This is a genomic window from Achromobacter aloeverae, assembly GCF_004121055.1.
Classification (GTDB): domain Bacteria; phylum Pseudomonadota; class Gammaproteobacteria; order Burkholderiales; family Burkholderiaceae_B; genus Bordetella_C; species Bordetella_C aloeverae.
The window spans coordinates 112,743-169,153 of sequence record NZ_PYAL01000008.1; the positions used below are offsets into that span (position 1 = coordinate 112,743).

At 66.7% G+C, this 56,411-nt stretch carries 52 protein-coding genes (2 of these 52 cut by a window edge); 26 read left to right on the forward strand and 26 right to left on the reverse strand.

Features of this window, described 5'->3' with window-relative positions:
- The 9 genes in view from C7R54_RS24055 to C7R54_RS24090 are tightly spaced (at most 60 nt apart) and all read right to left on the reverse strand, a layout consistent with a single transcriptional unit that may run on beyond the window.
- Positions 1-291, reverse strand: the 5' portion of a protein-coding gene (locus C7R54_RS24055) for a CheR family methyltransferase (protein WP_129153256.1). It extends 510 nt beyond the left edge of the window; only the first 291 of its 801 coding nucleotides appear in the window; the start codon lies at positions 289-291; its stop codon lies beyond the left edge, outside the window.
- A 60-nt stretch (positions 292-351) separates the two neighbouring features.
- A complete protein-coding gene (locus tag C7R54_RS24060) occupies positions 352-1,647 on the reverse strand; it encodes an EAL domain-containing response regulator (RefSeq protein ID WP_240039687.1) in 1,296 nt (431 codons plus the stop codon).
- A gap of 13 nt (positions 1,648-1,660) precedes the next feature.
- Entirely contained in the window at positions 1,661-2,239 is a 579-nt protein-coding gene (locus tag C7R54_RS24065; RefSeq protein ID WP_129153258.1) for a chemotaxis protein CheW, read from the reverse strand.
- Between the two features lie 15 nt (positions 2,240-2,254).
- Positions 2,255-3,709, reverse strand: a complete 1,455-nt coding sequence (locus C7R54_RS24070) for a methyl-accepting chemotaxis protein (protein ID WP_377815474.1) — start codon at positions 3,707-3,709, stop codon at positions 2,255-2,257.
- The gene (locus tag C7R54_RS29310; protein WP_338026239.1) at positions 3,651-4,025 is read right to left on the reverse strand and encodes an MCP four helix bundle domain-containing protein; all 375 of its coding nucleotides are present in this window, start codon (positions 4,023-4,025) and stop codon (positions 3,651-3,653) included. The genes C7R54_RS24070 and C7R54_RS29310 overlap by 59 nt, the downstream gene beginning before the upstream one ends.
- A complete protein-coding gene (locus C7R54_RS24075) occupies positions 3,979-6,147 on the reverse strand; it encodes a chemotaxis protein CheA (protein ID WP_129153259.1) in 2,169 nt (722 codons plus the stop codon). Before C7R54_RS24075 ends, C7R54_RS29310 begins: the two co-directional genes overlap by 47 nt.
- A gap of 24 nt (positions 6,148-6,171) precedes the next feature.
- On the reverse strand, positions 6,172-6,495 hold the full coding sequence (locus C7R54_RS24080; protein ID WP_129153260.1) for an STAS domain-containing protein: 324 nt from the start codon (positions 6,493-6,495) through the stop codon (positions 6,172-6,174).
- Positions 6,495-6,863, reverse strand: a complete 369-nt coding sequence (locus C7R54_RS24085) for a response regulator (protein WP_129153261.1) — start codon at positions 6,861-6,863, stop codon at positions 6,495-6,497. Before C7R54_RS24085 ends, C7R54_RS24080 begins: the two co-directional genes overlap by 1 nt.
- Before the next feature lie 9 nt (positions 6,864-6,872).
- Positions 6,873-8,012, reverse strand: coding sequence for a methyl-accepting chemotaxis protein (locus C7R54_RS24090; RefSeq protein WP_129153262.1), 1,140 nt, complete (start codon positions 8,010-8,012; stop codon positions 6,873-6,875).
- 341 nt (positions 8,013-8,353) lie between these two features.
- On the opposite strand from C7R54_RS24090, the gene C7R54_RS24095 reads away from it, so the two are divergent.
- A complete protein-coding gene (locus tag C7R54_RS24095; RefSeq protein WP_129153263.1) occupies positions 8,354-9,409 on the forward strand; it encodes an AraC family transcriptional regulator in 1,056 nt (351 codons plus the stop codon).
- A gap of 25 nt (positions 9,410-9,434) precedes the next feature.
- Here the strand turns inward: C7R54_RS24095 and C7R54_RS24100 are convergent, their stop codons facing one another.
- On the reverse strand, positions 9,435-11,078 hold the full coding sequence (locus C7R54_RS24100; RefSeq protein WP_129153264.1) for an FAD-dependent oxidoreductase: 1,644 nt from the start codon (positions 11,076-11,078) through the stop codon (positions 9,435-9,437).
- Entirely contained in the window at positions 11,078-12,589 is a 1,512-nt protein-coding gene (locus tag C7R54_RS24105; protein ID WP_129153265.1) for a polyamine aminopropyltransferase, read from the reverse strand. The genes C7R54_RS24100 and C7R54_RS24105 overlap by 1 nt, the downstream gene beginning before the upstream one ends.
- Before the next feature lie 87 nt (positions 12,590-12,676).
- On the opposite strand from C7R54_RS24105, the gene C7R54_RS24110 reads away from it, so the two are divergent.
- The 8 genes from C7R54_RS24110 to C7R54_RS24140 all read left to right on the forward strand — a co-directional run bounded on the left by C7R54_RS24110 (position 12,677) and on the right by C7R54_RS24140 (position 19,282).
- The gene (locus tag C7R54_RS24110; protein ID WP_129153266.1) at positions 12,677-13,069 is read left to right on the forward strand and encodes a DUF350 domain-containing protein; all 393 of its coding nucleotides are present in this window, start codon (positions 12,677-12,679) and stop codon (positions 13,067-13,069) included.
- 45 nt (positions 13,070-13,114) lie between these two features.
- Entirely contained in the window at positions 13,115-14,176 is a 1,062-nt protein-coding gene (locus C7R54_RS24115; protein ID WP_129153267.1) for an SPFH domain-containing protein, read from the forward strand.
- A gap of 9 nt (positions 14,177-14,185) precedes the next feature.
- Complete coding sequence (locus C7R54_RS24120) at positions 14,186-15,652, forward strand: DUF4178 domain-containing protein (protein ID WP_129153268.1); 1,467 nt, start codon at positions 14,186-14,188, stop codon at positions 15,650-15,652.
- A 3-nt stretch (positions 15,653-15,655) separates the two neighbouring features.
- The gene (locus tag C7R54_RS29000) at positions 15,656-15,814 is read left to right on the forward strand and encodes a hypothetical protein (protein WP_192903735.1); all 159 of its coding nucleotides are present in this window, start codon (positions 15,656-15,658) and stop codon (positions 15,812-15,814) included.
- Between the two features lie 89 nt (positions 15,815-15,903).
- Positions 15,904-16,311 (forward strand): adenosylmethionine decarboxylase, encoded by a 408-nt coding sequence (gene speD / locus C7R54_RS24125; RefSeq protein ID WP_129153665.1) that lies wholly within the window; start codon positions 15,904-15,906, stop codon positions 16,309-16,311.
- A 229-nt stretch (positions 16,312-16,540) separates the two neighbouring features.
- A complete protein-coding gene (locus C7R54_RS24130; protein ID WP_129153269.1) occupies positions 16,541-16,924 on the forward strand; it encodes a cupin domain-containing protein in 384 nt (127 codons plus the stop codon).
- Between the two features lie 82 nt (positions 16,925-17,006).
- Entirely contained in the window at positions 17,007-17,984 is a 978-nt protein-coding gene (locus tag C7R54_RS24135) for a Bug family tripartite tricarboxylate transporter substrate binding protein (protein ID WP_129153667.1), read from the forward strand.
- Positions 17,981-19,282, forward strand: coding sequence for a CaiB/BaiF CoA transferase family protein (locus C7R54_RS24140; RefSeq protein ID WP_129153270.1), 1,302 nt, complete (start codon positions 17,981-17,983; stop codon positions 19,280-19,282). The genes C7R54_RS24135 and C7R54_RS24140 overlap by 4 nt, the downstream gene beginning before the upstream one ends.
- Before the next feature lie 37 nt (positions 19,283-19,319).
- Here the strand turns inward: C7R54_RS24140 and C7R54_RS24145 are convergent, their stop codons facing one another.
- Positions 19,320-20,057 carry an IclR family transcriptional regulator gene (locus C7R54_RS24145; RefSeq protein ID WP_129153271.1) on the reverse strand — a complete coding sequence of 246 codons (738 nt, stop codon included), beginning with the start codon at positions 20,055-20,057 and terminating at the stop codon, positions 19,320-19,322.
- A 217-nt stretch (positions 20,058-20,274) separates the two neighbouring features.
- Between C7R54_RS24145 and C7R54_RS24150 the strand changes: the two genes are divergently transcribed.
- From C7R54_RS24150 to argC, 5 genes are all read left to right on the forward strand, one after another.
- Positions 20,275-20,706, forward strand: coding sequence for a hypothetical protein (locus C7R54_RS24150; protein WP_129153272.1), 432 nt, complete (start codon positions 20,275-20,277; stop codon positions 20,704-20,706).
- Between the two features lie 389 nt (positions 20,707-21,095).
- Entirely contained in the window at positions 21,096-21,908 is an 813-nt protein-coding gene (locus C7R54_RS24155) for a formate/nitrite transporter family protein (RefSeq protein ID WP_129153273.1), read from the forward strand.
- Between the two features lie 6 nt (positions 21,909-21,914).
- A complete protein-coding gene (locus tag C7R54_RS24160) occupies positions 21,915-23,651 on the forward strand; it encodes a bifunctional protein-serine/threonine kinase/phosphatase (protein WP_129153274.1) in 1,737 nt (578 codons plus the stop codon).
- Between the two features lie 246 nt (positions 23,652-23,897).
- On the forward strand, positions 23,898-24,185 hold the full coding sequence (locus C7R54_RS24165; protein WP_129153275.1) for a hypothetical protein: 288 nt from the start codon (positions 23,898-23,900) through the stop codon (positions 24,183-24,185).
- A gap of 234 nt (positions 24,186-24,419) precedes the next feature.
- Positions 24,420-25,352 carry an N-acetyl-gamma-glutamyl-phosphate reductase gene (argC, locus tag C7R54_RS24170; RefSeq protein ID WP_129153276.1) on the forward strand — a complete coding sequence of 311 codons (933 nt, stop codon included), beginning with the start codon at positions 24,420-24,422 and terminating at the stop codon, positions 25,350-25,352.
- Positions 25,353-25,387: 35 nt separating this feature from the next.
- Here the strand turns inward: argC and C7R54_RS24175 are convergent, their stop codons facing one another.
- The 3 genes from C7R54_RS24175 to C7R54_RS24185 all read right to left on the reverse strand — a co-directional run bounded on the left by C7R54_RS24175 (position 25,388) and on the right by C7R54_RS24185 (position 30,365).
- On the reverse strand, positions 25,388-28,510 hold the full coding sequence (locus tag C7R54_RS24175; RefSeq protein ID WP_129153277.1) for an efflux RND transporter permease subunit: 3,123 nt from the start codon (positions 28,508-28,510) through the stop codon (positions 25,388-25,390).
- Positions 28,507-29,625, reverse strand: coding sequence for an efflux RND transporter periplasmic adaptor subunit (locus C7R54_RS24180; protein WP_129153278.1), 1,119 nt, complete (start codon positions 29,623-29,625; stop codon positions 28,507-28,509). The genes C7R54_RS24175 and C7R54_RS24180 overlap by 4 nt, the downstream gene beginning before the upstream one ends.
- Before the next feature lie 122 nt (positions 29,626-29,747).
- On the reverse strand, positions 29,748-30,365 hold the full coding sequence (locus tag C7R54_RS24185; protein WP_129153279.1) for a TetR/AcrR family transcriptional regulator: 618 nt from the start codon (positions 30,363-30,365) through the stop codon (positions 29,748-29,750).
- Positions 30,366-30,637: 272 nt separating this feature from the next.
- Between C7R54_RS24185 and C7R54_RS24190 the strand changes: the two genes are divergently transcribed.
- On the forward strand, positions 30,638-32,104 hold the full coding sequence (locus tag C7R54_RS24190; RefSeq protein WP_129153280.1) for an efflux transporter outer membrane subunit: 1,467 nt from the start codon (positions 30,638-30,640) through the stop codon (positions 32,102-32,104).
- Positions 32,105-32,157: 53 nt separating this feature from the next.
- On the opposite strand, the gene C7R54_RS24195 is transcribed toward C7R54_RS24190, so the two are convergent.
- From C7R54_RS24195 to C7R54_RS24205, 3 genes are all read right to left on the reverse strand, one after another.
- Positions 32,158-32,934: a DeoR/GlpR family DNA-binding transcription regulator gene (locus C7R54_RS24195; protein WP_129153281.1), complete on the reverse strand. Its 777-nt coding sequence runs from the start codon at positions 32,932-32,934 to the stop codon at positions 32,158-32,160.
- A 321-nt stretch (positions 32,935-33,255) separates the two neighbouring features.
- Complete coding sequence (locus C7R54_RS24200; RefSeq protein ID WP_129153282.1) at positions 33,256-35,466, reverse strand: phosphocholine-specific phospholipase C; 2,211 nt, start codon at positions 35,464-35,466, stop codon at positions 33,256-33,258.
- A gap of 31 nt (positions 35,467-35,497) precedes the next feature.
- Positions 35,498-35,734 (reverse strand): hypothetical protein, encoded by a 237-nt coding sequence (locus C7R54_RS24205; RefSeq protein WP_129153283.1) that lies wholly within the window; start codon positions 35,732-35,734, stop codon positions 35,498-35,500.
- A 218-nt stretch (positions 35,735-35,952) separates the two neighbouring features.
- On the opposite strand from C7R54_RS24205, the gene C7R54_RS24210 reads away from it, so the two are divergent.
- Both C7R54_RS24210 and C7R54_RS24215 read left to right on the forward strand, forming a co-directional pair.
- Positions 35,953-37,155 (forward strand): DUF3142 domain-containing protein, encoded by a 1,203-nt coding sequence (locus C7R54_RS24210; RefSeq protein ID WP_129153284.1) that lies wholly within the window; start codon positions 35,953-35,955, stop codon positions 37,153-37,155.
- Positions 37,124-39,814, forward strand: a complete 2,691-nt coding sequence (locus C7R54_RS24215; RefSeq protein WP_129153285.1) for a hypothetical protein — start codon at positions 37,124-37,126, stop codon at positions 39,812-39,814. The genes C7R54_RS24210 and C7R54_RS24215 overlap by 32 nt, the downstream gene beginning before the upstream one ends.
- A 258-nt stretch (positions 39,815-40,072) precedes the next feature.
- Here C7R54_RS24215 and C7R54_RS24220 read toward each other — a convergent pair whose 3' ends face one another.
- From C7R54_RS24220 to C7R54_RS24230, 3 genes are all read right to left on the reverse strand, one after another.
- On the reverse strand, positions 40,073-40,825 hold the full coding sequence (locus tag C7R54_RS24220) for a DUF433 domain-containing protein (protein ID WP_240039690.1): 753 nt from the start codon (positions 40,823-40,825) through the stop codon (positions 40,073-40,075).
- Between the two features lie 148 nt (positions 40,826-40,973).
- Positions 40,974-42,554 (reverse strand): tetratricopeptide repeat protein, encoded by a 1,581-nt coding sequence (locus C7R54_RS24225; protein WP_129153286.1) that lies wholly within the window; start codon positions 42,552-42,554, stop codon positions 40,974-40,976.
- 139 nt (positions 42,555-42,693) lie between these two features.
- Positions 42,694-43,647 carry a LysR family transcriptional regulator gene (locus C7R54_RS24230; protein WP_129153287.1) on the reverse strand — a complete coding sequence of 318 codons (954 nt, stop codon included), beginning with the start codon at positions 43,645-43,647 and terminating at the stop codon, positions 42,694-42,696.
- A gap of 116 nt (positions 43,648-43,763) precedes the next feature.
- On the opposite strand from C7R54_RS24230, the gene C7R54_RS24235 reads away from it, so the two are divergent.
- Positions 43,764-44,537 carry a class I SAM-dependent methyltransferase gene (locus C7R54_RS24235; protein ID WP_129153288.1) on the forward strand — a complete coding sequence of 258 codons (774 nt, stop codon included), beginning with the start codon at positions 43,764-43,766 and terminating at the stop codon, positions 44,535-44,537.
- Positions 44,538-44,564: 27 nt separating this feature from the next.
- On the opposite strand, the gene msrA is transcribed toward C7R54_RS24235, so the two are convergent.
- Together msrA and msrB are read right to left on the reverse strand one after the other, a co-directional pair.
- On the reverse strand, positions 44,565-45,071 hold the full coding sequence (gene msrA, locus C7R54_RS24240; RefSeq protein WP_129153289.1) for a peptide-methionine (S)-S-oxide reductase MsrA: 507 nt from the start codon (positions 45,069-45,071) through the stop codon (positions 44,565-44,567).
- Entirely contained in the window at positions 45,068-45,514 is a 447-nt protein-coding gene (gene msrB, locus C7R54_RS24245; protein ID WP_129153290.1) for a peptide-methionine (R)-S-oxide reductase MsrB, read from the reverse strand. Before msrB ends, msrA begins: the two co-directional genes overlap by 4 nt.
- A 287-nt stretch (positions 45,515-45,801) precedes the next feature.
- On the opposite strand from msrB, the gene C7R54_RS24250 reads away from it, so the two are divergent.
- Complete coding sequence (locus C7R54_RS24250) at positions 45,802-46,452, forward strand: cysteine dioxygenase family protein (RefSeq protein ID WP_129153291.1); 651 nt, start codon at positions 45,802-45,804, stop codon at positions 46,450-46,452.
- A gap of 157 nt (positions 46,453-46,609) precedes the next feature.
- Positions 46,610-48,169, forward strand: a complete 1,560-nt coding sequence (locus C7R54_RS24255) for an MmgE/PrpD family protein (RefSeq protein WP_129153292.1) — start codon at positions 46,610-46,612, stop codon at positions 48,167-48,169.
- 51 nt (positions 48,170-48,220) lie between these two features.
- Here C7R54_RS24255 and kdsA read toward each other — a convergent pair whose 3' ends face one another.
- The 3 genes from kdsA to C7R54_RS24270 all read right to left on the reverse strand — a co-directional run bounded on the left by kdsA (position 48,221) and on the right by C7R54_RS24270 (position 50,508).
- On the reverse strand, positions 48,221-49,075 hold the full coding sequence (gene kdsA / locus C7R54_RS24260; RefSeq protein WP_129153293.1) for a 3-deoxy-8-phosphooctulonate synthase: 855 nt from the start codon (positions 49,073-49,075) through the stop codon (positions 48,221-48,223).
- 253 nt (positions 49,076-49,328) lie between these two features.
- Positions 49,329-49,619 carry a hypothetical protein gene (locus tag C7R54_RS24265; RefSeq protein ID WP_129153294.1) on the reverse strand — a complete coding sequence of 97 codons (291 nt, stop codon included), beginning with the start codon at positions 49,617-49,619 and terminating at the stop codon, positions 49,329-49,331.
- A gap of 142 nt (positions 49,620-49,761) precedes the next feature.
- Positions 49,762-50,508 (reverse strand): IclR family transcriptional regulator, encoded by a 747-nt coding sequence (locus C7R54_RS24270; RefSeq protein WP_129153295.1) that lies wholly within the window; start codon positions 50,506-50,508, stop codon positions 49,762-49,764.
- A gap of 164 nt (positions 50,509-50,672) precedes the next feature.
- Here C7R54_RS24270 and C7R54_RS24275 point away from each other — a divergent pair, with 164 nt between their 5' ends.
- From C7R54_RS24275 to C7R54_RS24300, 6 genes are all read left to right on the forward strand, one after another.
- Positions 50,673-51,920, forward strand: a complete 1,248-nt coding sequence (locus C7R54_RS24275) for a CaiB/BaiF CoA transferase family protein (protein ID WP_129153296.1) — start codon at positions 50,673-50,675, stop codon at positions 51,918-51,920.
- 80 nt (positions 51,921-52,000) lie between these two features.
- Positions 52,001-52,849: an HpcH/HpaI aldolase/citrate lyase family protein gene (locus C7R54_RS24280; protein ID WP_158021280.1), complete on the forward strand. Its 849-nt coding sequence runs from the start codon at positions 52,001-52,003 to the stop codon at positions 52,847-52,849.
- The gene (locus C7R54_RS24285; RefSeq protein WP_129153298.1) at positions 52,846-54,111 is read left to right on the forward strand and encodes an acetyl-CoA hydrolase/transferase family protein; all 1,266 of its coding nucleotides are present in this window, start codon (positions 52,846-52,848) and stop codon (positions 54,109-54,111) included. Before C7R54_RS24280 ends, C7R54_RS24285 begins: the two co-directional genes overlap by 4 nt.
- The gene (locus tag C7R54_RS24290) at positions 54,108-54,905 is read left to right on the forward strand and encodes an enoyl-CoA hydratase/isomerase family protein (protein ID WP_240039691.1); all 798 of its coding nucleotides are present in this window, start codon (positions 54,108-54,110) and stop codon (positions 54,903-54,905) included. Before C7R54_RS24285 ends, C7R54_RS24290 begins: the two co-directional genes overlap by 4 nt.
- Complete coding sequence (locus C7R54_RS24295) at positions 54,906-56,078, forward strand: acyl-CoA dehydrogenase family protein (RefSeq protein ID WP_129153299.1); 1,173 nt, start codon at positions 54,906-54,908, stop codon at positions 56,076-56,078. It begins immediately after the preceding gene.
- 76 nt (positions 56,079-56,154) lie between these two features.
- A protein-coding gene (locus tag C7R54_RS24300; RefSeq protein ID WP_129153300.1) for a Bug family tripartite tricarboxylate transporter substrate binding protein crosses the window boundary here: on the forward strand, positions 56,155-56,411 show its start. 745 nt of this gene lie beyond the right edge of the window; the window shows 257 of its 1,002 coding nt (coding positions 1-257); it begins with the start codon at positions 56,155-56,157; the stop codon falls past the right edge of the window.

Here is a 56,411-nt window from a genome sequence, read left to right on the forward strand (position 1 = left end):
CGCGGCATCCGATTGCGCCTCCCGGGCAAGCACCTCGAAATGGCGGGGCTCGCGAAAGAAATAGGTTTCGTTGGTGGTCAGCAAATCGATCGCCAACTGCGACTCGCGCGCCTCGCCGTCACGCTGCAACAGCGCGAAATAGGCCGCATAGCTGTCCACGCGGCGCGCCTCCAGCCGTTTGGCCAGGCGGCCGCAGACCAGCGCCTTCTTGGCCGCGGACAGGCTGATCCCCGCGGCCTCGAAGATGAAACGCTGGAAATGCGTGAATTCTTGATCGGAAATGGCGTACATGCGGGGCACGATGGCGGTCGAGGGGATGGAGGAGAAAACTCGTGGGAAGCCGGACTGCGGTCAGGGCGCGACAACGTCGCCAGCCTGGCGCGCGCCGCGAACCGGACGGCCAAGGCCCTCGCGCAGGCCATCGACCCGATGCCTGTGCTGCCTCAACCACCCTGGAATGCCGCTGCCCGCCATGGGGCGGGCGATGAAATATCCCTGCCCCACCATGCAGCCCAATTCGCGCAACAGCTGCCAGTCCTCCTCGGTTTCGATGCCCTCGGCCGTCGACACCAGCCCCATCTGCTGCGCCATGTCGATGGCCGCCTTGAGAATGACGCGCAGGTTCTTGCGCTTGATGGCTCCGTGCACGAAGCTGCGGTCTATCTTCAATTCCGTGAACGGGATGCGCGCCAGCTGCTGCATGGACGAGAAGCCGGTGCCGTAGTCATCGATGGACAAGCCGAAGCCGCGCAGCCGCAGCCGCGCCAGCAGGCCGCGCGCATGGCCGCCCGGGTCGACCAGCGAGCTTTCCGTGATTTCGAAACTCACCTGTTCCGTCGGCACCTGGAAGCGATGCACCACGGCCATGATGTCGTGCACCAGGCCAGGCCAGTCCAGCAGCAGGGGCGACAGGTTGATCGACAGCGTCAGGCGCAGGCCACGGCTGTTCCAGCTGGCCATCTGCGCCAGCGCCTGCTCCATCACCGCGAAGGTCAACGGCTGGATCAGGCCATATTGCTCGGCCAGGGGAATGAAGCGCGCGGGCGGCACATCGCCCAGCCGAGGATGGCGCCAGCGGGCCAACGCCTCCACGCCGCGCACCAGGCCGGTGTTCATGTCGACCTTGGGCTGGTACTCCACATGGACCTGGCCCTGGGTCAGCGCGGCCTCCAGCATCCCGGGCGGGATCGGCGGCGCCTGTTCCTGTTCCCGTCCCTGTTCCTCTTCGGTCCCGGCGCCACGGCGCGGGCGCGCCGCCACGCCATACGTGTCCAATGCATGGCCCAGGGCTTCCCGCGTAACGGGCTTTTCCAGGCCGGCCAGCACATTGAAACCCATGTCCAGCGCGATGGCGACCACGGAATCGATCATCGCGCTCTCGCGGCCGGACGCGATGACCAGGTCGACCAGGGTATTGCGGATGCGCAGCTGCTCTATCAGCTCGACGCCGTCCATGCCGCGCATTTCGATATCGACCACGATGACCTGGGGCAAGGGCCGCAGGGTATCGAGCACGGCCAGCGCCTCCTCGCCGTCGCCCGCCTCGTGGACCGACGCGATGCCCAGATCGCGGCATAGCGACGCCGTATGGCGCCGCTGATACAGGCTATCGTCGACCACGAGAATGGAGCGCAGCGTAGGCAACACGTTCGCGCCCCGTTCAACCCGCCGCCGGGGCGCCGCGTGGCAGCAGGGACTGGGCCTGGTGCCCGCCGCCCGGCAGGGACGCGGCCTCGACCAGCGTCGCGCCATCCGGCAGGGCTTCCAAAGCCAGTATCCGGCCCACGGCCAACAGGATGACGAAGCGGCCGCGCACCTTGCCGACGCCGGCAATGAAGTCGGTGCGCACGCCAGCCCCGAACAAGGGCGGCGGCTCGATATCCGCGGCCGCGATCTCCAGCACTTCGCTGACCGCGTCCACCACCACGCCCGCCACCTGGGCGCCGCCCTCCGGCTCGTCGACCTCGACGATGACGATGCACGTGCGCTTGGTCACCGGCGCCGCCGGGCGGCCGAAGCGCGCCTGCAGGTCGATGACCGGCACCACGGCGCCGCGCAGGTTGATCACGCCGCGTATGGACGGCGGCATCATGGGCACCACGGTCAGGTCGTGGTACTCGATGATCTCCTTGATCGACAGGATGCCGATGGCGAACATTTCGCCGCCCAGCAGGAACGTCAGGTATTGCGAGGAATCGGCCGGCGCGGCCGGCTCGCCCGCCAAGGACAAGGCATTCATGGCAGCGCTCCGCGATCAGTAGCGGCCGAACTGCGACTCGTCCGGCGTATCGACGCCGGCGAACGCAAGAGCGACGCCAGGTTCGACGTCGAGCGTCTCGCGCGCCGCCGCGGCCGCGCCCCGCTTCACCGTCGGCGCCGGCTTGCGCCGCGCCTGGACCGCGCCGGCCTGCCGTCCACTGAGCTTGAAATAAGCCATGGCCTGCTGCAACTGTTCGGCCTGCGAGCTCATTTCTTCCGCCGTGGCCGCCAGCTCCTCGGAACTGGAAGCGTTCTGCTGCGTGGTCTGGCTCAACTGGCCGACGGCCGCGTTGATCTGGCTGACGCCCGAGGACTGCTCCTCGGACGCCGCCGTGATCTCCTGCACCAGGTCGGAAGTCTTGCGGATATTCGGCACCATCTGCTCCAGCAAACGGCCCGCGCGCTCGGCCAGTTCCACGCTGGAGCTGGCGACGTCGCCGATCTCCTGCGCCGCCACCTGGCTGCGCTCCGCCAGCTTGCGCACTTCCGCGGCCACGACGGCGAAACCCTTGCCGTGTTCGCCGGCGCGCGCCGCCTCGATGGCCGCGTTCAGGGCCAGCAGGTTGGTCTGGTAGGCGATATCGTCGATGATGCCGATCTTCTGCGCGATCTGCTTCATGGCGGCCACGGTGGAAGTCACGGCTTCGCCACCCTCGGCGGCCTCGGCCGCGGCCTTGGTCGCCATGCCGTCGGTGACCTTGGCGTTCTCGGTGTTCTGGGCGATGGACGCCGTCATCTGCTCGATGGATGCGCTGGTCTCTTCAACCCCGGCCGCCTGCTCGCTGGACGCCTGGCTAAGCGATTGCGCCGTGGCGCTGACTTCCTCCGACGCGCCGGCCAGCGCCTCGGCGCTGCTATTGACCTCTGTCACCACCTGCGACAGGCGGCCGACCATATTCTTGACCGCCGCCATCATGCTGGTGGTGTCGTTCTTCCTGGTCCGCACGTTGACCGACAGGTCGCCCTCGGCCACCTGCTTGAGGATGCCGGCCGCGTACCCGGGCTCGCCACCCAGCAGCTTGAGCAGGCCGCGCGTGATGAACAGGGCGATCAGCCCGGCCAGCACCACCGCGGCGATGGCCAGCGTCAGGACCAGCGTGCGGGTTTCGGCATAGAGCGCGTCACCCTCCTGGCGGGTATCCTCCATCAACTGGACCTGACGGGCGAGCAAGCTGCGCAGCGCCTCTTCCGATGCCGTATTGGCGGCCAACACATCGCTTTTCAGGAAGGCGGCGGCGGCTTCGCGGTCCTGTGCATACAGCGCCAGGAAGCGCTCGACGTTCTGATCCACCGCCCGGCGCGCGTCCTGGGCGTGCTTCAGGAGCTTGCTCGCGGTGTCGTCGACGATGACCTTCTGCAACTTTTCCAGGTTGGCGCGGCTGGTGGCCATGTTATCGGCCATGCGCTTGCGCTGGCGGTCCAGTTCGCCGGCATCGCTCGTCAGCAGCATGCCGCGCAGGACGCGGCCGTCGTCGATAGTGCGTTGCACATTGTCGTTGAGCACGGGCGACCTTGGGATAGCGGTCCTCGGTCACCATGGCCAGGCCCGCATTGACCTTTTCCAGCCGCTGCATGCCCAGGACCGATATGGCCACGAGCAGGATGATCACCACCCCGAACCCCAACGCCAACCGCGTGGCGACTTTCATATTCCCAAACATAGGCTTGCTCCTCGATCTGAATTGTCCACTCGACGATGTTCCGCGCCGGTCCTTGGCGTCATGCGTCTGACCGGGCGATGCCGGTTGGCGTGGAATGCCTTGCATTTTCCATAAGGGCCGGCACGTCAAGGATCAGCGCGACTTCGCCGCTGCCCAGGATGCTGGACCCGCTGATGCCCTGCACGCCCGCGAAGATACGCGCCAGCGGTTTGATGACGGCCTGTGTTTCGCCCAACAAGGTGTCGACGACCAGGCCACAACGCTGGGCGCCATGGCGGACCACCACGATGTTCTCGCGCGCGCCCGCTTCGCCGGACAGCGCGAACATCTCGCGCAGGCGAATGAAGGGCAGCACCTGGCCGCGCAGGTCCGTGTAGCTGCCGCCCGCGACCGCGTTATAGGCGACGCACTCGTCCACCATGTCCAGCGGCAGGATGAAACGCGAGCGGCCGACGCCGACCTGGAAGCCGTCGATGATGGCCAGCGTCAGCGGCAGGCGCACCGTAACCAGCGTGCCGGCGCCCGGGCGGCTGGTGACATCGACGCTGCCGCGCAGCGCTTCGATATTGCGCTTGACCACGTCCATGCCCACCCCGCGCCCCGACAGGTCGGTCACCGCGGCGGCCGTCGAAAAGCCCGGCTCGAAAATCAGCTTGAACACGTCGCTGTCGGACAGGACCTGCCCAGGCTCGACAATGCCGCGTTCCACCGCCTTCGCGAAGATGCGTTCGCGGTCCAGGCCGCCGCCATCGTCGCGCACCTCGATCACGATATGGCCCGACTCATGGCGGGCGTCCAGCGTGATGGTGCCGTGCGCGGGCTTGCCCCGCGCCACCCGCACGTCGGCCGGCTCGATGCCATGGTCTATGGCATTACGCACCAGGTGGGTCAGCGGATCGCCGATTTTCTCCACCACCGTCTTGTCCAGCTCGGTCTCCTCGCCGCTGATCGCCAACTCGATGTGCTTGCCCAGCGTACGCGCCACGTCGTGCACCACGCGGCGGAAACGGTTGAAGGTGGCCCCGATGCGGACCATGCGCAATTGCAGCGTGCTGTCGTGCACGGCCTCGACCAGGTCGGCCACCTGCGAAGCGCACTCCTGCGCCTCGGCGTTGCCGCTGCGCGCGGCGGCCAGGCTGGCGCCGGCGGACGCAGTGATCAGTTCGCCCACGAGGTTGATCAAATGATCGAGCTTGTCCGCGTCGACGCGCACCGACCGGCTTTCGCCCACCTTCCTTTCCTTGGCCTGCCGCTGCCGGTGCAACGCCGCGGCCACCACCGGCGGCGCGACCGCCAGCTGCTGCACCAGGATCTGGCCCAGGGGCTCCGGATCGTCGTCCTCGCCCTGCAGCCGCAAGGCCTCTTCCAATTCACGCGGCGTCAACGTCCCGCAGCGCACCAGCATCTCGCCCAGCATGGCCGGTTCCTCGCCCAGACCGGCCAGCATGTCCATATAGTCGGAGATGCGGCTGCGGGGAGGAATGATGCGTATGTTGCAATCGTCGATGACGAATTCGAAAGTGCCTTCGATCGTGGCCTTGTCGGCGGGACTGTCCAGGCCGATTTCGAAGCCGAGATAGCAGGCTTCCGGATCCATGTCGTCCAGGGCGGGCAGGCGTCCCGCCTGGCACGCCACGCCGGTGATGCGGCCCAGCCGCTGCAAGTAGCGGATGAAGGACAATGGGTCCATGCCATTGCGCAGCACGCCCTCGTGGAAACGCAGGGAGATATGCCAATGATCGGCATAGTCCCCCGGCTCGTCCGCCTGACCTGCCTCGCCCGCCTGGCCATCCGCCCGCATCACCGCCACGGCGGCCGCGTCACCCTGGCCTCGCAGGTAGCCGGCCAGCCGCTCGCGCAGCATGCCCCCTTCCGTCCGCGAATCGGGATCATCCCCGTCCTGCGCCGCGCCTCCATCGACGCCGTCGACAAGGCGGCCGATATAGTCCTTGCAACCCAGCATCAGCGCCACCATCTCGGCGTCGAGGCCGATGACGCCCTCGCGCACCCGGTCCAGCACGCTTTCGACGTCGTGCGTGAACTCCACGATGCGGTCGATGCCGAACAGGCCCGCCGATCCCTTGATGGTATGGGCGGCACGGAAGATCGCATTGATGGCCGGCGCGCGGTCGATCTCGTCCTGCACCGTCAATAACGCCTCTTCCATTTCCGCCAGCAGTTCGCGGCTTTCGGTAATGAAGGTTTGCAGCGCCTGGTCCAGATCCATGCTTCGCTCCATGGGCCGCGCCGCTCAGGCGGCGGGCCCGATTTCCATGTCATGTCCGGCGGCCATGACAGGCGCCAGCGTGCTGTCCAGGCCCAGCAGGGCAATGACTTCGCGCAAGGGCTCGGCCAATCCGGCCAGGCGCAGTTCGCGTTGCTGCGCCTGGGCCCGCGCATGCGCCGCCAGCAACAGCTGTACGCCGGCGGTGTCGAGCTCGGTCACCCCGCTCAGGTCGACGCACAAGGGCTCGGGTTCCGCATCGGCAGCCAGGGCCTGCGACAGGCGCTGGCGCACCTCCTGCGCGGTATAGATCGTCAGCTCGCCCTCCAGCCGCAGCGTTCGCGCGTCCATTACGGCAGCACCAGTTTTTCCACCGCGCCCAGCAACTGGGCCGGCTGGAAGGGCTTGACCATCCAGGCCTTGGCGCCGGCCAGCTGGCCTTCGCGCTTCTTCGCTTCCTGGCTTTCCGTGGTAAGCATGATGACCGGCGTAAATCGATAGGCCGGCAGCTGCTTCACGCTCTTGAGGAACGTAATGCCGTCCATGTTCGGCATATTCACGTCGCTGATGATCAGGTGGATCTTCTGGCCCGTGAGCTTGGCCAATGCGTCCTGGCCATCGCGGCCTTCGATGACGTCATAACCGGCGCCGCGCAAGGCGATGCCCACCACCTGGCGCACCGAGGCCGAATCATCGACGATAAGTATGGTCTTGGGCATGCTGCTTCCTCAGAAGAAAGTGATGTCGTCGCCGGCGGTCGCCGGCTTGGTGGGCGCGCCGCGATGCAACTCACGTTCGCCGGCCATGGCATAGGTCTTCTCCAGCTCCTGCAACAGGCCGCCAGCGGCAAGCGGCAGCAGTTCGCCGGCCTCCTCGCACTCGCGCCGATAATCCTGGATCACGGTCGGCAGGCGCTCGATATTGGCCACGACGTGCGCCATGACCTGGCTGACCCGGTCCTGGAATTGCAGCTGGACCAGCGCCTCGTTGACTTCGGTCTGGATACCCTGGCTCTCTTCGCGCAGGCGATCGGTGGTTTCCGTAAGACCGTCGGCAAAGGCCTGGAAGCCTTCGAGCACTTGCTGGATGGCGGTTTCCGAAGCCGCGACCGCCTCCTGCTCGCGGCGGGTGGTCTGCTCGGCGACGGTGCAGGTCTGCAGGATGGCCGCGCCTATCAGCTCGATTTTTTCCGCGATGCGGGCGCCGGTTTCCCCGGACTGCTTGGAAAGCGCCCGGACTTCCTGCGCGACCGTGGCGAAGCCGCGGCCCAGGCTGCCCGCATGGGCTGCTTCGATGGTGGCGTTGATGGCGAGCAGGTTGGTCTGCTGGGTCACCATGGCGATGGCCTGCACCATGTCCTGGAGCTCGTCGACGAAGCCTTGCAGGCCCTGGACCTTGACCAGCATGTCGGCCTTGGTCTGCATGCCGTCGCGCAGTAGTTGCAGCACGCCATCCAGCTGCTGCCGGCTGCGCGCGGAGACGGCGGCGGCCGAACGATCGCCGCTGCCCCCATTGTCCATGGAGAGCCTGAGCGTCTGGTCCAGGCGCACGGATATCTCGCCAAAGCGCATGCTCAGCGCCGTGATGGCCTCTTCCATCTGGCTACGGGACGATTCGATCTGGCGCGACCACACCGGCGCCAGGTCCGCGCTGAAATTTTCCAGGTTGGCCATGTGACGCTGCACCGCCCCGTCTTCCGTGGACTCGGCACGTCCACGCCAGCCCGCGGCGATGCCCAGCGCAACCAGCACGGCGCCCGCGGCGCAGCCCCAGGTGGACCAGGCGGCGAAAGCCGCGCTGGCCACGCCTCCCGCGAGCCCCAGCAGCGTCGCACTCCAACGCGCCCACAGATGTCGAACCTCAGTCATGTACCGCCCTTGAACCTTTGCCGACACCATCCGCCGCGATAACGGATCGACGGCTTGCAAACCCACACCCCAAATCCATCATGGCGAAGCCGCCCACCGGCCTGAGGAGGGGGGTGCGCCCGGGCCGGGCCGGACATCGAAAATATCCGGTCAACCTGGACAACGGCAGGCGGGCGGCCCGGCAATACGGTTTGGTCGGCCAAAAATCGGCATGACATCGGCCAAGTCTGTTATCTTTACTAATTGAAGATACAAATACTGACAACCTGCCCGCCGGTAATTGCCGCCGGCATGGCCGTAATGCTGTCGCCAGTCGCTGGCGGTAGCGCCTTCGGAGCCCCATGTTCCACCCCTTACGCCGCGTCGCAAGACTTTCCGCCCTTCCCGATACGGCGGCCGCTGACGTCCCGCCGGTGGCCTTGCGCCAACTGATGACCGAAGCCTCGCGCGGCGGTCAGGACCCGGCGCTGCTTTGCGAGGGCGCGGGCTTCCGGCCGGACGACCTGCTGACGCCCGACTACCGGGTCTCGCGCGCGCAATACGCCCATGTCATCCGGCGCGCGCTGCGCGAACTGGGCCGACCGGCCCTGGGGCTGGAGCTGGGCGCCGGCGTCAACCCCGTGTCCCTGGGCCTGGTCGCCCTGGGCTTCATGAGTTGCCGCCATTCTCGCGAGCTGCTGGACTTCGCCATCGAGCACCAGCATGAGTGCGGTGGCCTGCTGTCCGTGCACGGCGAGGAGCTGGCGCAGACCTGGAGCCTGGAAGGCCGTTCCCATTTCGGCGACCGTCGTATCGACGGCTTCGTGGTCGATCACTGCTTTGCCGCCCTTGTGCAGATCTGCCGCCAGGTGGTGAGCGATCTCTTCAATCCGCGCATGGTGGAACTGGCCAGCGAACGGCCGCCTTACGGCGCCCTCTACGAGAGCGTCTTCCGCTGCCCGGTGCGCTTTGGCCAACCGCTGAACCGCTTGCACTTCCCGCGCGAGCCCCATGCCATACGCAGCGCCGACGCGGTAACGCTGGCGCTGGTGCGACGCGACCTGGCCGGCCGGGCCTCCCGGCCGGCGGCGCCTTCGGCACTGCATGCCGTGGTGGCGCAGGCCATCCGGCGCGACCTGGCCTACCCCACGCCCCTGCGCGACATCGCGGCCAGCCTGCACACCAGTGAACGTACCTTGCGGCGCCGGTTGGAGGCACAGGGGCTGACCTATGCGGGACTGCTGGAAGAAGAAAGACGGGCCCGGGCGCTCACCCTGCTGACGCAATCCTCGCGCAACGTGCAGCAAATCGCCGCGGCATGCGGCTACACCAATGCGCGCACCCTGCAGCGTGCCGTACAGCGCTGGACCGGCCATTCGCCCACCGGCCTGCGGCGCATCGGCCGGACCCAGGCCTAGGCGTCCGTCATGGGCGGAGCCGGCCCTAGGCTTCGCCCAGGATGCGTTGCGCCGCCCGCACGCCCCACCACGAGGCTTCCTCGAAAACCGAATACCCCGACAGGTCGGCGTGGGCGAACAGCACCCGGCCATCGACATCGCGCAAGGCCGCCAGGCCCGGATTGTCCAGGTAGCCCGGCGCCGGTATCGCCATGGCATGCCCTCGCACCGTGATTTCGAGCTGGCGGGCGTAACGCCAGAAATCTTCACCGTAGGCCGCCAGCAAATCGATGGCCGCCTGGTCGCGCAGGGCTTGCGCATCGGCACGGGCCAGCCAGCGGCGGGCCTGTTCGGGCGTCTCCGTGCTGACCGCCTGGTAGGCGGTGAACACCGTGCGCGGCGGCGGCGCCACGCGTATCAACTGATGGGTGGACACCACATAACCCAGGCCCGGTCCTTCGTAGACCACGTTATCCCACGCCAGCGGCGCGCCCGCCAACTCGCGGGGAAAACCTTCCAGGGTGAAATTCGACACCAGCCAGGGCGCATGCGGCGACTGGTGCACGGCATGGTCGTAGCCGTAGCCGGCCAGATCGCGCACGATATGGGCGGCCTCGAACAAGGGCATCGCGCAGACCACGCGGCCGGCGCGCAGCGAGCGCGTCACCGGCGCCGCCGGAGCGCCCGGCGATCCCTGGAAACCACCGGCCACCAGCACGGCCACGTCCGGGCCCTGTTCCTGCACGCGCATCGCCGTGCCGGACTGCAGCCAATCCTCATGGCCCAGCCGCCGCGTGATGGACGCCCGCAGATACGCCACCAGGCGCGCCAGCCCATTGGGCCAGGTCAGCACGGCGCCATCCGGCGCATTGCTCGCATGGCCGTCGCGGGAGCAGAAGTAATGCAGTCCGGCCCACGCCGACACCCGGTCATGCGGCGCGCCATAATCGTCGCGGCAGCAGTAATCCAGGTACCAATGCAGCGCGGGCGACGTATAGCCCTGGTCCAGCAGCCATTGCCTGAAGGTCAGGCGGTCCAGCGCGCGCCATTGCGCATCCCGCGAAGACAATGCGATGGGAATGCAGAACAGCTTGCGGCCATCCTGGCCCACCGCGTCGCGCAGGCCGTCGACATGGCGGAAGAAGGCATCGTGCTGGGCTTGATCCCGCGGCGTGGCGCCCGGCGGCACCAGCGCATCCTCCCACCGCCCGTCGCGCAGCAGTCTTTCGTCCAGGCCATGCACGACGACGGCCTCGTCCATATAAGGGCGTTCGGTTTGCGCGCCATCCAGGATGACGCCGAATTCGGCCAGCATTTCGCGCACGTGCGTGCTGGCTCGCGATGGCAGCGGCAAGTAGTGCGCGCCGCGCGGATAGGCGAGGTCTCCCGCGCCGCCGCCCGACGCATTGCCGCCGACCTCCGGTCCCGCCAGCACGACGAAATCCCGATGGCCGCGGCGCGCCAGGTGCCAGGCGCAGGACAGCCCCGCCACGCCGGCGCCCAGCACGGCCACACCCGCGCGCTGCTCGCCGCTGGGCGCCGGTAGCGCGGCACCGTCGCGCAGCCAGTGCCCTTCGCGCATGCCGGGATAGGCGAGCACCGGGGTGGTCTCGCGTATCGCCAGTCGCGCCGCGCTGCCCAGGGCCGCGGCGCCCACCGCCGCACCGAGCACGAAGGTACGGCGCCGCATCAGCGTATGACCTTGCGCCAGTCTTCGTCGAAGTAGCGCACCAGCGATTGCTCGTTGAGCCGGTTCGGCGGCATCTCCAGCGCGGGCATGTCGACCGGGAAGTGGAACAGCTCCTTGAGCGTGGGGCCATCCAGGTAGCGCGTGGGCACGGACACGCGCGCCGGCGGCGTATAGTCGGCGCGCTTGCCGGCAAGGATGTAGCCCCAATCGCCGAAAGACGGCACGTAGCAGTGGTAAGGCCAGGTATGCAGCCCGGCTTCCTTCAAGGTGGCGTTGATGCTCCAGAACGAATGCGGCGCGAAGTACGGCGAAGTGGACTGCACGACCATATAGCCCTGCTCCGACAGATGGCGCGCCATCAGCCGGAAAATGGGCGTGGAATACAGCCGGCCCAAGCCGAAATTGGTGGGATCCGGAAAATCCACGACGATGAAGTCATAGACATGGGCATTCGATTCCAGCCACGCCCCGGCGTCGGCATTGATCACCGTCACGCGCGGGTTCTTCAGCGACCCCTGGTTCAACTCGACCAGGGGCGCCGACGTCGAGAAAAGCCGGGTCATCGCCGGATCCAGGTCGACCAGCGTGATGTGCTCGATATTCTTGTGCTTGAGGATTTCGCGCACCGCCAGGCCGTCTCCGCCGCCCAGCACCAGGACATTGCGCGCCCAGGGCACGGCATCCAGGCCCGGATGGACCAGGGCTTCGTGATAGCGATGCTCGTCGCGCGAGGAGAATTGCAGGTTCCCGTTGATATGCAGGCGCAGGTCGTCGCGCCACCGGGTCACCACCAGCCGCTGATAGGGCGTGGTTTCCGCATGGATGACCTGGTCGCCGTACAAGCCCCGTTCGGCCCAGCCCGTCATCTGCCCCGACAGGCCGAAGCCCACCGCCAGCAGGCCCATCACCAGGGTGGCGCGCCAGACCTTGTCGGCCGCCCTGGACAAATGCGCGCGGAACAGCCACGCGGTCCAGAGCGACACGCTGGCGTTGAGGATGCCGAACAGGAAACCCGTACGCAGCAGGCCCAGGTAAGGCGCCAGCAGCAGGGGGAACACCAGCGACACCGCCAGCGCGCCGAGATAATCGAAGGCCAGCACCTTGCTGACCAGCTCGCGGAACTCGGTGCGCTGTTGATTGAAGATGCGCATCACCAGCGGGATTTCCATGCCCACCAGCAAGCCGATCAGGAATACGCAGACATAGAGCGCCGCGCGAAACGGCGCCGCGACCCAGGCGAAAACGAGGAACAGCAGCGCGGCCGACAGGCCGCCGACCAAGCCCACCAGCAGCTCGACATCGATGAAGCGGTCGAGCACCTTGTCGTCGGGCACATAGCGCGAAAACCATGAGCCGACGCCCATGGCGAAGAGGTAACAACCGATTACCGTGGAAAACTGCAAAATCGAATCGCCGAGCAGGTAGCTCGCCAGGGCGCTACCGATCAGCTCATAGCCTAATCCACATGATGCAACAATCAATACGGAAAGTATCAGCGCGCGATCCCGCATGGGAGCTTCCGGAAGGCGAAAAATGCTGGCAGTATATCGAACCGCCCGCACGAACCGTCCCTGTTTACGAACCCTAGAAGGCACTCCATGCTCACGACGCCGGCCTACGCCTATCTGATCTACCTGGTGTCCGCCCTGGTGATGCTGGCCCTGTTCGCGGTCATCTATTCGCACGCCACCACCTTCGACGAAATGGCGCTGATCCGTGCAGGCAACGGCGCCGCCGCCTTGTCCTATTGCGGTTCGCTGGTGGGCTTCAGCCTCACCCTCTATTCCAGCATTGCCACCCATGCCACCTACGGCATGTTCCTGGCGTGGGCGGCCGCTGCGATGATTACCCAGGTGCTGGCCTACGCCATCGCCGCGCGGGTCATCCGCGGGATGAACCAGGCCATCCAGGAAAACAACGTCGCGATGGGCGGCCTGATGGGCGGAATTTCATTGTCCGTGGGCATCATCAACGCCGCCTGCCTTACCTGACCAGTACGCTGACCCCAACGCAGACCCTACGATTCGGGAGCCGCCATGAGCCTCGGTTCATTCATACGCAAGCAGTTCATCGACATCCTCCAGTGGAACGAGGACGCGGACGGCGTCCTCGCCTGGCGCTATCCCATGCAGGATTTCGAAATCCAGTACGGCGGCAGCCTCACCGTGCGCGAGTCGCAGATGGCCGTCTTCGTCAATGAGGGCAAGATCGCCGACGTGTTCGGGCCCGGCATGTACAAGCTGACCACGCAGACGCTGCCGGTCCTGACCTACCTGAAGAACTGGGACAAGCTGTTCGAGTCGCCCTTCAAGTCGGACGTGGTGTTCTTCAGCACCCGCCTGCAACTGGGACGCCGCTGGGGCACCGCCCAACCGGTGACCATACGCGACAGCGAGTTCGGCATGGTGCGGGTGCGCGCCTTCGGCATCTACTCTTACCGCATCGCCGACCCCGGCCTGTTCTACCGCGAGGTCAGCGGCACGCGCGACACGTACACGGTGGACGACCTGGAAGAACAGCTGCGCAATATGGTGGTCGCCACCATGAGCAGCACGCTGGGCAGTTCGTCGGTGCCCTTCATCGACATGGCCGCCAACCAGGGCCTGATGTCGCAAAGCATTGCCACGGCGCTGGGGCCCGTGTTCGAACGCTACGGAATCAAGCTGGACAACTTCACCGTGGAGAATGTCTCGCTGCCGGAGGAGTTGCAGAAGGCGCTGGACACCCGCATCGCCATCGGCATGAGCGGCGACCTGAACAAGTACACCCAGTACCAGACCGCCAGCTCGATTCCCCTGGCCGCGCAGAACCAGGGCGGCATCGCCGGCGTGGGCGCGGGCCTGGCGGCAGGCGCGGCGCTGGGCCAGACCATGGCGGCCGGCCTGGGTTCGCTGACAGGGCAAGGCCAGCAGGCGCAGGGCGCCGCGGCGGCCGGCGCGGGGGCGGCGGCGGGGGGGGCGGCGGCAGGAACGAGCAATGGCGGCGATCCCGCCCAGCGCCTGCAACAGCTCAAGGGCATGCTGGACCAGAACCTCATTACGCAACAGGATTACGACGCCGCCAAGGCCGAGATCCTCAAGCGGCTCACGGGTGGCTGACGGCGGCCCATGCAACGCATCCTGTGCCCCCAGTGCGGCGCGCCGGTGGAGTTCAAGTCGGCGGCCTCGGTCATGGCGGTATGCGGCGCCTGCCGCAGCACGCTGCTGAAAGATGCGGAGTCGGTCAAGCGCATCGGTGAAATGGCCGAAGTGCTGGAAGACTATTCGCCGATCCAGATCACCAGCACCGGCAAATACGAAGGCAAGCGCTTCGACGTCGTCGGACGATTGCAGCTGCGCTACGACGCCGGCTTCTGGAACGAGTGGTACGTCTGGTTCGAGGACGGCACGGACGGCTGGCTGTCCGACGCATCCGGGCAGTACGCGGTCACGCGCACGCGCACGCCCAAGGACCAGGACCCGGCGTTCCCGGCCTTCGACGACCTCACGCCCGGCAGTCCGCTGAACCTGGACGGCAAGACCTACACGGCCGCCGATATCCGGCGCTGCCGGGCCGTATCGGGCCAGGGCGAACTGCCCTTCGCCGTGGGCGCGGACGGCTGGGAGGCCGTGGTCGCGGACTTCCGCGCGCTGGACGAATTCCTCACGCTCGACTACTCGGATACCCTCGTGCCCCAGGTCTACCAGGGCAAGGCCTATACGCTGGACGACATGCAGCGCGCGTCCTTGCGCGAGGAACATCTGGTGGAGGAAAGCGCCGGCAACCATGTCGGCAAGATCAAGGCGCTCGAATGCCCCAGCTGCGGCGCGCCGATCTCCTTCGCAGCGGCGGTCGCCACGCAGGTCATCTGCCCGAATTGCCGCGCGCAGCTCGACTGCTCGGGCGATACCGCCGAAGTGCTGGCCAAGCAGAAAAAGATCGCGTCCATCAAGACCACGCTGGCGCTGGGCGCGAAGGCCACCATCGACGGCGCACCCTATACGCTGATCGGCCTGATGCAGTGCGAGGACCCCGATCCCGAGGAACTGTCCCGCTGGGTCGAATATCTCCTGTACAGCCCGAAACAAGGTTTCCTCTGGCTGGTGGAAAGCGACGAAGGCTGGGACAAGGTGCGCGTCTGCGACCGTTGGCCCGAGCGCGTCACGGACACCCGCTATGCCCTTGGCGCCAGGCGCTACGACAAGCTGTACGACTACGACTCCAAGGTAAAGCTTGCGCTGGGCGCTTTCAATTGGCGCGTGCAAGTGGGCGACGTTACGCACATCACGGACTACGCTCTGGGCGAAACCAAGCTGACCCGCGAAACGGGCGATGCCGAGCTGGGCTGGTCCGCGTCGGAACGCGTGGGCGTGGCGCAGGTCGGACGCTGGTTCAACCTCCCCGAGCTGGCCGCGGTCGCGGACAAGCCCGTCGAGAAAGCGGACGGCCTGGTCAATATCGCCATATTCGCCAGCGTGGCCATGCTGTTCTTCAATGCCGACGAATTGGAAAACGGCCATTTGCTCGCGCCCATCATCGGCGGCCTGTGCCTCTGGCTGCCGATCTGGATCCAAAACATGTTCCGGGATAAATGATCCATGTGGCGCCTGCTCTACATCATCTACGCCATCATCGTCGTCGGTGGCGTGACCATTTCGAACAGCAGCATCGGCAAGTATGCATCGAGCGGCACCAGCAGCTGGGGGGGAGGGTCGTCCGGACGGTCAGGCTATTCATCCAGCGGGTCGCATAAATGAAGACCCAAATGCAGATCCGCGAGCAGCCGATGCCGGCGCACGCAGGCCTTGAGGCGGCCCAGGATGCACCGGCGATCTCCGCCGCGTCGATGACCGTGGCCGCGCCACGAAGCGGGGCCACGGGCAGGCCGGCAACGGCGCCGCCGCTGGGCCGCCACCTGCTCGCCGACCTGCATGGCGTCGCACCGGCCTTGCTGCGCGACCCGCATGGACTGCGCGAACTGCTTACAGCGGCGGCCCGTGTCGCGGGCGCGCACGTGCTGGGGGCGCACTTCCATCATTTCGGCGGTGGCGAAGGTGTCACCGGCGTCATCCTGCTGAGCGAGTCGCACATCACCATCCATACATGGCCGGAAAACGGCTATGCCGCGCTGGATATCTTCATGTGCGGGCATGCCCGTCCTGAACTGGCGCTGGACCACATCCGCCTGGCCCTGGCGCCCGCGCGCGCCGACACCACCACCGTGCCCCGGGGCGCGGCCCGCACGCCCGCCTGACGCCGCGGCTCGCCGGCTATCCCCGCGCCGTCTTTTCCCTCCCGCTGTCCTTGCCCTCTTCGTCCTGCCGAGGGCGATTCCCCGTGCCGTGGCGCTCCGCCATATCGGGACCGCAGCCGGCTCCGGCCCCGGGGTGCCGGCTTCTTGGGAGCGTCATGAGGCAAACCACAATTGACGCACTCTTTTCCTGGTAGTAAAAATATTTTCACAGATGAGAAAGGAGACCTGCATGTCCAAGACCCCCCGCTGGCTGGTGCGCGAAGCCGATGTCCCGGGTTACCACCCCGCCAACCACGTGGGCACCACCAACCGCCGCCTGATCGGCCCCGATACCGTCGGCGCCAAGGGCGTCGAGGTGTTGCTGGGCGTCATCGAGAAGAACCAGGGCGCATTGCCCCACGCCCATCCCGGCATCGAACAGGTTTGCTACCTGCTCTCCGGCACGGCCCGCGCCGAAATGAACGGCGAGGCGGTCGACATGGTGGCCGGCGACTGCTGCTACTTTCCGCCCGAACTGCCGCACAAATTCACCGTCACCAGCGACGAACCCGCCCGGCTGCTGGTGATCTACAGCCCGCCCTACGAAGAACGGCCGGATCGCGTGATCCGGTGATGCACGCGACGGCGCCGCCGTCGCTTCCCTCGGTCATACCCACACCATAAAAATATCCTCGGAGACACTCATCATGCGTTTCATGTCCAGCGTCCGCATCTGGTTGCGCCATGGCGCGGCCGGCGTCATGGCCGCCGCGGCCCTCGCCAGCGCCCCGGCTTACGCCAAATACCCGGACCATCCGATCACCGTGGTCGTGCCCTTCCCCGCAGGGTCCGGCACCGACGCCGTCGGCCGCATCTTCGCCCAGCAGCTGGGCGAGATCCTCGGCGGCCAGGTCGTCGTGGAAAACAAGCCTGGCGGCAATGCCACCATCGGCGCCAACTATGTGGCGCGTTCCAAGCCGGACGGCTACACCCTCTTCATCACCACCAACACTTCGCATTCGGCCGCCCCCTTCCTGAACAAGAACGTGCCCTACGATCCGGTGAAGGACTTCACCCCGATCGCGCGCGGCGGCAACCTGCCCTTCATCCTGGTGGTCAATCCCAACCTGCCGGTGAAGTCGGTGCAGGACCTCGTGGCCTACGCCAAGCAGCATCCCGGGAAGATGACCTATGCCAGCGGCAACAGCACCGGCATCGTGGCCGGCGCCACCTTCGCCGACCGCGCCGGCATCAAGATCCTGCATGTGCCCTACAAGGGCACGCCACAAGCCATGACGGACGTGATGAGCGGCCAGGTCGACATGATGTTCACGGACGTCGCCTCCAGCCTGGCCTTCGTCCAGTCCGGCAAGCTGCGCGCGCTGGCCGTGTCCACGGCGGCGCGCAGCAACGTGGTGCCGGACATCCCCTCGATGCAGGACGCCGGCATCAAGAACTTCGACATCAATTCGTGGAACGGCTTGCTCGGCCCCGCCGGCATGCCCAAGGACGTGGTCCAGCAGCTGAACGCGGCGATGAACAAGATCGTCAAGGACCCCGCCGCCCGCAAACGCTTTGCCGACCTCGGGTTCGACGCCTTCAGCGGCACGCCCGAGGACTTCGCCGCCTTCGTTTCGCAGCAACGCGACCTGTGGGGCAAGATGATCCAGGACGCAGGAATCGCACCGGAATGACCAACGCTACACCCGCCGCGCAGCACACCGCGCGGCATGCATCTTCTTCCTTGCCCGTATCCGGGGGCGCCACGGCGCCCGGCGCGGACGCTGTCACCGGCCCCTTGCATGGCGTGCGCATCCTGGACCTCAGCGCCGTCGTCATGGGCCCGTACGCCACGCAGGTCCTCGCGGACCTGGGCGCGGACGTCATCAAGGTGGAGCCGCCGGCGGGCGACAACATGCGCGCCGTGGGCCCCATGCGCAATCCCGGCATGGGGCACCTGTACCTGCATTTGAACCGTAACAAGCGGTCGGTCGTGCTGGACCTGAAGCAGCCTGCCGCGCGCGAGGCCTGCCTGAAACTGGCGGAAGGCTGCGACGCCGTGTTGTACAACATCCGACCCCAGGCCATGCAGCGCCTGGGCCTGGACTACGAGGCCTTCGCCGCGCGCAATCCCCGCATCGTGTACGCCGGCGCCTATGGTTTCGGCGAAGCGGGCCCCTACGCGGGCCGCCCCGCCTACGACGACCTGATCCAGGGCCAGGCCGGCATCGCCGACCTGACCCGTCGCCAGAGCGGCGGCGATCCGCGCTATGCGCCCATCACCCTGGCCGACCGCGCCGTCGGCCTGCAGATGGCGATCGCCCTGCTGGCCGGCGTCCTGCACGCTCGCGCCCATGGCCATGGACAAAGCCTGGAAATTCCCATGTTCGAGGGCATGGCCCACATGACGCTGGGCGACCACCTGGGCGGCTGGACTTTCGACCCCCCCATGGGAGAAACCGGCTACGCGCGCCTGCTGGCGCCGCACCGCAAGCCCTACGCGACGAAGGATGGCCATATCTGCCTGCTGGTCTACAACGACAAGCACTGGCGCAATTTCTTCGACGCCGTGGGCCGGCCGGAAATGAAGCAGGACCCGCGCTTCGTCACGCATGGCGCCCGCGCCGCGCACATCGGCGAGGTGTATGCCTGGCTGGCCGGCGTCATCGAGGAGCGCAAGACCGACGAATGGCTGCGGCTGCTCGCCGAGGCCGACATTCCGGCATCCAGGCTGTACACCATCGAGGACCTGATCGACGACCCGCACTTGAAGGCGGTCGATTTCGTGCGCCACGTCGACCATCCCACCGAAGGACGGCTGCGCACCACCGCGCCGCTGGGCCACTACGCCGCCACGCCGACATCCCTGCGCCGCCATGCGCCGCGCCTGGGCGAACAAAGCCTGGAAATCCTGCGCGAGGCGGGCTATTCCGACGCCGCGATCCAGGCCCTGCTGGACACCCAGGCCACGTTGGACGGCAAGGCAGGCTAAGGAGCCGCCCGGCGGCGTTGCACGCCGCGGGCTGCGTCTACCCGTGCCGCTCCAGCGCCGCGCACGCGGCGCGTATGATGCTGGCGTAGGCAGCCTGGTTGGGCTCGATGCGGTATACGGGCGCGCCCACCGAAATCGCATAGCGCTCGCCGCCCAGGGTCAAGGGCCACGCCACCGCGCCCACCTCGTCTATCGATTCGCTCAGGTTGCGAAACCAGCCGCGCTCGCGCGACAGCGCCAGTTCGGCCTCGATGGCGTCGATATCCACCAACGTACGCGCATTGAAACGCTCCAGGGGCGCCCTGGCCAGCAGGGCCCGGCGCTCGTCGGGCGACATCAGCGACAGCATGGCCTTGCCGAGGGAATTGGCATGTATGGGCCTGAATTCCCCTGCCGCGGCGACATAGCGGATGGTGTGCGGCGAGTCCAGGACCTCCAGGTAAACCACGCGGTGGTCGGTGGAAAGCTTGGCGAAGACCACCGTTTCCTGGGTGGCGTCGCGCAATTCGGCCAGGCTGGGGTAGACGCGCTCCAGGATCGGGTCCGCCTTGGAGATCTGCTGGGCCTTGGCCAGCAGGCGGCTGGTCGGGTAGTAGCCGTTGCGGCGTCCCACTTCGTAGAGATAGCCCAGCTCGTTGAGCGTGCGGATGAGGGCCAGGCAGCTGGACACCGGCACGTCCAGCAGGCGGGCCAGCTCGGACAGGGACAACGGCCGCTTTTCGCGCGCGAAGACCTCGATGATTTCTATGACTCGTAAGGCGGTCTTGACGCTCATGCTGGGGCCCGGGAAAAGGTCAGCCGATTGTAATGCGATCGCGTCGGCGTGCGCATGTGTGTGCGCGTGCGTACCAGCCGGCGCCCTCCCTCATCCGCATGATTCCACTGCGCGGCGGGCGGCGGCATCATGCGTGCGCGATGTAGAGGAGCGCCCCAGGAACGCGTCTTGCGCAGCCTCACCGGCAAACACCTTTTCCCCATCCAAGGAGCGCATCATGATGGACAAGGCAATCCACGGCCTCAAGCAAGGGCCCGCTCTCGACCATGCCCTCTCGGCCCCGGGCGCCGCCATGATCGAGACGCATGCACGGCTCGCGCGCGCGACCAATGTGCGCATACATCGCATCGGCGACGACGAAAGCGGCAACGACGCCCTGGGCGCGGCCGTCGCGCCGCAACGGCCGCGCGTGGCCGCCACGAAAGCCAGGACCACCCCTGGCGCTCAAACGGCAAGCAAGCCCTATCATGGAACGATCACGCCGCCGCGCATAACGGACGTACGCCCGCCCTATCGGCCCCCGGTCATGCTGCGCCAGGCCAGCCTGCGCGCCCGCGAAGCGCAGCCGCCCCTGCTGAACATGGGCACGGCCACCGGCGCCCAGCCCGACGACCGGGAAAGGAACGCCGCGGGATGGCGGGAACGCTGAGATGAGGGTGCCGTACGACCCGGCGCGCTAAAGCGGGCGCCTGTCCCGGGCATCCGCACCCGCTCCCGCAGCCCGCGGATCGGGCTGTCCATGTGCATGGACGCTCGGAAGGGTGCGGGAGCGTGCGTCCCGCGCACCAATACGCACCAAAGCATGGCGCGGCCGCACATCATCCCGCACCGTCTTGGGGCGTTCCCTCCGTCGTCGCCGGCGGGGCCCACGCGGCGCGCATGGCACACATATTGCTTTGGTTCCTGGGCCGGGACGGAAGCCGGCATTCAATTCGGGCAGGACAGGCAAAGGCGCCTCGACCACACGGTCGCGGGCGCCTTTTTCTTTCCGGAAATGCACGCCGCCCCGCCTTCACCAACCAAGAGCCAGAGCACATCATGTCTTATATCGTTCCTTCGGAATTCGTCAGCAAGATGGTAGACGCCGGTGAGTCCAAGATCTTCATGGCGACCCGCGACGCCCTGATCCGGGCCTATATGGCCGGCGCCATCCTGGCGCTGTCGGCCGTGTTCGCCGTCACGGTGACGGTCCAGACGGGCTCGCCCATCCTGGGCGCCGCGCTGTTTCCCGTGGGCTTCTGCATCCTTTACCTGATGGGCTTCGACCTGCTGACGGGCGTCTTCGTACTGACGCCCCTGGCGTTGTTCGAAAAGCGTCCCGGCGTCACCCTGAAAGGCATCCTGCGGCACTGGGGCCTGATCTTCATCGGCAATTTCCTGGGCGCGTTGACCGTGGCATTGCTCATGGCCATCGTCTTCACCTACGGCTTTGCGACCCCGCCCAGCAAGGTTGGCGAGGTCATCTCGCACATCGGCGAAAACCGTACGCTGGGATACAAGGAATACGGCGCGGCCGGGATGCTCACCATCTTCGTGCGCGGGATGCTTTGCAACTGGATGGTGTCCCTGGGCGTGGTCGGCGCCATGATATCCACGACGGTGGGCGGCAAGGTCATCGCCATGTGGATGCCCATCATGCTGTTCTTCGCCATGGGCTTCGAACATTCCGTCGTCAACATGTTCCTGTTCCCGTCCGCGCTGATCATGGGCGGCAAGTTCTCCATCATGGACTACCTGCTGTGGAACGAGCTGCCCACCGTGCTGGGCAACCTGATAGGCGGCATCTCCATGACGGGCCTGACGCTGTACACCACCCACCTGAAGACCGGGCCGCGCCGCAGCTACAACTGACCTGGAATGGACGCGAACCACGAGGCATCCGAGCGCGCCCGGCTGCGCGTCAGCGTAGGCCAGCATAGCGACCGGGGCCGCAAGCCGGTCAACCAGGACTTCCACGGGCTCTGGGTGCCCCGCGAGCCGCTGCTGAGCGCCAAGGGCATCGCCATCGCGCTGGCCGACGGCATCAGCAGCAGCGCGGTCAGCCACATCGCCAGCGAGACGGCGGTAACGGGATTTCTCGAGGACTATTACTGCACGTCCGAAACATGGTCGGTGAAGAAATCGGCGCAGCGCGTGATGGCCGCCACGAATGCCTGGCTGCACGCGCAGACCAGGCAAAGCCAGCACCGCCACGACAACGACAAGGGCTACGTCTGCACGCTGACGGTCATGGTGATCCGCTCGACCACGGCGCATGTCCTGCATGTCGGCGACGCACGCATCCATCGCCTGCGTGGCGGCGCGATCGAACAGCTCACGGAGGACCACCGCGTCCGCATCTCGAACGACAGAAGCTACCTTGGCCGCGCCTTGGGACTGGCGCCGCACGTCGAAATCGACTATCACACGCGCGGCGTGGAATGCGGCGACCTGTTCCTGCTGACCACGGATGGGGTGCACGAATACGTGGACACATCCGCAATGGCCACGACCCTGGCCGCGCATGCCGACGACCTGGACCTGGCGGCGCGCACCCTGGTTGACCTGGCGCTGGAGCGAGGCAGCCCGGACAACCTGACGGCGCAGATCGTTCGCATCGACGCCCTGCCCGCGCCACGCGCCGATGAAATCACGCGGCTGTCCACCACGCTGCCCTGCCCGCCCTTGCTTCAGGAAGGGCAGGAATTCGACGGTTATCGCATCGTCCGATCGCTGCACGCGAGCAGCCGCAGCCATGTCTACCTGGCCAAGGACATCGATACCGGCGCCGCCGTGGCCCTGAAGATCCCATCGCTGGACCTGCGCCACGACCCCGGCTATCTGGAGCGCCTGCTCATGGAAGAGTGGACCGCTCGTCGCATCGACAGCGGTCACGTCGTCAAGGCGTGGACGCCGGAACGTCCACGCGCCTATCTTTATACCGTCTGGGAATTCATCGAAGGCCATACCCTCGCACAATGGATGGCCGCACACCCGGCACCCTCGCTGGACGCGGTGCGCGCCATCATTGACCAGGTCGCCAAGGGCCTGCAGGCTTTTCACCGCCTGGAAATCATCCACCAGGACCTGCGCCCCGACAACATCCTGATCGACGGGCGCGGCGCCGTCACGCTCATAGACCTGGGTTCCGCTCGCGTCGCCGGCATCTCGGAATATCGCAGCGACGAGGTCCCGCCAGGCACGGAACAATACTCGGCGCCCGAATACTTCCTGGGCGAGCCGGGCACCTCGGCGTCCGACATTTATTCACTGGGCGTCATCGCCTACCAGATGCTGACCGGCAGGCTACCCTACGGCACCGCCGTCGCCCAGGTCCGCACCCGTGCCGCGCAGCGCAAGTTGGCCTATGCCTCGGTATTGGACGAGACTCGCGAGATCCCGGCCTGGCTGGACGGCGTCCTCGCCAAGGCCGTGAGTCCACAGCCCGAGCAGCGTTACGCGGAGTTGTCGGAGTTCCTGCACGACTTGCGTCATCCGCCAGGATCGGGGGCCCGCTCGCGGGTGCCGCTGGTGGAGCGTCATCCGCTGGTTTTCTGGAAGTGCCTGAGCCTTGCGTTGGCCATCGCCCTGGTGATCGTGGCGGCTTATCGGTGACTGGGGGGATATACGCGAGCGGTCGAACCATGAATCGGTAGGATGGGTCCTATTTTCGCGCACGAGGGGAACTAGACCCGCTACCGGAGCTATCATCCCTTTCGCGCGAGGGGCAAATCGGGTCTACGCGTGCAAGGGGGAGATCAATTCGTGGGAACCTACGTACTGCGCGGTGGCTTCGGCCCTCGTTATGAAGCTCGCACCAAGGTGCGCCGGGACCGGCGAGGCAGTGGAGACAGTCATGGCATGCAAGCCCGTGTCGCGAAGCTGGAAGCCTCGGTGGACCATGTCCAGCGGGATATTGTTGACTTGAAAGTCGAAGTCCGAGAGCTGCGCTCTGTGTTGAGGACAGAGGTTGACGCCCTGCGCTCTGAATTGAGGACAGAGGTTGGCGCCCTGCGCTCTGAGTTGAGAACAGAAGTGGCCAGCCTGCGGTGCGAAGCGCGTACGGACTTTCGCTTGCTGTTCGGCGCCATCCTCACGGTGGCGGTCGGATTGGCAAGCCTGATGGCCAAATCGTTCGGGTGGCTCTAGCCTGGGAAGCGCCCAGCAGTTCCCGGCACGGGCGCTCGCTCCTGGCCCCGCTGCCCGGCTCCCGTCGCCGGTTGTCTGCAAATTGAGACGATTTGCTCAACCTTGAGCCGTCTCATGGCCAAAAAAAGGCCCGTCAGGCCCGTCCGACCTGACGTCGGTAGCGCGAAGACGTTATAAATACAGGTTCCACCTCTATTTTCCTGTTTTACCCTTTACCTTAGAGAGCGTAGCGATATGGCACCGAAGATCTTCATCGATGGCGAACATGGCACCACGGGACTGCAAATCCGCACCCGCATGGCCGGCCGCCGTGACGTGGAGCTTCTGTCCATTCCGGAATCCGAGCGCCGCAATCCCGCCATGCGCGAGGACTTGCTGAACAACGCCGACATCGCCATCCTGTGCCTGCCCGATGCCGCCTCGCGTGAAGCCGTCGCGATGCTGGCCGGCAACGACAAGGTGCGGATCATCGATACGTCCACCGCCTACCGCGTGGACCCCGATTGGACCTACGGCTTCGCCGAGCTGGAGAAAGGCCAGGGCGCCCGCATCGCCGCCGCGCGCCATGTGTCCAACCCCGGCTGCTATCCCACCGGCGCCGTCAGCCTGATTCGCCCGTTGCGCGCGGCCGGCATCATCCCGGACGCCTATCCGGTCACGGTCAATGCCGTCTCCGGCTATACCGGCGGCGGCAAGCAGCTGATCGCGCAGATGGAAGACCCCGGCCATCCGGACCCCATCGATGCGCCCCATTTCCTCTACGGCCTGCCGCTCAAGCACAAGCATGTGCCGGAAATGAAGGTCCATGGCCTGCTGCCGCGCGCGCCCATCTTCGCGCCGTCGGTCGGCAAGTTCCCGCAAGGCATGATCGTGCAGGTGCCGCTGGTGCTGGAGCAACTCGCCAGCGGCGCGACGATGGAAAGCATCCACGCCTGCCTGACCGCGTATTACGCCGGCCAGGACATCGTCACCGTGGTGCCGCTGGCGGAAAGCCAGAAGCTGGATCGCGTCAATGCCGTGGAGCTGGCCGGCCAGGACACCATGAAGCTCTTCGTGTTCGGCACGCCCGGCCAGGGCCAGGTCAACCTGGTGGCCTTGCTGGACAACCTGGGCAAGGGCGCATCGGGCGCGGCGGTGCAGAACATGGACCTGATGCTCAAGGGCTAACCCCCGCGTCGAGCGAGGCGCGAGGCGGCACCCCGTCAGTCCGCGCCTTGCGCCACCACTTCCCCGCCTCCCGGCAGGCTGCTGCCTTGCGCCGCGTCCATCGCCTTGCGCTCCGGCCGGATCTTGAACCAGATCGCGTACAAGGCCGGCAGGAACACCAGCGTCAACACCGTCCCGCCTATCGTGCCGCCTATCAGCGTATAGGCCATCGATCCCCAGAATACCGAGAACGTCAGTGGAATAAAGGCCAGCACGGCAGCCAGGGCTGTCAGCACAACCGGCCGGGCGCGCTGCACGGTTGCCTCCACCACCGCGTCGAAAGGTGACAAGCCTTCCTTCTCGTTGGTGTGTATCTGCCCCACCAGGATCAGCGTGTTTCGCATGATGATTCCGGCCAGGCCTATCATGCCCAGGATCGCATTGAAACCGAAAGGCTGATGGAATAGCAGCAGCGTGGGCACCACGCCCACCAAGGCCAATGGCGAGGTCAGCACCACCATCACCATCGCCGCCATCGAGCGCACCTGGAAAACGATCACCACCAACATCAGGATGAACATCAGGGGGAATACCGCGGCCAGTGCCTTGTTGGCCTTGCCCGCTTCCTCCAGGTCCGCCGCGGCTTCGATGCGGTACCCTTCCGGCAGCTTGTCGATGATGGGCCGAAGCTGCTTCAGGACCTGCATCGAGACATCCGGCGGCTGTACGCCCTCGGCCACGTCGCCGCGCACGGTAATGGCGACTTCACGGTCGCGCCGGCGCTGGATGGGGTTTTCCATGCGGACCTCCGTGCGGCCGATCTGGTCCAGCGGCACGTGCTGTCCCGCGTCACCTGTCAGCGTGAAGGCGCCCAGCCGAGCCGGATCGAGCCGTTCGGCGCCGGCGCTGCGCGCCACCACGTCCACGGACCGGATGTCTTCCCGCACCCGGGTCACGGTCACGCCGGTCAGCAGGAATTGCAACTGCTGGGCAGCATCCTGCGAACTGAGGCCGATAGCGCGCAGGCGGTCCTGGTCGAGCACGAAGTGCAAGGTGGGCGCCCGTTCACCCCAGTCGGCATTCACCTGCCGCAGGGACGGATGGCCCTGCATGACCTGGCGCACCTGTCCCGCGATGTCGCGTACCGTGTGTTCCGCCGGCCCCATGACGCGGAAGGCGACCGGGAATGGAGAATACGGACCGAAGACCAATTGCGATACGCGCACCCGCGCCTCCGGCGCCAACAGCTCCGCCACGGCCTGGCGTGCCCGGTGCTTGAGCGCGTCGCGATCCTTCTCGCTGGCGGTCAACACCACGATCTTGGCGAAAGAAGGGTCCGGCAGCTCCGGCGCCATCGCCAGGTAGAAGCGCGGCGCTCCCTGGCCGATGTAGCTCGTCACCAGCCGGGATTCGGGCTGGTGACTGAGCCATTGCTCTATCCTGGCGACAGCGGCGCTGGTGCGCTCGATGCTGGTACCCTCCGGCATCTGTACCTCGAACAACACCTCCGGCCGGTCGGAGACGGGGAAAAACTGCTGCTTGACCTGACCCAGACCCACGAAGGCAAGCACGAAGATCGTCACCACCCCCAGCACCACCTTCCTCTTGTGCGCGACGGCCCAGACGATGACGCCGCGAAGGCGCTGATAACCCGGCGTGCCATAGATGGCCGCATGGCCGCCTGGCACGCGCTCGATAGCGGGCAACAGCTTGACGCCGATATAAGGGGTGAAGGCCACCGCCACCACCCACGAGGTGAGCAAGGCAAAGGCGACAACCCAGAAGATATTGCCGGCGTACTCCCCTGCGCTGGATTTCGCGAAACCGACCGGCATCAAGCCTATGGCGGTCACAAGGGTACCCGCCAGCATGGGCGCGGCCGTATGGCCCCAGGCATAGGTCGCGGCCGACACGCGGTCCAGTCCTTCCTCCATTTTCACCACCATGGTCTCGATGACGATGATGGCGTCGTCCACCAGCAAGCCCAAGGCCAGGATCAGCGCGCCCAGCGTGATGCGGTCGAAGTCGCGCCCCGTCGCCAGCATGATGATGAACACGCCGGCCAGCGTCAGCGGCACCGCGGCGGCAACCACCACGCCCACGCGCCAGCCCAGGCTCACCAGGCTGACGACGATCACCACGACCAGCGCGACGAAGAACTTGAGCATGAATTCGTCATAGGCCTCCGCGATATTCACCGCCTGGTCCGTGATCTTGGTAAAGCTCATCCCCAGCGGCAGCTCTTGCGCAATGGCGGCGGCTTCGGCTTCCAAGGCCTTGCCCAAGTCCAGCCCGTTGTAGCGATCGCGCATGACGACGCCCAACACCAGTGCCGGCTCGCCCTGGCTGCGTATCAGGAATGTGGCGGGATCCTCGTAGCCGCGCCTGACCTCGGCGACGTCGCCGATACGCAGCGTGCGGCCATGCGACACGATGGGCGTGGCCCGGATCTCGTCGAGGTCGTCCAGCGCGCCATCCAGCCGGACCTGTACCTGTTGCCCGCGAGTCTCCACCGATCCGGCGGGGGTGACGGCGTTACGGGCGCCGAGCGCCGCGAAGATATCGCGCGCGGAAATGCCCAGGGTAGCGAGGCGTTCATACGAAAACTCGACGAAGATGCGCTCCGGACGCTCTCCGAGGATATTGACCTTCTTGACACCGTCGACCTTGAGCAGGCGCTGGCGCAAGACCTCCGCCTCACGCACCAGCTTGCGCTGCGGCTCGCCTTGCGCCTTCAAGGCATACAGCGCGAAGGTGACATCCGCGTACTCGTCGTTGACCACCGGCGCCAGCACCCCCGGCGGCAACCTGGCCGCCTCGTCGCCCAGCTTCTTGCGCGCCTGGTAGAACTCCTCGGCCACCTCGGCGGGCGGCGTGCTGTCCTTCAGCGTCACGGTCATGAACGCCAGGCCGGGGCGCGTGAAGGTCTCCGTCCGGTCATACCACTTGAGCTCCTGCATGCGCTTTTCCAGCGGCTCCGCCACCTGGTCCTGCATTTCCTGCGCAGTAGCGCCCGGCCACGCCGTCACCACGGTAAGCGTCTTGATCGTGAAACTTGGATCTTCCGCGCGTCCCAGCTTGAGAAAGGCAAAGGCGCCCGCCACGGAAATCGCGATGATCAGGAACAGGGTGACAGCCCGCTCGCGTACCGCGACGGCGGAAATATTGAAGCCGCTCATTGCCTCACCTCCGCGAGCGGCGACGGCGACGGCGGCACGGCCTGAACCAATTCGCCCTCATGCAGCAGATGCGCTCCCAACGCCACGAAGCGCTCCCCCGGCGCCAGTCCCGCGCTGATCGTGGCAGTCTCCTCGCCCAGGCTCGCCACGCGCACGGCGCGCCACGTGACCTTGGCGGGATCGCCGGACAACATCCAAACGCCGGGGCCGCGGCCGGCATCGTGCAGCGCAGCCAGCGGCACCTGCACCACCGGCTTGTCGCCCGCGCCGCCGAGACTCACGCTGATAGTGGCCCCAAGCGGCGCTTGGGGCGCGTCCGGGTCGAGGACAAACCGTGCCTGGAAGGTCCGCGTGCGCGGATCCGCATAATCCGACAACTCACGCAAGCGCGCGGCCACGGCCGGCCCCTGGCCGCCATAAAGGCGCGCTTCACCCACGGATCCCAGCGCGGGCCGCAAGGTCTCGGGCAAGTCGATCACAGCCTCGCGGGGGCCGGACCGCGCCAGCCGCACCACGGTCTGGCCCGCCGTCACCACCTGCCCCGGCTCCGCCAACGTGGTCATGACCACGCCGTCCGCATCCGCGTACAGCGTGGCGTAGCCCGATTCGTTGCGCGCCACGTCGGCCTGGGCCTGCGCCGCACTGAGCTCGGCTCGGGCGGTATCGGCCGCGGCGTGGATCTGGTCATACGCCGACGCGGATACGGCGCCCGCGCCCACCAATTCGCGATAGCGCTTTTCATCGGCGGCGGATTGCCGCGCCCGCGCCTGCGCGGCATGGACCGCCTGCTCGCGCGCCCGCGTAGCCAATACCAGGTCGGTCGCGTCGATACGCATCAGCGGCTGTCCCCGGCGGACCTGCTGGCCGGTGTCGACGAGACGCTCGGTGACCTTGCCGCCGACTCGAAAGCCGAGGTCGCTCTGCACGCGCGCCACCACGACGCCGGTATAGCTGCGGGTGGCCGGCGCCGGCGCCTGCACGGTGGCGACCCGCACCAGGGGCACACCGGCGCGCGGGTCGTCCACGGCTGCGGGGCTACAGGCGGCCAGGGCGCCGGCCAGCAATATGGCCGTGCCGGCCACCAGGGCCGGATCGGCCCGACGACGGTAAGACATGGGTGGTCCCCAGGGACGATGGAATGCCTGGAGTTTGATTCCAATGACCAATATTGTCAACAGTCACTATGAGCAGCGTTGACTCCCGTTGCGTTTTATCCCTGGGAAGACACCGGGCAGGATCAGGGCGCCAAGCTGCGCAGTACCAGGCTGGCGACTTCTCGCGGCGCGTCGGGCAGACGGTCCAGGTTGTATTGCAGCATCAGCGGATTGATGAACGGATACATCACCAGGTAGATGGACCTGGCTGCCTCGTCCAGCGGGGTCTTGCGCTCGAATTCCCCACCCTCGCGTCCCTCGCGCAGGATGGCGGTCAACAGCTCCTGTATCCGGGTCTCGTAGGCGCGCGAACTTTCCCAACCCTCCGATACCGAATGAGCGGCGATTTCGTAGAGCTTGCGTTCTTCGAAGAACAGCTGGGCGGACAGCTCCACCAGGCTCAAAAAGAGGCGGCGGAACCGCTCCGTGGCGGTGTTTGCCTGCGCCATGGCCTTCAGCACGCCGTCCATGACCTGGGTCAGGCAAGCGGCACAGATGGCTTCGCCGATGGCCTGCTTGGAGTCGAAGAATTTATAGATATACGCCTTGGAAAAACCGATCTCCCGGGCGAGGTCCGATACCGTCGTCTTGGCATAGCCGTAGCGACTGAAGTGTTCATTCGCGGCCTGCACGATCTGGTCCCGCACGTTGTGATCGGCGGGTCCGCGCTGCCCTTGGGAAACCTGCAAGGTGTCGGTCATGTATGGACTGCTCCCTATCTCGCCGCCCGGATGGCGGCGGGCTCCGCGGTGCCGATGGACGATGCATGAGGTCCATGCGCGACAACCTTTCGTTGACTACCAATGACCATATCGTACAATGGTCACACTATTTTTATCAAAACACCGGCTCATCCAGCGGCAGCTTTCCCGTTTGTCCGGCGACCCGCGCCAGGCCCTTTCCTGCTGCGAGGTCGTACCTGGCGAGCCGGTCTGCCCTTCCAAGTTGGCCGTTCGTTCGTCCAGGATCCGTCATGCTGACTTATAAATCCGCTCTTTCGATCATGCTCGCCAGCCTACTGCTGGCGGGCTGTGCGGTCGGCCCCGACTACGAAACCCCACAAACCGCCACGAGCGGCCATTTTAAGGGACAGGCCGCCATGCAAGCCCGACAGGCACCAGCGGGAACCGATATGCGTGTGTGGTGGGAAGGGTTCCACGACCCGGTGCTGGCACAACTGGTCGGCCGTGCGCTCGACCAAAACCTGGACATCGCCCAGGCCGTGGCCCGCGTCACCCGGTCGCATGCCGCGTTAGGGCAGGCCGAGGCGGCGCTAGTGCCATCCGCCGCCGTGGCGGGCGAAGCAGCGCGCGGGCGGCAATCGTTGGAAACTCCGCAGGGCCGCCTGCTCAACGCCACGCCCGGCTACAACCGCAACGGCAACTACTACGAGCTGGACCTCAACGCCGGATGGGAAATCGATCTCTTCGGCGGCCTGCGGCGTGAGCGCGAAGCTGCCATCGCGGACTATGAAGCCGCCCAGGCCGCGGCTGCCGCCACGCGTATCGCCGTGGCGGCGCAGACTGCCGATGTCTACGTCGCCATCCGCGGGTTGCAGGCGCGACTGGCCATCGCGCGAGATCAGGTGCGGACGCGGGAGCGGCTGCTCTCCACGGTACAACTGCAATTCGACAAGGGTCTCGCGGCCGAACTGCAGGTCCGGCAGTCCCAAGGCGCGCTGGCGGAGGTCCGGGCCACCGTACCTATGCTGGAAGATGGGTTGCAGGCCGCCGTGAATGCGCTGGATATCCTGCTGGCGCAGCCGCCAGGCACCAGTCGCGATCTGCTTGCCGTCGTTGCGCCGATACCCGAGGCGCCCGCCATCGCCGATACCGGCACGCCGGCCGACCTGCTGCGCCGCCGCCCGGATCTCATCGTGGCCGAGCGGCAATTGGCTGCCAGCAATGCGCGCATCGGCGCCGCCATCGCCGAGTACTACCCCAAGGTGTCGCTGGGCGCGCTGCTGGGCACTGCCACCACTGCGTCCGGCCATCTGTTCGATAACAGCGCCAACCAGACACAAGGCATCCTGGGCCTGCGTTGGCGGCTCTTCGACTTCGGCCGCATCGAAGCCGAAATCGCGGACGCCCGCGGACGCAACGCCGAAGCGCTGGCGGCCTATCGCCTGGCCGTGCTGCGCGCATCCAAGGATGTGGAAGACGCCTTCTCCACGCTGGTCAAGCGTGAGGAGCAAGCCCGCTACCTGGACGAAGGCGTCGCCGCGCTGGCGCGCGCCCGCGTCACGTCATTCACCGCTTACCAGAGTGGCGTGGTCAGCCTGATCGAAGTACTGGATGCGGACAGCGCCCTGCTGCGCACGCGCGACGCCAGCGTACTGGCGCGCACGGAAGCTACGCGCGCGGCAATCGCGTCCTATCGCGCCCTGGGCGGCGGATGGGACAGCCCGGGCGCGGCGAAGACACTGGCGGCGGGATGGTAAGGCTTTGGGCCCCCGCCGCCTTTGCACTCTCGCGGCCCGTGGGGCGGCGCGCATCACACGAGTACCAATTTCACCCCCGCCTTGCGCAGCAGGCGCCATTCGCGTTCGTCGCCGTTCTTGCGATTGCTGATCACCACTTCGATGCTGGCCGCGGGCGCATAGGTCACCCGGCTCGCGACGCCGATCTTGCTGTGGTCGGCCATGATGAAGAGCCGCTTGGCCTGGCGCGCCATGGCCTCGGCCACGGCGGCTTCATGATGCTCGTAATTGGTGGCGCCCTGGTCCGCGGTCAGCCCTACCGGGGACAACACGGCGATATCCGCGTGATGGCGGGCGATCTCGTTGACGGTGGCCGCCCCATACGTGGCCTGGACATCGGCATAGGGACGGCCACCCAGCAATATGACCGTACAGGCGCCACGACCAGGCGGCGCCGCCCCCGCCAGTTTCATGGCGATCATCACCGAATTGGTGATCACCGTCAGGTCCGGCACGGACGGCAGGACTTCGGCCAGCATGCCAGTCGTGCTGCCGGCGTCCAGGAACAGGGTCTGGCCCGGTGCCAGCAAAGGCAGCACCGCCTGGGCGATGGCGCGTTTCTCGCGCGCGTGCAGGCGCTGGCGCTCGACGAACGGCGGCTCCAGGCGCGCGGCGGTCGCGACCACGCCGCCATGCACGCGGCGCAGCACGCCTTGCGCCTCCAGCTCCAGGATGTCGCGCCGCACGGTTTCGCGCGATACCGCCAGGGCCTGGGCCAACTGGTCGGTGGTCATGCGCGCATACTCGTCGAGCAGGGATTTGATGCGGAGAACGCGTTCTTCTTGAAGCATATGGACGCCCCCCCCCCGAAGGCGCTGCGCGCCTTCCCCCCCAGGGGGCGGCACTGGCGGACCGGAAGGAAGGCCCCCCCCCAGCGCGCTGCGCGCGCCCCCCAAGGGGCGGCACTGGCGGACCGGGAAACCCGGATCCGCTGTGCCCGCGGTAAGTGAGTTCTTAAGTAAGGTGTGGTGGAAATGGGCTCCATTATTGCGCTTTGCTGCCCTGCCTGAAAAGCGCCACGATCGTGGAATTAATGGAGAATGCAGCGTCCCTGGGGCGCGGCCGGGAGGCCCGCGACGGCGGTCCCCCGGTTGGGCGCCAGTGGGTGATGCTTAGTAGTCGCCTTCGCCCATGGCGGGATCGCTGATGCCATGATTGCCGGTTTCCACGCGACCCGCGTAGCGGCGTGACCAGGTGGGCTGGCTGGCGCACGTTACGACGAAGTCGTACCAGGCGCTGCTATCGCTCAGGTCCCAATGGATGTCCTGGGTGGCGCCGGCGGCAACCGACGCGTTCCAGGGGCCATCGGTGCGATAGGCCTTGGCCCGCACGTTGAAGTTGGCCGTGCCCGCGCCCCGGTTCATCAGCGTCAGGTAGACGTTGCCATTGGCCACGTCATAGCAGACACGGACTTCGGGCACCGGCACCGATGCGTCGCGCTCGACGCTCAAGTCACCGACGAAGGCCCGATGGAAGCCATTCGGCCCCAGCACCCACAGGTCATAGGCGCCACCGTCGTCCGCCCAGGCGCTCCAGGTGTCGTCCAGCTGCTTGCCGGCCTCCACCACGTAGCGACGCGGAATGCGATCCAGGTGCAGCCGGTCGTATACATGGAAAACCGCGGCTTGCGTGCCCGTGTTGGAGAAGATCAGCTGGACGGTGCCCGCCGTCGCATCGGTGCGTGCGCTCGTGTGCAGTTCGTACGGCAGCGCGCGCGACGGCCGCGTGCCGATGGCCTGGCGCGGCAGCTTTTGCGGCGACGGCAAGGCTACGGCGGCCAAGGCTTGCTGCGCCGCGCGCAGCGTATCGGCCTCGGACTGCGTCTTGCGGCCGGCCAGCGTGGCCAAAGCGTCATCGTTGGGATTCTCGAAATTGAAGGCGGTGGTCAGGTCGCCAAAGACCGCACGGCGATACGGGCTGATATTGGTCTCGGCAACACCGAAGCGCGCCTCCAGGAAACGCAGCACCGACGTGTGGTCGAACTGCTGGGAGTTGACCCAGCCGCCACGGCTCCAAGGCGACACGACCCACATGGGCACGCGCGGGCCAGGACCGTAGCAATCGCCATCCTGCGCGGGCATGCTGGTGCCGGGCACGTCCGGATGCGTGTAGTACTCATAGGACATGTCGTTGGCGCCCAACGTCGACTTGCCATGGACCGCGCCGGTGGCCATGTCGATCGACGGCGCGCACGGCGGCGGCATATGGTCGAAGAAGCCATCGTTCTCGTCGAAGTTGATCAACAGGACGGTCTTGGACCAGACATCCGGGTTGGCCGTGAGCGCATCCAGCACTTCCTGCACGTACCAGGCCCCCTGCACCGGGCTTGAATCGCCGGGGTGCTCGCAGTATTTCTGCGGCGCGACGATCCAGGACACCTGCGGCAGCTTGCCGGCGAGGATGTCCTGCTTGAAGGTGCCCAGGAAGCCACCGTCGGGCATGGTGTTGGCAATACCCTTGTACAGAGGATTGCCGGCGTTGTCGGTCGACGGGTCGTAAGCCGGAAAGACGGCGGTGGACGGACCGGTGTAGACCGGCTTTCCCGATGCCAGGTTGGCGGCGCGGTATTTCTGGAAACCGATCAAGGGGTTGTCGGTGTAGTTGTCCGGCAGGTTCTGGTAGACGATCCACGACACGCCGGCCGCTTCCAGGCGTTCCGGATAGGTGATCCAGTCATAGCCGTACGTGGTGGAATCAGTCGCCTCCAGCCCGTCGAACTCGTTGTTGACCACGACCTGGCCCACCGTGGTGGCGCCGTTGGTGCCCGTCATGTGGAACATGCGGTTGGTGTTGGTGCCACCGTGCAAGGAACAGTGGTAGCCGTCGCAAACCGTGAAGGCATCGGCCAGCGCCATCTGGAACGGCACCTCGCCTTCGGCGAGATAACCCATGGACTTCTGGTTCTTGTAGCGCGGCCATTGGTACATGCGGCCCTTGTCCCACGCGTCGCGCGCGTCGGTCCAGCTATGCGGCGTGCCGCCGCTACGCTGCGCATTGCCCAGCGACTGGTCCAGGTGATAGGGCAGCACCGGCTTGCCGTTGGCGTCCAGCTGCTGGAACACGTTGAAGCCATTGGGCAATGGAATCGTGAAACGGTCGCCAAAGCCCCGGACGCCGGCCATCGTGCCGAAATAGTGGTCGAACGAGCGGTTCTCCTGCATGAGGATCACTACGTGCTCGACATCCTTGATGGTGCCGGTGCGGTTGTTCGCCGGGATCGCCAGGGCGCGGCGTATGCTGGGCGGGAACATGTTCAGCGCCGCGGCGGCCGCGGTCACGCCTGCGCTCTTGCGCAGGAAATCTCGTTTGGAATTGTCGATCATGTCGAATGCGATGTGTGATGGCGTGGACAGGTCAGGGCGCGCAATGCAGCACGGGGGCAGGCGTCGCCGGCGTACCGGGCTCCGAGGGATTGCTCGGCGTGGTGCCGACGCTGCCGCCATTGCCATTGCCAGCGCCGTTGTCGTTGCCGTCGTCGTGGTCGCCGCCACAGGCGCTGAGCGCCAGCGCCATGGCGCACGCGGCGACCAGCGCGCGCGCGACGGATGACAGGCGCGCGCGTGGCTGCCGGTCCAGAAAGCTATCGGTCATGCAGGGCTCCGTAGGGGGGTCGGATAAACTTGCACAAAAATGCACAAGTCCAAAAATATGCATGCGAATGATCGACGTTGGCGATGACATCGCCATGACAGCTCACGCGCCGCTACACGTCAGCGCATCAGGTTGCATATCGTTTCCCGCGCTGGATCAGGAGAACAGCCGCGGGATAGAATTCCCGGCTCGTTGCATCGGCCAACCTTTTTCCCCTCATGCCGCGCCCTTACCCGTTGTGCGCTTTGCCGCTGTGCGCCTTGCTGTTGCTCGCCCTATCGCTGGCGGCCTGCCGCCGTGAGGCCACGCCCTTGCCCAACGATGCCTATGTCTGGCAACGCGCCTGGACACCGTCGCTCGTGCGGGCGCTGGGGGCGAGCGACGATATCGTCTCCACGTGGCATGTGCTCGGCGCGGAGATGGACGCCACCGGCCGCTGGACCGACAGTGCGCCCGATTACGCGGCGCTGGCCGCCCTGCGCCGGCCTGTCGTGCTGGTGCTGCGACTGGACGGCCGCGCGGACCGGCTGGAGGCCGATGCCATCCGGAGGCGGCTGCATGAACGGCTGAAGGCCTGGCGCGCCGCCGGCGTCCACGTGGGCAGCGTCGAGATCGACTATGACTGCGCGACCTCGCGCCTGCACGACTATGCGGCGCTGTTGGGACGGCTGCGTGCCACGCTCGACCTCCCGCTGGCCATCACCGCCCTGCCGACCTGGCTGCAAAGCCCCGACCTCGACACCTTGCTGGCGGTGCCCGACAGCTCCATTCTTCAGGTGCATGCCGTGCTCGATCCCGCGCTGGGCCTGTTCAACCCCTCCCGCGCGGCAGCCTGGGCCGATGACTATGCGCGTCGCACGCGACGTCCCTGGCGCGTGGCCCTGCCCAGCTACGGCACGCGCGTCGCCTGGGATGACGCGGGCCGCATCATCGCCGTCGAAAGCGAACGCCCGTCCCTGGCGCCGACGCCGCGCGACGCTGAACTGGTGGCCCAGCCTGGCATACTCGCGGACTTCCGCGCCCGACTGCAAGAACGGCCGCCCGCCGGCCTGGCCGGCCTGGTCTGGTTTCGCCTGCCCACCGACCAGGACCAGCGGGCGTGGAGCCTGGCTACCTGGCGGGCGGTGCTGACGGGCCAGCCGCTGCGCCCCGAACTCGCCCTCATCCTGGCCGGCACGGGTTCAACGCGCGATCTGCTGCTGGTCAACCGCGGCAATAGCGACGCGGCCCTGCCTGGCACCATCCGTATTGCCGGCGACTGCGCCGCGGCCGATGGCATCAATGGCTACGCGCTGGAACGCGACAGCGACGGACTTTACCTGCGCAGCCTCCGCGAGGGACTGCTGCGCCCTCACCTCCAACGCAACATCGGCTGGCTACGCTGCAACGATGCACATCCCCGTCTCACTTTCCAACCCTGAGCGCGGACGCCGTCCGCTGGCCCTGGCGCTGCTGCTGGCGGCACTCGCGGGCGGCTCGCTGGTCATAGCCTGCGGGCCGGAGTTTCCTCCGCAACTGCTGGATGACCGCGCCGCCACGCTGAACGCGACCCCTGCCAACTCCTTTGCCTACGAGGCGACCCACCTGGTCGACAGCAGGGACGACTTCTCCGTTCGGGAGCGGTATTACTACGAAGAAAGTCGGCAGGAAACCCCCGACGACGCCGACAAGGGCTTGGGCGCGCAGGTGCGAGACCGCCTGAAGGCCATGCGCCAGGCCGCGGATGGCGACGCCGCGTACGCGGCCGGCGCGGGCTTGCCCGACGCCCTCCGGCTGTACACGGCTGGCGCGGTGGACTATCGCCTGTCGCATGCGGCCGCCGACGACATCGGCAAGGACCCCGCCAAGGACCCGAATGTCGTGGCCCGACGCGCGGCGCGGCGCTTCCAGGCGGTGCTCGACCTGCCGGCGCCGGCCGGCGCGCCGCGCGCGGCATGGGCGGCCTATATGCTGGCGGAGCTCAAGGCGCAGGGCTACATCATGGCGGAAGATGGCGGACCGCCGACCGGCGCCGCCACGGCAGGCGCGCCCCCTTCGCCGTCGGCGCCGGACGACGCTGACGGCCTCGCCGAAAAGCGCTCCCCTTCCGGCCATTTGCTCACCGGACAGGCCGCCGAGAATGCCTGGCGCGAGGACGTCGCGCGCGCTTATGAACGGGTACGCGCATACGCCCGCGCAGGCGCCGACGACAGCCAGGGGCTGGCCGTGGCCAGCTATGGCCAGCAAGCCCTGCTCTATCTGGAAGGTCCGGACGGCACCTGCGGCTATGCCGACATCAGCAGCAACGCTCCTTGCGCCGACGCCATTGCGTCCGCCGACATGAAGCGCGCCATCCACCTCTATGCCGAACAGGCGGCGCAACGTTCGGACAGCGCCTTGCAATCGCTGCGCACCCTCGCTGGCTGGGCCTTGGAGAAGCCGGCACGCGCACAACGCCTCATCGACGATCCCGTGGCCCAGCGCCTGCTGGTCGCCTACGCGCTCGCCCGCATGGGCGACATCGTCGACGGCAAGGCCGACAGCGCGTACGACGTTTTTGCCGCCTACGACATCACCGACCAGCAGGGCCTCGCCGACGCGGCCCTGGGCGACAGCCACATCACGCCCAACCCGGCGCTGACGGCACTGACTGCCGCCCTGGTCACGCTGCCTCCGGCGCGCCTGGGGCAAGCCGACCAGGTTGCCGCGTTGGCCTACCGCGTGGGCCGCTACGACCTAGCCGCGCAACTGGCCGACCGCTCGCGGACGCCGCTTGCATGGTGGGTGCGCGCCAAACTCGCCACCCGCCAGGGCGACACCGCAGAGGCGGCGCAAGCTTATGGCCATGCCGTGCAGGCCTTCCCGAGCAACGACGGCAGCCTGGAGGCAGCCGGTCGCGCCCGGTTGCGCGGCGAACAGGGCGTGTTGTCGCTGGCGCGCGGTCAATATGTCGAGGCCCTGGACCAGCTGTACCAGGCCGCCACGGCCACCCAGCCCGACAGTCCGCGGGAAGAGGGACCGCTCATGGGCGACTATTGGAACGACGTGGCCTACGTCGCCGAACGGGTGCTGACCACGGAAGAGTTACGCGATTATGTAGACGCCCACGTGCCGGCCACGGCCGTGTCCGCCGTCGACCTGCGAAGCATGGATTCCACCGCGCGGAGCGACTGGCTCTACCAGCACCCTGTCACCGTGGCCGACCGCCTGCGCCAATTGCTGGCGCGGCGCCTCATGCGCGAAGGCCAGCGCAAGCAGGCCCTGGCTTATTTCCCGGCCGACGACGACGCCCGCTTCATGAACGTGAGCTGGACCGACAACCAGCTGGTGGTGACTCCCCGCCGTTCGCGCCAGGCGGCGGCCGACTACGACGCGGCGCTGGCCGAAGCCCGAGACGCCTGGCGCGATATCACGCGGGCGCGCGCCTGGTACCGGGCCGCGCTGCTCGCGCGCAAGCAGGGCATGGACCTGCTGGGCTATGAACAGGATCCGGATTACGCCGTCTATGACGGCAGCTACACCTATGGCGCGGGACGCGGCGCCGTGGGCGTGGACGGCGGCCCGGGCGGCAGCGCCGGCCAGGATCCCGCCGCGCAGCAGGCCGAAGCACAAGCAGACACCCCGGCCAAGCGCGCCGCGCGCGACCTGGTCGGCCCCTACATCACCGACGAGGAGCGCCGTCGCTACGCGGCCACGGAAGCGCAGCCCTACGCCCGCTTCCACTATCGCGAAATCGCCGCCGACCACGCCGTGGCGGCGGCCGGCCTGCTACCCGCGCGCTCGCAGGCCTACGCGGCCACGCTGTGCCGCGCGGCGAGCTTCGTCATCGACGACGATCCCGACCGCGCCGGCGCGATCTACAAACAGTACGTCAAGGAAGGCGCCCTGGTGCCATTCGGCGCTACCTTCGGCCGCGCCTGCCCGGCGCCGGATTTCGAAGGCGCGGCGCGCTTCCCTTATGTGCAGGCGTGGAGAACGCTGCGGCGGCATCCTGCGGCAAGCGCGGCGGCGGGCGCGGCCGTGGTGGCGTGTGTAGTGGTGGTTTTGGCGCTATGGCGCCATCGGCGTCGGCGTCGGCGTCGCGCGGAGCCGCGTACATGACAGGGTTGCCCGGCCCCGCCGGAATATCAGATCTGCTTCAAGCGGTTGGACAAGCGCCATGGCACTTCAAGTGTCGAGCCTTCAATCGCATTCGCCTGATCAACGATGCGAGGCCACCATCCAAGTCAGCGGTTTCCGCCGGGAATCGTTCTCGTAAGTGACAAATGGCGCCCAGTTCAGATGGAGCGTAGAGACGTTTGCTGGCAGCAGAGAACGTCGCCGCCCAGTTAGGGGGCAAATTGTTGTCGAACAGGAAGTTCATGCTCGCGCGGCCAGCAGACTCGTTTCGAACACGATGGCGGACTGAACAAAGCGAGGTGCCACGTCAAAAACCTCGGCCGTCAATGACACTGCCTGTTCATTGCCGCCTTCAGCCAAATACGAAGCATAAAGCGCGTCCGTTGGAATGCCTGCATCCTCGACGATAGGTTTGCCGAACTGTCGCGCCGGATCCAGTACGACATGAGTCCGCTTGCCGAGCGGATACCATTTCATCGCCTGCATTCCCTTGTACTCAATGCCTGCATAGAGGGAAGGATGAATAATGTCGCGAAAAACGATCTGTCGGCTACGAAGGTCTACCATCTCGCCTTCGCTCTGCATCAGTCTCAGTGCTTCCCCAAATATCGTGCGGCCATCCGTCTTGAATTTCAGCGTTGTAAAGGGATAGTCCACGCCATAGATGGCGCGAGCGCTCTCAAGACATCGCCTAACGACAATCAGGGGGATGCCATGGTCAATAAAGGCACGAACGAATCGCGCCTCCAGCAGATCTTGAAATCCAATCACATCCTCGTCGTACTCCCGCGTATCGATTTGCGTTTTCCAGAGGGGTGGAGAAAATGCGCGCAGACGCCCCCCGTTTGGGCCTTTGAGGTTATGGTGATACCCGAAAAGCCAACGGTGCAGATTGCGGGAAGGTGCCTGGATCAAGCGGGCCGCTGTCCGCAGGGAATAGAGTCCGGTGCCGCTATACATGGTGGGTGGTAGGGGTGTGGACGAGTTTAGCATCGCCCACTCCTTATCCATTGCTCAATCGCGAGAGACATACGTTACGCTCCTTTCCCGCATGTTGGCACCATGCCGACACACCGCGGAGCCTCTGTCACACCACGAGGGAAAAAGTGCCGGCCTTGACCTGATAGGCATGCACCCTCGCCTATCTGCCCGCTTTCAATTTATCTCGCAGTTCTTGCAACACCTCTATCCAGTCAGACCCGGCGGTTTTCCGCCGCAAGCTCACCGACGGATACCACGGCGTATCTTCGCGGTTGAGCTGCCAGCGCCAGTCCGGCATGGCGGGCAAGAGCAGGATCGTCGGGATGCCCAATGCGCCGGCAAGGTGGACGGTGGCGGTGTCGACGGTGATGACGCTGTCGAGGTTGGCCATCAGCGCGGCGGTCTCGGAAAAGTCGCGCAGGGCATCGTTGGGCAGATGCAGGTTGTCATGGCCCGCGACGGTTCGCCACTGCTCGATGGCGGCGAGGTCGGCGGGGCGGATGTCTTTCTGGACGCACACGAAATCGCACGGCGCGTCCAGCAGCGGCGCCAACTCGGCAAAGGGTATCGAGCGGTTGCGGTCGTCCGGGTGCCCGGCATTGCCCGACCAGGCCAGGCCGATGCGCGGACGCGTCGCCGAACCGCGCGCCGGCAGCAGCGCCGCCCATTCCCTCGCCAACGCTTCATCGGCGCGCAGCGGCTGGCCCAGCGGCCAGGGCTCGGCGCCTTGCCTGGATAGCGCCAGCGGCAAGCTGAGCAAGGGCACATGGCGATCGAAGGCCGGCACCGGCACGTCGTCGCCGATGACGGTGACCCCCGGCAGGCTGGTCCGCAGCAGCGGGGCCAGCGACGCCTGCACGCGCAGGATCACGGCGCCCGCCATGGGGACCAGGGCCCGGACATAGCGGCTGAACTGGATCGTGTCGCCCAGGCCTTGCTCGGCATGCACCAACAGGGTCTGGCCCGCCAGCTTGCCTTCGCCCAGCCAAGGTGAACCGGCGTAAGGCATGGTCTGCCCGCCATCGCGCCAGCGCCATTCATAATCGCGCCAGCCGTGCGTGAACTGGCCCAGCAGCAGATTGGTCTGCGCGCGGTTGGTGCGCGCGCCCGGATGCTCGGGATCGATGGCCAGGGCATGCTTGAAATGACGCAAGGCATCGTCGAAACGGTGCTGGTCGCGCGCCAGCACGCCCAGGTTGGTATGCGCGTCCACCAGCCTTGGGTCCAGCTTGATCGCGTTCTCGTAGGCCTGCCGCTCGTCCTGCTGCCGTCCCAACGCACCCAGCACCACGCCCCGCACGTAGTGCAGCGCCGCCGCGCGCGGCGCCAGGGCCAGCGTGCCGTCGACCAGGGTCAGGGCGTCGTTGCCGCGTTCCAGGCGCAACAGCACGTCGACGATGTTGCCGAGCAGCGAGATATCGTTATTGGATAGACGGTAGGCGGCGCGATAGCGCTCCAGCGCCGTGTCCAGGTTGCCGTTGCGCAAGTGCACTGCGCCGGCATCGCGCAACAGCCCCGCGTCCTTGGGGCGCAGCGCCACCGCACGATCGAACTGCTCGGCGGCCTGCGCCAGCGAGCCGGCCCGGCTTAGTGCATAGGCCAGGGCCGAGGCCAGGTCGGCATCGTCGGGATGCGCGGACGCGGCGGGTGCCAGCAGGTCGACGGCGCCGGCGTAGTCCCCGCCTTGGAAAGCTTGCGCGGCGCGCGCCAGGATGTCTTTGTTGTCTTCGGCCGCGGCCATGTCCGTACTTCCTTTACGATTGAATCCGATACAGCTCCGCGCGCGCGGCCGGTTCTGCGCACCCCGCGCCCTACAGGGCGGACACATCTTGTCTTGGGTATCGCGGCGGCCAGGTCGGCGCCTCGCGGAACCGGCCATTCTAATCCAGTCGGCTGCGCGCGCGTGGCGGCCGGCCGGCGGGGCGGCGCTGCGGGGCCTGCGTGGGCAGCGTCTCCCGCGCCGCCTCCACGAAGCGCGCCAGAGGCGCGTCCGGCGCTGGCTTGCGATAGACCAGGGTCAGCGGAATCGTGAACGCCGACGCGGCATCCAGCGGTCGGTAGGCCACGCTTTCCCGATGCAACGCTTGCAGTGTCCGTGGCAGCAAGGTGATGCCGCGTCCCGACGCCACCAGCGTGACGGCGGACAGCAGGCGCGGCACGTCGGCGACGACGCGCGGCGCGAAACCGGCCTTGGCACACGCCGCCAGCAGTTCGTCCTGCACACCGGGCCCATCCTCCCGGCGGTAGAGGATGAAGGGGTCGGCCGCGAGGTCGGCCAGGGCAAGGGCGCCCCGCTTGCCGGCCAGGCGATGCTCGATGGGCAGGGCGGCCACCATCTCTTCCTGGTCCAGCACCAGGGACGATAGCGCGGGATAGCGCTTGGCGGACGCGCGCACGAAGACGGCATCCAGGGCCTCGCCCGCCACGGCTTCCAGCAGGTCGCGCGTGGCGTTCTCCTGCGAGTCCAGCGCGATCATCGGATGGCGCGCATGAAATGCGCGTATCAGCTGCGGCACCCGCGGATGCAGCGACGCGGAGCTGGTATAGCCGACAGCGATGCGGCCTATCTGCCCGCGCGTTGCCTGTTGCGCCCGGACCGCGGCGCGCTCGGCGCCGGCGAGCAGCGCGCGTGCATCTTCCAGGAACACGCGGCCCGCCGTGTTCAAGCGCACGCTGCGCGGCGTGCGGTCGAAAAGTTGCACGCCCAATTCGCGCTCCAGGTCGCGGATCTGCTGGCTGAGCGGCGGCTGCTGGATGCCCAGGCGCTCCGCCGCCCGCGTCATGTGTTCCTCTTCCGCGACCGCGATGAAGTAACGCAGATGGCGCAGTTCCATGATGAATATCTATTAAGTCTGCTTGTGGTAGGTGTCATATATTTTACATATACATCCCCCGGTTCTAAGATGGCTACTCCCGCATCCCTTTCCTTGATACATCCTGGGGTTCCGTCATGAGCATCGATTTCCACGCCCGGAAGAACAAGTACACCTATGCCACCCGCACGGCCGACGAAGGCTGGGCGCGCGCCGTCAGCGCGGCGGTGGATCCGCGCGGCAAGCGGGTCGTGGATGTGGGTTGCGGCGGTGGAATCTACACCCGGTCCTGGGACGACCTGGGCGCGCAAAGCGCGATCGGCATCGATTTCTCCGAACAGATGGTCGCCGCTGCCCGGGAAAAAGCCCAAGGCCGTCCCCAGGTTTCCTTCCAGGTCGGTACGGCGCAGGCCACGGGCCTCGCGGCGGCCAGCGCGGATATCGTGTTCGAGCGGGCCCTCATCCATCACTTGCAGGACTACGACGACTGCTTCGCGGAAGCCTATCGCCTGCTCGCCCCGGGCGGCACGCTGCTGATCCAGGACCGCACGCCGGAGGATGTGCGGATACCCGGCTCGCCGGAGCACATCCGCGGATATTTCTTCGATTGCTTCCCACGCCTGGCCGCGGTGGAGGCCGGGCGCCGCCCCACCGACGCCAAGGTCCGCGAGACCTTGCGGCGGTCCGGTTATACGGCGTTGGAAAGTACGACGTTGTGGGAGACCCGCAGGACGTATGAACACTTCGACGACCTGGCGCAAGACCTCGCCAACCGCACGGGTCGCTCCATCCTGCACGAGCTGGACGACGAGGAATTGAAGACGCTGATCGCCTACATCGGCGAACGTACCGGGCGTACGGGCCCCATCCAGGAAAAAGACCGCTGGACCTTGTGGGTCGCGCGGAAGTGAGCGGCCCGGCCGGGCCGCCCGCCGTCCTCAGGCCGCCGCGCGCCGGGGCAGCTTCCAGTTGGGCCGCACGAAATGGCAGGTGTAGCCATTGGGAATGCGTTCCAGGTAGTCCTGGTGCTCGGGCTCGGCTTCCCAGAACGGCCCCGCCGGCGCCACTTCGGTCACCACCTTGCCGGGCCACAGGCCCGAGGCATTGACGTCGGCGATGGTGTCCTCGGCAACGCGCTTCTGTTCCTCGTCGGTATAGAAGATCGCCGAGCGGTAGCTGGTGCCGATGTCGTTGCCCTGCCGGTTGGGCGTGGTGGGATCATGGATCTGGAAAAAGAACTCCAGGATCCGGCGGAAGCTGGTCTTGGCCGGATCGAAAATGATTTCGATGGCCTCGGCATGCGTGCCATGGTTGCGGTAGGTGGCATTGTCGACGTCGCCGCCGCTATAACCGACGCGCGTGCTGGTCACGCCGTCGAGACGGCGGATCAGGTCTTGCATGCCCCAGAAGCAACCGCCGGCGAGTACTGCGCGTTCCTGGCTCATTTCACGTCCTCCACTTGATCGAGATAGGCGCCGTAGCCTTCGGCTTCCATCCGGTCGCGCGGGATGAAGCGCAAGGACGCCGAGTTGATGCAATAACGCAGGCCGCCCCGGTCGGGCGGGCCGTCCGGAAAGACGTGGCCCAGATGGCTGTCGCCATGGGTGGAGCGGACCTCGGTGCGGACCATGCCGTGCGTAGTGTCGCGCAATTCGTTGATATTGGCGTTTTCGATGGGCTTGGTGAAGCTGGGCCACCCGCAATGCGAATCGAATTTGTCCGATGAGGCGAATAGCGGCTCGCCGGATACGATGTCCACGTACAGGCCTGCTTCCTTGTTGTCCAGGTATTCCCCGGTGCCAGGATATTCGGTGCCGCTTTCCTGGGTGACGCGGTATTGCTCGGGCGTGAGCCTGGCAATGGCCTCGGGGTCTTTGCGGTAGGTCATTCTGCGCTCCTTGTCGCCTGGGAGCCGCCTAGATGGGGGGCGGCGCGTCGAATTCAAGTGGGGACGCACCTTGCACGGGCGGCTGGCGCCATCGTCCGGCGCGCGACGGCGCCTGGCCCCGGCCATCGGCATTAACCCGGGAAAAGACGCGGCACATGGCGGATTTTGGCGTATTGTTAAACCATTTCGACGATACGCCGAGGCGCGGTCCCTTGTCTCTCTCATCCGGGCGCGCCGTGGGGTTATCCGGCGTATCGCCAGCCAATATTGATAAAGGAGACCCCATCATGAGCACTGCTTCCCCCGCCAAGGCGCCGTCGGCCGCCCCGTCCGTCATTGCCGCCGAACGCCGCCAGCGCGTCAACGAGACCTTGAGCGATATCCGCCAGCTGCTGGCTGGACGGGAATTGAGCCGAGAACTGCTGGCCGACATCAGCGCCCGCCTGGAACGCCTGGCGCAGGCGCGCGAACTGTTCGGCAGCGCCGACTTCCCGCCACCGGCCGGCGGCCAGGGCGAATCGACGCGCTACCGGCTGAATCCGGAGGACGGCGACGACGACATCGCGCTGTACCTGAATTCCATCAACCCGGGCAAGACGTCGGTACCGCACAACCACACCACCTGGGCGGTCATCGTGGCCATCTCCGGCGATGAACTGAACCGGATCTACCAGCGCACCGACGATGGCAGCGACGCGGAGCACGCCACGCTGGCGCTGTCGCACGAACAGGTGGTCCGTCCTGGCGCCCCCATCGCCTTCCTGCCCGACGACCTGCACAGCATCCACGTGACGGGGAACACGCCGACGCTGCATTTCCACCTCTACGGCCAGCCCCTGGAAACGCTGAGCGGCCGCATCGGCATCGAGCCGGATACCGGCCGCATCATCAACTACAACAAGTCCAAGATGACCAGGAGCGTGGCTGCCGGCGGCTGAAAGAGCGGCTTGTCGAGGGACCAAATGGCTCCGCACGCGGAGCCATTTCAGTTTGAATTCAACCGTTGTTGATTAGAAAGGCAGGCCCGGCGAATAAACGTACGGACACGCTTACGGCACGGCTTACCGCGCCGGCGTCACAACGAGGAGAAGAGACATGCAGGCCCCTGCCCCAGACAACCATACCGCCGACATCGCGCGGCGTCATTTCCTGCAGGCCGGCATGCTGGCCGGCGCGGCGCCGGCACTATTGGCTGCGGCCCCCGCGCTGGCCGCGGATACCGCAGCCGGCGCGACGGACGCACAGGTCGCCCCCGGCAAGGCAGCCGAGTCGCGCGACAACAGGGAAAAGCCGGCCGCGCAGGATACCAAGGGCGGCCAGACCGTCACGCTGGCCGCCTACGGCGCGGGCGTGCGCTACGCCCAGATTCCCCCCGAGGTCCTGCAACGCGCCAAGGACTGCATGACGGATGCGGTCGCCACCATCATCTATGGCGCGGAGCTGCCCTGGAGCAAGATGATCATCGCGTATGCGCGGCAGAACGGATCCGGCGGCAAGAGCCAGATCCTCGGCAGCGGCACCCGGCCCGTGCACCCGCAGATGGCGGCGCTGGCACAGGGCGCGATGGCGCATGCGTTCGAACTGGACAACCTCACCAAGCCCGACAGCGGCGCCCACCCCGGCGCGGCGCTGTTTTCCTCCGGCCTGGCGATGGCGCAGGACCGGGGCCAGGGCGGCCAGGCCTTGCTGGCGGCGTTCGTGGCGGGGGCCGAGGTCATGCTGCGCATCGGCTACGCCACCAAGCACACCAATGAAGAGCGCGGCTTCCATGCCCCCGGCACCACGGGGCCTTTCGGCGGCGCGGTGACGGTGGGACATCTGCTGGGGTTCGACCAGGCGCGCATGGTCAATGCGCTGGGCATCGCCGGCTCTTGCGCCGGCGGCCTGCTGGCGTTTGCCCATGCGGGCAACGGCGCCATGGTCAAGCGCTTGAATGTGGGCCGTGGCGCGGAGGGCGGCGTGGTCGCGGCGGACCTGGCGGCGCAAGGGTTTACCGGACCCAGCACCGTGCTGGAGGGCGAGGGGGGATTCCTGCGCGCCTTCTGCCCGGACTATGACCTGGCCGAATTGACGCGCGGCCTGGGCGCCACCTACGAAACCATGAACATCATGATCAAGCGCTATGCCTGCCACATCACGGCGCATACGCCGGTAGAGGCCATGCTGGATCTACGCAAGGCCCATGGCTTCAAGGCCGAGGACATCGACGGCATCACGGTGGCCGGCAGCCCGCGCATGACCACCGTCAACAATATTCCCAAACCGGCCGATGCCTTGCTGGCGCAGTTCAGCATCCCTTTCTGCGTGGCCTTGTCCATGTATCGCAATCCCGTCGATCCGCGCTCGTTCGACGACAAGGTGGCGCAGGATGCGGCTATCCTGGCCCTGGCCCAGCGGGTGAACATGCAGTTGGCGCCGGGACAGAAGAACAATGACCTGGCCAGCACCGTGACGGTCAAGCTCAAGGACGGGCGTTCGTTCAGCAGCCACGTCACGGCGTTCACCGGGACGCCGGAGCGCCCCCTGGACCGCGCGGGCCTGCGCGAGAAGTTCATGCTGTTGACGCGCAGCCATCCCGAGGCCGCCATGGCGAAGCTGTTCGACCGTATCCAGGGCCTGGAAAAAGAGAAGAACCTGGACTGGTTGCGGGTCTGAGCGGCTGGCGCCGGAGCGCCGGCCGCCGGTCGCGAGGCCCGTGCCGCGCGACTACCCGATGTTCAGCGGTTCGAACGATTTGACCAGGTCGTCCAGGCGCTTGATCTGCGTCAGGAAGGGCTCCAGCTGGTCCAGCGGAAGGGCGCTGGGGCCGTCGCACTTGGCGTTGTCCGGGTCGGGATGGGCCTCCAGGAACAGGCCGGCCAGGCCCACCGCCATGCCGGCGCGGGCCAGGTCCGCCACCTGTTCGCGCCGGCCGCCCGACGCGGCGGCGCCGGCGGCGCGCTGCTGCAGGGCATGGGTGACGTCGAAGATGACCGGCAAGCCGGCGGAAACCTTCTTCATCACGCCGAAGCCCAGCATGTCGACCACCAGGTTGTCGTAGCCGAAGCAGGTTCCGCGATCGCAGAGGATGACCTGCTGGTTGCCGGCTTCCTGGATTTTCTCGACGACGTTCTGCACCTGGCTGGGACTCACGAACTGCGGCTTCTTGACGTTCACCACGCGGCCCGTCTTGGCCAGCGCCACGACCAGGTCGGTCTGGCGCGCCAGGAAGGCCGGCAGTTGCACCACATCGGCGACCTGGGCCACGGGCGCGGCCTGCCAGGGCTCATGGACATCGGTGATGACCGGCACGCCGAACTCGGCCTTGACCGCTTCGAAGATCTTCAAGCCCTCTTCCATGCCGGGACCCCGATAGGAATGGATGGACGAGCGGTTGGCCTTGTCGTAGGAGGCCTTGAAGACGTACGGAATGCCCAGTTTTCGCGTGACCTTCTGGTAGTGCTCGCAGGACCGCAGGGCCAGTTCGCGCGACTCCAGGACGTTGATGCCGCCGAACAGCACGAAGGGGCGGTCGTTGCCGCAATCGATGCCGGGCGCGATGGAAATGATTTGTTGGGACATGAGGCGCTACCTGAGAGGCGAAGATCAGGGCAGTATATCGCCGGCGGGGTCCGGGCCGGCGCCCGACGCCCGACGCCCAGGGGCGATCATCGCGTCCGCATCCGGGACGCTATCAGCCGCGCCGATCGGCACTTTTGCCCGGATGACGCCAAGGCGCTGGGCCTTCTATACAGCCATATCGACGTCTGACGGACGCCGATATTCAAGCGATCGCTACCCAAGCCGTAAAGGCAACCGCTTCTGGAACGGCCCCCTACTTCGCTTCGTCCCGCGGCAGCGCCGCGAGCGCGGCTTCCAGCAATTCGGCGGTGACTTCGTTCAAGCCCGTGCCGCGCGCCACGGCGAGCGCGCGCACTTGTTCGACCAAGGACTGAGGCAGCTTGACGGGGAAAGACGCCAGGCCCTGGGCCTGGTCCTGGCGGCGGCGATCGCGCCGGTCCTGCGTTTGCGTGGCGGCCGCGCCAAAGCGCTGCGGCGTGCCCGCGTTCTTCAATTGGCCCATCAGCTTCAGGCCTTTGTTCTTCTCTAGATCGGTTTTCTTCATGGCGGGACGTCGTTGGAAAAAAGCCGGACAATGACGCCCGGCAGGGATGCTCGGACAATCCGGCCTCGGAAGGCGCGACGTCGGCAATGCGTTTTCAATGCACTCGCCAGCATACAACGAACCGCCCGGTCCCCACTCGGCCTCACTCCCCGGCAGCCTGCGCCGCCAGATACCCCTCCAGCCGTTCACGCAAGCGCTGCGCCAGTTCCGGCAGCCGTGACGCCACGCGGAACATCGGCCCCGCGACCAGCAGGGCGTAACGCCGCTCGCCGACGGCGAAAGGCATGGCCACGCCTCCCAGGTCCTGGGTGTACTCCGCGTTGCCCTCGAACCAGCCGCGCGCGATCGACGCGGCGATTTCAGCCTCCACCTGCTCCGCTGACACGCGCGTCGTGTCCGTGTAGCGCTCGTACGCGGCCTTCTCCAGGATGGCGGCGCGGTCGGCGGCCGACATCTGCGACAACAATGCGCGCCCCGTTGCCGTCACGTGCAAGGGCACCCGCTTGCCTACCGGCGCCGCGTAGCGCACCGCGCTGGGCGACTCCACCGTTTCGATGAACAGCGCGTGCGCCCCGCTGGCGGCCGCGAGCACCGCCGTCTCCCCCGTTTCCTGCACCAGCTGGTCCAGCAAGGCGCGCATCCCATGCGGAATCGGCTGGCCGCGTTCGATCTGCGTGATCAATTCCGCCCAGACCGGCGCCGGGTAGTAGCCCGCTCGCGCCCTCGGCTCGTACAAAAAACCGCGGTTGGTCAGGGTCAACAGCAGATTGAAGGTGCTGGAACGCGGCCAGCCGAAATGGCGCGCGATCTCCGCCAGGCTGGCCGGCCGCTGCCGTCCCGCGAAGTACTCCAGCAGATCCAGGACATTGCCGACTTGTTTGATGCTCACAGGCCCTCCGCCACCATGTAATGCGCGCCGCCATCCTGCCGGCCGCCACGCAGCCCAAGACGATAGCCCTTTCCAAGGGTAAATCCCAAGCTGCTATTTTCCCCGATCTTGTTCCCCTATGTGTATGATTTGTTCCTGCCCATGAACACATAGCGGCGATAAGAATGAGATCGGAGACAAGTTCCACCCCCGCCACGGGACCCCTGGCGGGTATCAAGGTCATCGACATGACGTCCGTCCTGATGGGGCCTTTCGCCTCCCAGGCCATTGCCGACATGGGCGCCGACGTCATCAAGATCGAAGCCCCCAAGGGCGACCTGGTGCGCCAGATCGGCCCCGGCCGCCATGAGGCGATGGGACCGGTCTATCTCAACGCGAACCGCAACAAGCGCAGCGTCGCGCTGGACCTGAAGCAGCCGCAAGGCATGGCCGCGCTCAAGCGCCTGCTGGTCGATGCCGACGTGCTCATGTACAACGTGCGGCCGCAGGCCATGGCGCGACTGGGCCTGTCCTACGAGGAAGTCGCGGGGATCAACCCCCGCATCGTCTACGCCGGCCTGTTCGGCTTCGACCAGGACGGCCCCTATGCCGCGCGCCCCGCCTACGACGACCTCATCCAGGGCGCCACCACGCTGCCGCATCTCATCGCCAAGGCCTCCGGCGGGATTCCGCGCTATGTGCCCACCGCCATGGCGGACCGCATCGTCGGCCTTACCGGCGTCAACGCCATCCTCGCCAGCCTGCTGGCGCGCCACCGCACGGGGCGCGGCGACCGCGTCGACATTCCCATGTTCGAAACCATGGCGGCCTTTGTCCTGGGCGACCACCTGGGTGGGCTGACCTATGAGCCCGCGCTGGACGATGGCGGCTATGCCCGCCAGCTTTCGCCCGAGCGGCGCCCCTATCAAACCCGCGACGGCTACATCTGCGCGCTGGTCTACACCGACAAGCAGTGGCGCGAGTTCCTGCGCGCCGTGGGCCGCGAAGCCCTGATGGACGAAGACCCGCGCTTCGCCAGCTATGGCAGCCGTTCGCGCAACATCGACCATGTCTACGGCGAGCTGGCGCGCATCTTCCTGGAGAAGACCACGGCCGAATGGATGACCCTGCTGGAAGAGGCGGACGTGCCGTTCATGCCCATGCACGATCTGCTCAGCATCCTCGACGATCCGCAATTGAAGGCCACGGGCTTCTTCATCGATACGGACCATCCCAGCGAAGGACGCATCCGCACCATGCGCATACCCGTGCGCTGGCGAAACAATCCGGCGGCGACCGTGCGCCGTCATGCGCCCCGCCTGGGCGAACACACCCGCGAAGTGCTGATGCAACTGGGCTACGCGCCCGCCGAAGTGGAGGCCATGCTGGCGGCAGGCCAGGCCGCCGCGGCGCCCGACATCGTCCAGGACTGAACGCGACGCCGGCCACATGCCCTCGCCCCTTGCGCCGGCCCATGCTGGCCGGTGCCGCTCAACGACACCCAGGAGTCCTCATGCTACGTTCGCTGTTCTTCGCCCCCGCCAACCGGCCTGAACTTGCCGTCAAGTTCCCGCGCTTCCACGCCGACTGCTGTGTCATCGACCTGGAAGACGGCACGCCCGAAGCGGAAAAAGCGGGGGCCCGCGCCGCCTTGCGCGACACGGTCGCCCAGGTGCGCGCGGCCGGCCTGCAATCGCGCCTGGCCGTGCGGGTCAATGTGCCGGACTCGCCGCATTACCTGCTGGATATCCAGGCCGCGTTCGACTGCGACATCGACGCCATCGTGATTCCGAAGCTGGAAACGCCCGCACAGGCCTTCCCCGTCCAGCACGGCATCGCCCACGCGCGCGGCGCACGGACCGTCGGCCTGATCGGCGGCATCGAATCCGTGCGCGGCGTCCTCAATGCGCGTGACATCTGCGAGGAAACGGTGAACCTGGCGGCCGTCTACTTCGGTGCGGAAGACTACGCAGCCGACATCGGCGGGCGCCGCACGCCCCATGGCGCCGAGGTGGCCACGGCCCGCGGCTCGGTGGTGATGGCCGCGCACGCGGGGCGCGTGCCGGCCATCGACCAGGCCGTGCTGGACATACGCAACGACGCGCTCTATACCGCCGACGCCAATGCGGGCCGCGACATGGGCTACCAAGGCAAGATCTGCGTCGCGCCGGCCCAGGTCGCGCTGGCCAACGCGGCCTTCTCGCCGTCGCCGGCGGAAATCGAATACGCACGCCGCCTGGTGGCCGCCTACGAGGCCGCCACCGCGCGCGGAATCGGCACCATCGACTTCGAGGGGCGGATGGTCGACGGCCCCCTGCTCAAGCATTCGCAGGCCATCCTGGCCGCCGCGGCACGATCATGACGAGCCCCTTGTCCCTGGATGCCCTGGACCTGGGGCAATACATCCGCCCCGGCGATGGCATCGTCTTCGGCCAGGGCGTGGGCGAGCCGCTGGGGCTGACCGCCAGGCTGGTGGAGCAACGGGCCCGCTACAGTGGCGCCCAGCTGTTCCTGGGCACCGGCTTCTCGCGCACCTTCAGCCCCGAGCACACCGACCATCTGCGCTTCAAGGGCATCGGCGGCATAGGCACGTTACGCAAGCTGGCCAGCGCGGGCGCCCTTGATCCCGTGCCCTGCCACATCTCCGCCGTCGGCAGCCTGTTGGCGGGCGGGCAGATTCCCAGCGACGTGTTGCTGCTGTCCGTCAGCCCCCCAAACGGGCGTGGCGAATACAGCTTCGGCCTGGTCAACGATTACCTGCAGGCCGCGCTGGCGCGGGCTCGCGTCGTCATCGCGGAAATCAATCCCGCCGTGCCCTGGTCCTGCTGCGACCGTGTCTTGCGCGCGGAGGATTTCACGGTCACGGTGGAAAGCGGGATCCCGCCGCTGGAACTGCCGACCGCCGCCTTCGGCGACCTGGAGCAGCGCATCGCGCGGCATCTGGCGCCCCATATCCCGGAACGCGCCACCCTTCAGCTGGGGATAGGCGCGGTGCCCGAGGCCATCCTCGCCTCCTTGGCCGAACGCCGGGGCATGGGCATCCATTCCGGCATGATCGGCGATTCGGTCATCGACCTCATCGAAAGCGGCGCCATCGACAACGCGCATAAAGGCATCGATGCCGGCGTCACCATCACCGGCGTGCTGTTCGGCACGCAGCGACTGTACCGCCATGCGCACGAGAATCCCGCCATCCGGCTGTGCCAGACGGGATACACGCACCATATGGCCACGCTGGCCCAGGTGCGCAATCTGGTCTCCATCAACGGCGCCCTGGAGGTCGACCTGACCGGCCAGGTCAACGCCGAAGCCATCGGCGCCCAGCATATCGGCGCCGTGGGGGGCCAGGTCGATTTCGTGCGGGCCTCGGTCCAGACCGGCGGGGTGTCGATCATCGCGCTGTCGGCGACGGGCCGCAACGGCGAAAGCAAGATCACCGCGCAACTGTCGGGCCCCGTGACCACCGCACGCAGCGATGTGGATCTCGTCGCGACCGAACATGGCGTGGCCCGGCTGCGCGGACGCAGCTTGCGCGAGCGCGTCCGCGCATTGACCGCCATCGCCGCCCCCGAACATCGCGAATCGCTGCTGCAAGCGGCGCGCGCCACCTGGAGTGACCTGTGAACCCGCAACCTGGAAAGCCGCTCAGGCTCAGCGACGAAGTCAGCTTCGACATCGTCGACGACGCCATCGCCATCATCACCATGGACCGGCCCGCGCAACGCAACGCCATCAACCGCGGCATCATCGAAGGCCTGAAACTGGCCTGGCAGCGACTGGAGCAGGATCCCGCGCTGCGCGTCGGCATTCTTACCGGCGCCGGCGACAAGGCCTTCTGCGCCGGCATGGACCTGAAAGAAGCCGCCGCCATGCAGTTGCGCATCCCGCCCCGCGACATGTTCCCGGTGCTGGGCGACAGCGTGCGCATCTCCAAGCCCACCATCGCCGCCGTCAATGGCGTGGCGCTGGCCGGCGGCTGGCTGTTCGCGCAGATGTGCGACCTCTGCGTGGCTTCCGAACAGGCGACCTTCGGCATCACCGAAGCCAAGGTGGGACGCGGCATGCCTTGGGCCGCGCCCCTGATCCACATGCTGCCCCAGCGCATCGCCATGGAAGTGCTGTTGACCGGCAAGCCCATCAGCGCCCAGCGCGCCCACGCCCTCGGCTATGTCAACGAAGTGGTGCAGCATGCCCAATTGCTGGACTGCGCCGTGGCGCTGGCCAGGGTCATCGCGGCCAACGCGCCGCTCACGGTCCAGGCGGCGCGCGAACTGGTCTACCTGTCGACCGAAATGGGCCGCTCCGCCGCGCTCGACGCCGCGCACGCGCTTTTCGAACCGGTCTACCTGAGCGAAGACGCCCAGGAAGGCCCGCGCGCCTTCGCGGAAAAGCGCGCCCCACTCTGGAAAGGACGTTGAATGAACTTCGAACCCAGCGACGAACACCTCTCGATCCGCCAGGCCGTCGACGCCCTGTGCGCGCGCTTCCCGGAAAGCTACTGGCTGGACCGCGATGCCGACGGCGCCTTCCCCGAGGACTTCTATCGCGCCATGGCGGAAGCAGGCTGGCTGGGAACCGCCATCCCCGAAACCCATGGCGGGGCAGGCCTGGGCGTACAGGAAGCCGCCATCGTCATGCAGGCGGTCGCCGAATCCGGCGCCTGCCTCAGCGGCTGCTCGTCCATCCACATCAACATCTTCGGCCTGCTGCCCGTGGCGGTCTTCGGCACCGAGGAACAGAAGCAGCGCATGTTGCCGCCCATCGCGCAAGGCAAGGTCAAGACCTGCTTCGGCGTCACCGAGCCCAATGCAGGCCTGAACACCACGCAACTCAAGACGCGCGCCGTGCGGCGCGGCGACAAGTACGTCGTCCACGGCCAGAAGGTCTGGATATCCACCGCCCAGGTGGCCGAGAAGATCCTGCTGCTGGCGCGCACCACGCCCCTGGAGGAGCTGGGCCCGGGCCAACATTCACAGGGCCTGACGCTGTTCTATACCGACCTCGACCGCAGCCGCGTCGACGTCAAGCTGATCGAGAAGATGGGACGCAAATGCGTCGACTCCAACGAGTTGTTCATCGATGGCCTGGAGATTCCCGTCGAAGACCGCATCGGGGAGGAAGGCAAGGGCTTCAAGTACATCCTGCACGGGATGAATCCGGAACGCGTGCTGCTGGCCGCGGAGGCCATAGGCGTTGGACGCGCCGCCTTGAACAAGGCGGCGGGCTATGCGCGCGAACGCGTGGTGTTCGGCCGGCCTATCGGACAGAACCAGGGCATCCAGCACCCGCTGGCGAAGAACTGGGTGGAGCTGGAAGCGGCCCAGCTGCTGATGCAGCAGGCGGCCTGGCTCTATGACAATGGCCGCGAATGCGGGGCGCAGGCCAATGCGGCGAAGTACTTTGCCGCGGAAGCCGGCTTTCGCGCGTGCGAACGCGCCATCCTCACCCATGGCGGCATGGGCTACGCCAAGGAGTTCCACGTCGAACGCTACCTGCGTGAAATCATGATCCCCCGTATCGCGCCCGTCAGCCAGGAACTCATCCTCAGCCACATCGCGGAGCGGGTGCTGGGCATGCCCAAGTCGTATTGAATCCCGCAGGCCATGCGCCGTGGAGATGCACCTCGTAGACAGAAGAAAACCGTAGAAGAACACACTGGAGACAACCATGTTCCACCGCCTTTCCGCCTTATTGCGTACCCCTCTGCGTCACCTGCTGGCTTGCGTTCTCGCGGGCGCCGGCCTGGCCGCCACGGCGGCGCATGCCGACAATTGGCCGTCCAAGCCCATCCGCCTGATCCTCCCGGCGGCGCCGGGCGGCAGCTCGGACCCGTTGGCGCGCATGGTGGCGGAGCAACTGGGCGAGAGCCTGCATCAATCCGTCATCGTCGAAAATCGCCCCGGCGCCAACGGCAATGTCGGCTC

Bases quoted from the DNA above. Each gene is read 5' to 3' on its own strand.
- C7R54_RS24065 (WP_129153258.1), bottom strand. From the start codon at position 2,239: ATGAATGCCTTGTCCTTGGCGGGCGAGCCGGCCGCGCCGGCCGATTCC.
- C7R54_RS24070 (WP_377815474.1), bottom strand. From the start codon at position 3,709: ATGCTGCTGACGAGCGATGCCGGCGAACTGGACCGCCAGCGCAAGCGC.
- C7R54_RS29310 (WP_338026239.1), bottom strand. From the start codon at position 4,025: ATGCAAGGCATTCCACGCCAACCGGCATCGCCCGGTCAGACGCATGAC.
- C7R54_RS24075 (WP_129153259.1), bottom strand. From the start codon at position 6,147: ATGGATCTGGACCAGGCGCTGCAAACCTTCATTACCGAAAGCCGCGAA.
- C7R54_RS24080 (WP_129153260.1), bottom strand. From the start codon at position 6,495: ATGGACGCGCGAACGCTGCGGCTGGAGGGCGAGCTGACGATCTATACC.
- C7R54_RS24085 (WP_129153261.1), bottom strand. From the start codon at position 6,863: ATGCCCAAGACCATACTTATCGTCGATGATTCGGCCTCGGTGCGCCAG.
- C7R54_RS24090 (WP_129153262.1), bottom strand. From the start codon at position 8,012: ATGACTGAGGTTCGACATCTGTGGGCGCGTTGGAGTGCGACGCTGCTG.
- C7R54_RS24095 (WP_129153263.1), top strand. From the start codon at position 8,354: ATGTTCCACCCCTTACGCCGCGTCGCAAGACTTTCCGCCCTTCCCGAT.
- C7R54_RS24100 (WP_129153264.1), bottom strand. From the start codon at position 11,078: ATGCGGCGCCGTACCTTCGTGCTCGGTGCGGCGGTGGGCGCCGCGGCC.
- C7R54_RS24105 (WP_129153265.1), bottom strand. From the start codon at position 12,589: ATGCGGGATCGCGCGCTGATACTTTCCGTATTGATTGTTGCATCATGT.
- C7R54_RS24110 (WP_129153266.1), top strand. From the start codon at position 12,677: ATGCTCACGACGCCGGCCTACGCCTATCTGATCTACCTGGTGTCCGCC.
- C7R54_RS24115 (WP_129153267.1), top strand. From the start codon at position 13,115: ATGAGCCTCGGTTCATTCATACGCAAGCAGTTCATCGACATCCTCCAG.
- C7R54_RS24120 (WP_129153268.1), top strand. From the start codon at position 14,186: ATGCAACGCATCCTGTGCCCCCAGTGCGGCGCGCCGGTGGAGTTCAAG.
- C7R54_RS29000 (WP_192903735.1), top strand. From the start codon at position 15,656: ATGTGGCGCCTGCTCTACATCATCTACGCCATCATCGTCGTCGGTGGC.
- speD (WP_129153665.1), top strand. From the start codon at position 15,904: ATGACCGTGGCCGCGCCACGAAGCGGGGCCACGGGCAGGCCGGCAACG.
- C7R54_RS24130 (WP_129153269.1), top strand. From the start codon at position 16,541: ATGTCCAAGACCCCCCGCTGGCTGGTGCGCGAAGCCGATGTCCCGGGT.
- C7R54_RS24135 (WP_129153667.1), top strand. From the start codon at position 17,007: ATGTCCAGCGTCCGCATCTGGTTGCGCCATGGCGCGGCCGGCGTCATG.
- C7R54_RS24140 (WP_129153270.1), top strand. From the start codon at position 17,981: ATGACCAACGCTACACCCGCCGCGCAGCACACCGCGCGGCATGCATCT.
- C7R54_RS24145 (WP_129153271.1), bottom strand. From the start codon at position 20,057: ATGAGCGTCAAGACCGCCTTACGAGTCATAGAAATCATCGAGGTCTTC.
- C7R54_RS24150 (WP_129153272.1), top strand. From the start codon at position 20,275: ATGATGGACAAGGCAATCCACGGCCTCAAGCAAGGGCCCGCTCTCGAC.
- C7R54_RS24155 (WP_129153273.1), top strand. From the start codon at position 21,096: ATGTCTTATATCGTTCCTTCGGAATTCGTCAGCAAGATGGTAGACGCC.
- C7R54_RS24160 (WP_129153274.1), top strand. From the start codon at position 21,915: ATGGACGCGAACCACGAGGCATCCGAGCGCGCCCGGCTGCGCGTCAGC.
- C7R54_RS24165 (WP_129153275.1), top strand. From the start codon at position 23,898: ATGCAAGCCCGTGTCGCGAAGCTGGAAGCCTCGGTGGACCATGTCCAG.
- argC (WP_129153276.1), top strand. From the start codon at position 24,420: ATGGCACCGAAGATCTTCATCGATGGCGAACATGGCACCACGGGACTG.
- C7R54_RS24175 (WP_129153277.1), bottom strand. From the start codon at position 28,510: ATGAGCGGCTTCAATATTTCCGCCGTCGCGGTACGCGAGCGGGCTGTC.
- C7R54_RS24180 (WP_129153278.1), bottom strand. From the start codon at position 29,625: ATGTCTTACCGTCGTCGGGCCGATCCGGCCCTGGTGGCCGGCACGGCC.
- C7R54_RS24185 (WP_129153279.1), bottom strand. From the start codon at position 30,365: ATGACCGACACCTTGCAGGTTTCCCAAGGGCAGCGCGGACCCGCCGAT.
- C7R54_RS24190 (WP_129153280.1), top strand. From the start codon at position 30,638: ATGCTGACTTATAAATCCGCTCTTTCGATCATGCTCGCCAGCCTACTG.
- C7R54_RS24195 (WP_129153281.1), bottom strand. From the start codon at position 32,934: ATGCTTCAAGAAGAACGCGTTCTCCGCATCAAATCCCTGCTCGACGAG.
- C7R54_RS24200 (WP_129153282.1), bottom strand. From the start codon at position 35,466: ATGATCGACAATTCCAAACGAGATTTCCTGCGCAAGAGCGCAGGCGTG.
- C7R54_RS24205 (WP_129153283.1), bottom strand. From the start codon at position 35,734: ATGACCGATAGCTTTCTGGACCGGCAGCCACGCGCGCGCCTGTCATCC.
- C7R54_RS24210 (WP_129153284.1), top strand. From the start codon at position 35,953: ATGCCGCGCCCTTACCCGTTGTGCGCTTTGCCGCTGTGCGCCTTGCTG.
- C7R54_RS24215 (WP_129153285.1), top strand. From the start codon at position 37,124: ATGCACATCCCCGTCTCACTTTCCAACCCTGAGCGCGGACGCCGTCCG.
- C7R54_RS24220 (WP_240039690.1), bottom strand. From the start codon at position 40,825: ATGCTAAACTCGTCCACACCCCTACCACCCACCATGTATAGCGGCACC.
- C7R54_RS24225 (WP_129153286.1), bottom strand. From the start codon at position 42,554: ATGGCCGCGGCCGAAGACAACAAAGACATCCTGGCGCGCGCCGCGCAA.
- C7R54_RS24230 (WP_129153287.1), bottom strand. From the start codon at position 43,647: ATGGAACTGCGCCATCTGCGTTACTTCATCGCGGTCGCGGAAGAGGAA.
- C7R54_RS24235 (WP_129153288.1), top strand. From the start codon at position 43,764: ATGAGCATCGATTTCCACGCCCGGAAGAACAAGTACACCTATGCCACC.
- msrA (WP_129153289.1), bottom strand. From the start codon at position 45,071: ATGAGCCAGGAACGCGCAGTACTCGCCGGCGGTTGCTTCTGGGGCATG.
- msrB (WP_129153290.1), bottom strand. From the start codon at position 45,514: ATGACCTACCGCAAAGACCCCGAGGCCATTGCCAGGCTCACGCCCGAG.
- C7R54_RS24250 (WP_129153291.1), top strand. From the start codon at position 45,802: ATGAGCACTGCTTCCCCCGCCAAGGCGCCGTCGGCCGCCCCGTCCGTC.
- C7R54_RS24255 (WP_129153292.1), top strand. From the start codon at position 46,610: ATGCAGGCCCCTGCCCCAGACAACCATACCGCCGACATCGCGCGGCGT.
- kdsA (WP_129153293.1), bottom strand. From the start codon at position 49,075: ATGTCCCAACAAATCATTTCCATCGCGCCCGGCATCGATTGCGGCAAC.
- C7R54_RS24265 (WP_129153294.1), bottom strand. From the start codon at position 49,619: ATGAAGAAAACCGATCTAGAGAAGAACAAAGGCCTGAAGCTGATGGGC.
- C7R54_RS24275 (WP_129153296.1), top strand. From the start codon at position 50,673: ATGAGATCGGAGACAAGTTCCACCCCCGCCACGGGACCCCTGGCGGGT.
- C7R54_RS24280 (WP_158021280.1), top strand. From the start codon at position 52,001: ATGCTACGTTCGCTGTTCTTCGCCCCCGCCAACCGGCCTGAACTTGCC.
- C7R54_RS24285 (WP_129153298.1), top strand. From the start codon at position 52,846: ATGACGAGCCCCTTGTCCCTGGATGCCCTGGACCTGGGGCAATACATC.
- C7R54_RS24295 (WP_129153299.1), top strand. From the start codon at position 54,906: ATGAACTTCGAACCCAGCGACGAACACCTCTCGATCCGCCAGGCCGTC.